This is a genomic window from Actinomadura pelletieri DSM 43383 (genome assembly GCF_003634705.1).
GTDB classification, from domain to species: domain Bacteria; phylum Actinomycetota; class Actinomycetes; order Streptosporangiales; family Streptosporangiaceae; genus Spirillospora; species Spirillospora pelletieri.
In genome coordinates, this window is sequence record NZ_RBWU01000005.1 from 514,111 (window position 1) to 571,149 (window position 57,039).

At 69.9% G+C, this 57,039-nt stretch carries 53 protein-coding genes (2 of these 53 cut by a window edge); 24 read left to right on the plus strand and 29 right to left on the minus strand.

Features of this window, described 5'->3' with window-relative positions:
• Window positions 1–13, plus strand: the final stretch of a protein-coding gene (locus BZB76_RS24120; protein ID WP_121436668.1) for a MarR family winged helix-turn-helix transcriptional regulator. Its footprint begins 476 nt before the window's first position; 13 of the gene's 489 nt are visible here — the last part of the coding sequence; its start codon lies beyond the left edge, outside the window; it ends in the stop codon at window positions 11–13.
• A gap of 69 nt (window positions 14–82) precedes the next feature.
• Here BZB76_RS24120 and BZB76_RS24125 read toward each other — a convergent pair whose 3' ends face one another.
• The 8 genes from BZB76_RS24125 to metG form a co-directional block, all read right to left on the minus strand.
• Window positions 83–1,915: an ABC-F family ATP-binding cassette domain-containing protein gene (locus BZB76_RS24125; RefSeq protein WP_121436669.1), complete on the minus strand. Its 1,833-nt coding sequence runs from the start codon at window positions 1,913–1,915 to the stop codon at window positions 83–85.
• 90 nt (window positions 1,916–2,005) lie between these two features.
• Entirely contained in the window at window positions 2,006–2,230 is a 225-nt protein-coding gene (locus BZB76_RS24130; protein ID WP_147449510.1) for a hypothetical protein, read from the minus strand.
• A gap of 24 nt (window positions 2,231–2,254) precedes the next feature.
• On the minus strand, window positions 2,255–2,446 hold the full coding sequence (locus BZB76_RS24135) for a hypothetical protein (protein WP_121436671.1): 192 nt from the start codon (window positions 2,444–2,446) through the stop codon (window positions 2,255–2,257).
• Window positions 2,447–2,636: 190 nt separating this feature from the next.
• On the minus strand, window positions 2,637–3,557 hold the full coding sequence (locus BZB76_RS24140) for a 4-(cytidine 5'-diphospho)-2-C-methyl-D-erythritol kinase (protein ID WP_121436672.1): 921 nt from the start codon (window positions 3,555–3,557) through the stop codon (window positions 2,637–2,639).
• Window positions 3,558–3,611: 54 nt separating this feature from the next.
• Entirely contained in the window at window positions 3,612–4,721 is a 1,110-nt protein-coding gene (locus tag BZB76_RS24145) for a glycoside hydrolase family 26 protein (protein ID WP_246007155.1), read from the minus strand.
• A 163-nt stretch (window positions 4,722–4,884) separates the two neighbouring features.
• Entirely contained in the window at window positions 4,885–5,769 is an 885-nt protein-coding gene (gene rsmA / locus BZB76_RS24150) for a 16S rRNA (adenine(1518)-N(6)/adenine(1519)-N(6))-dimethyltransferase RsmA (protein WP_121436673.1), read from the minus strand.
• Between the two features lie 146 nt (window positions 5,770–5,915).
• Window positions 5,916–6,740, minus strand: coding sequence for a TatD family hydrolase (locus tag BZB76_RS24155; protein ID WP_121436674.1), 825 nt, complete (start codon window positions 6,738–6,740; stop codon window positions 5,916–5,918).
• Window positions 6,737–8,539, minus strand: coding sequence for a methionine--tRNA ligase (gene metG, locus BZB76_RS24160; RefSeq protein WP_121436675.1), 1,803 nt, complete (start codon window positions 8,537–8,539; stop codon window positions 6,737–6,739). The genes BZB76_RS24155 and metG overlap by 4 nt, the downstream gene beginning before the upstream one ends.
• Window positions 8,540–8,642: 103 nt before the next feature.
• Here metG and BZB76_RS24165 point away from each other — a divergent pair, with 103 nt between their 5' ends.
• Window positions 8,643–10,259: an ArnT family glycosyltransferase gene (locus BZB76_RS24165; RefSeq protein WP_121436676.1), complete on the plus strand. Its 1,617-nt coding sequence runs from the start codon at window positions 8,643–8,645 to the stop codon at window positions 10,257–10,259.
• 304 nt (window positions 10,260–10,563) lie between these two features.
• On the opposite strand, the gene BZB76_RS24170 is transcribed toward BZB76_RS24165, so the two are convergent.
• Window positions 10,564–12,393, minus strand: coding sequence for a hypothetical protein (locus BZB76_RS24170; protein WP_147449511.1), 1,830 nt, complete (start codon window positions 12,391–12,393; stop codon window positions 10,564–10,566).
• A gap of 204 nt (window positions 12,394–12,597) precedes the next feature.
• On the minus strand, window positions 12,598–13,956 hold the full coding sequence (locus BZB76_RS24175; protein ID WP_246007156.1) for a glycosyltransferase family 2 protein: 1,359 nt from the start codon (window positions 13,954–13,956) through the stop codon (window positions 12,598–12,600).
• A gap of 354 nt (window positions 13,957–14,310) precedes the next feature.
• On the opposite strand from BZB76_RS24175, the gene BZB76_RS24180 reads away from it, so the two are divergent.
• The gene (locus BZB76_RS24180) at window positions 14,311–16,134 is read left to right on the plus strand and encodes a glycosyltransferase family 39 protein (RefSeq protein WP_246007157.1); all 1,824 of its coding nucleotides are present in this window, start codon (window positions 14,311–14,313) and stop codon (window positions 16,132–16,134) included.
• 363 nt (window positions 16,135–16,497) lie between these two features.
• Here the strand turns inward: BZB76_RS24180 and BZB76_RS24185 are convergent, their stop codons facing one another.
• Both BZB76_RS24185 and rsmI read right to left on the minus strand, forming a co-directional pair.
• On the minus strand, window positions 16,498–16,800 hold the full coding sequence (locus BZB76_RS24185) for a hypothetical protein (protein WP_121436679.1): 303 nt from the start codon (window positions 16,798–16,800) through the stop codon (window positions 16,498–16,500).
• A 48-nt stretch (window positions 16,801–16,848) separates the two neighbouring features.
• Window positions 16,849–17,685, minus strand: a complete 837-nt coding sequence (gene rsmI / locus BZB76_RS24190; protein ID WP_121436680.1) for a 16S rRNA (cytidine(1402)-2'-O)-methyltransferase — start codon at window positions 17,683–17,685, stop codon at window positions 16,849–16,851.
• 55 nt (window positions 17,686–17,740) lie between these two features.
• On the opposite strand from rsmI, the gene BZB76_RS24195 reads away from it, so the two are divergent.
• On the plus strand, window positions 17,741–19,459 hold the full coding sequence (locus tag BZB76_RS24195) for a dolichyl-phosphate-mannose--protein mannosyltransferase (protein WP_121436681.1): 1,719 nt from the start codon (window positions 17,741–17,743) through the stop codon (window positions 19,457–19,459).
• 16 nt (window positions 19,460–19,475) lie between these two features.
• Here BZB76_RS24195 and BZB76_RS24200 read toward each other — a convergent pair whose 3' ends face one another.
• Window positions 19,476–20,726, minus strand: a complete 1,251-nt coding sequence (locus tag BZB76_RS24200; protein WP_246007158.1) for an MFS transporter — start codon at window positions 20,724–20,726, stop codon at window positions 19,476–19,478.
• Between the two features lie 112 nt (window positions 20,727–20,838).
• On the opposite strand from BZB76_RS24200, the gene BZB76_RS36020 reads away from it, so the two are divergent.
• From BZB76_RS36020 to BZB76_RS24230, 4 genes are all read left to right on the plus strand, one after another.
• Window positions 20,839–22,032 (plus strand): LacI family DNA-binding transcriptional regulator, encoded by a 1,194-nt coding sequence (locus tag BZB76_RS36020; RefSeq protein ID WP_246007159.1) that lies wholly within the window; start codon window positions 20,839–20,841, stop codon window positions 22,030–22,032.
• Window positions 22,029–23,021 (plus strand): class A beta-lactamase, encoded by a 993-nt coding sequence (gene bla / locus BZB76_RS24220; RefSeq protein ID WP_121436682.1) that lies wholly within the window; start codon window positions 22,029–22,031, stop codon window positions 23,019–23,021. The genes BZB76_RS36020 and bla overlap by 4 nt, the downstream gene beginning before the upstream one ends.
• Window positions 23,022–23,198: 177 nt before the next feature.
• Window positions 23,199–26,129, plus strand: a complete 2,931-nt coding sequence (locus BZB76_RS24225) for an AAA family ATPase (RefSeq protein ID WP_121436683.1) — start codon at window positions 23,199–23,201, stop codon at window positions 26,127–26,129.
• Between the two features lie 68 nt (window positions 26,130–26,197).
• Window positions 26,198–27,904 (plus strand): toprim domain-containing protein, encoded by a 1,707-nt coding sequence (locus tag BZB76_RS24230; protein ID WP_121436684.1) that lies wholly within the window; start codon window positions 26,198–26,200, stop codon window positions 27,902–27,904.
• On the opposite strand, the gene BZB76_RS24235 is transcribed toward BZB76_RS24230, so the two are convergent.
• Window positions 27,882–29,207: an amidase gene (locus BZB76_RS24235; protein ID WP_246007160.1), complete on the minus strand. Its 1,326-nt coding sequence runs from the start codon at window positions 29,205–29,207 to the stop codon at window positions 27,882–27,884. The two genes, BZB76_RS24230 and BZB76_RS24235, sit on opposite strands and share 23 nt — an antisense overlap.
• Window positions 29,208–29,254: 47 nt before the next feature.
• Here BZB76_RS24235 and BZB76_RS36430 point away from each other — a divergent pair, with 47 nt between their 5' ends.
• The 5 genes from BZB76_RS36430 to BZB76_RS24255 all read left to right on the plus strand — a co-directional run bounded on the left by BZB76_RS36430 (window position 29,255) and on the right by BZB76_RS24255 (window position 35,231).
• Window positions 29,255–29,383: a hypothetical protein gene (locus tag BZB76_RS36430; protein ID WP_281273901.1), complete on the plus strand. Its 129-nt coding sequence runs from the start codon at window positions 29,255–29,257 to the stop codon at window positions 29,381–29,383.
• A 286-nt stretch (window positions 29,384–29,669) separates the two neighbouring features.
• Window positions 29,670–32,027, plus strand: coding sequence for a phosphoketolase family protein (locus BZB76_RS24240; protein ID WP_246007161.1), 2,358 nt, complete (start codon window positions 29,670–29,672; stop codon window positions 32,025–32,027).
• A gap of 4 nt (window positions 32,028–32,031) precedes the next feature.
• Window positions 32,032–33,093, plus strand: a complete 1,062-nt coding sequence (locus BZB76_RS24245) for an acetate/propionate family kinase (RefSeq protein WP_121436686.1) — start codon at window positions 32,032–32,034, stop codon at window positions 33,091–33,093.
• Window positions 33,094–33,105: 12 nt separating this feature from the next.
• On the plus strand, window positions 33,106–34,395 hold the full coding sequence (locus tag BZB76_RS24250; protein WP_121436687.1) for a sigma-70 family RNA polymerase sigma factor: 1,290 nt from the start codon (window positions 33,106–33,108) through the stop codon (window positions 34,393–34,395).
• A gap of 56 nt (window positions 34,396–34,451) precedes the next feature.
• Complete coding sequence (locus BZB76_RS24255; protein WP_121436688.1) at window positions 34,452–35,231, plus strand: SDR family NAD(P)-dependent oxidoreductase; 780 nt, start codon at window positions 34,452–34,454, stop codon at window positions 35,229–35,231.
• A 344-nt stretch (window positions 35,232–35,575) separates the two neighbouring features.
• On the opposite strand, the gene BZB76_RS24260 is transcribed toward BZB76_RS24255, so the two are convergent.
• Window positions 35,576–35,962 (minus strand): ATP-binding protein, encoded by a 387-nt coding sequence (locus BZB76_RS24260; protein WP_147449512.1) that lies wholly within the window; start codon window positions 35,960–35,962, stop codon window positions 35,576–35,578.
• A 161-nt stretch (window positions 35,963–36,123) separates the two neighbouring features.
• Between BZB76_RS24260 and BZB76_RS24265 the strand changes: the two genes are divergently transcribed.
• The 4 genes from BZB76_RS24265 to BZB76_RS24280 all read left to right on the plus strand — a co-directional run bounded on the left by BZB76_RS24265 (window position 36,124) and on the right by BZB76_RS24280 (window position 37,634).
• Window positions 36,124–36,930 (plus strand): helix-turn-helix domain-containing protein, encoded by an 807-nt coding sequence (locus tag BZB76_RS24265; protein ID WP_117399977.1) that lies wholly within the window; start codon window positions 36,124–36,126, stop codon window positions 36,928–36,930.
• A complete protein-coding gene (locus BZB76_RS24270; protein ID WP_121436690.1) occupies window positions 36,918–37,106 on the plus strand; it encodes a DUF397 domain-containing protein in 189 nt (62 codons plus the stop codon). The genes BZB76_RS24265 and BZB76_RS24270 overlap by 13 nt, the downstream gene beginning before the upstream one ends.
• A 78-nt stretch (window positions 37,107–37,184) precedes the next feature.
• Window positions 37,185–37,370, plus strand: a complete 186-nt coding sequence (locus tag BZB76_RS24275) for a DUF397 domain-containing protein (protein ID WP_121436691.1) — start codon at window positions 37,185–37,187, stop codon at window positions 37,368–37,370.
• A 78-nt stretch (window positions 37,371–37,448) separates the two neighbouring features.
• A complete protein-coding gene (locus BZB76_RS24280) occupies window positions 37,449–37,634 on the plus strand; it encodes a DUF397 domain-containing protein (RefSeq protein ID WP_121436692.1) in 186 nt (61 codons plus the stop codon).
• A gap of 525 nt (window positions 37,635–38,159) precedes the next feature.
• Here BZB76_RS24280 and BZB76_RS24285 read toward each other — a convergent pair.
• Window positions 38,160–38,405 (minus strand): hypothetical protein, encoded by a 246-nt coding sequence (locus tag BZB76_RS24285; protein ID WP_211343154.1) that lies wholly within the window; start codon window positions 38,403–38,405, stop codon window positions 38,160–38,162.
• Window positions 38,406–38,592: 187 nt separating this feature from the next.
• Window positions 38,593–39,240: a dihydrofolate reductase family protein gene (locus BZB76_RS24290; RefSeq protein ID WP_121436693.1), complete on the minus strand. Its 648-nt coding sequence runs from the start codon at window positions 39,238–39,240 to the stop codon at window positions 38,593–38,595.
• Window positions 39,241–39,560: 320 nt separating this feature from the next.
• Here BZB76_RS24290 and BZB76_RS36750 point away from each other — a divergent pair, with 320 nt between their 5' ends.
• On the plus strand, window positions 39,561–39,689 hold the full coding sequence (locus BZB76_RS36750; RefSeq protein ID WP_420534819.1) for a transposase: 129 nt from the start codon (window positions 39,561–39,563) through the stop codon (window positions 39,687–39,689).
• A 254-nt stretch (window positions 39,690–39,943) separates the two neighbouring features.
• Window positions 39,944–40,288: a class I SAM-dependent methyltransferase gene (locus BZB76_RS35380; protein ID WP_211343155.1), complete on the plus strand. Its 345-nt coding sequence runs from the start codon at window positions 39,944–39,946 to the stop codon at window positions 40,286–40,288.
• Window positions 40,289–40,578: 290 nt separating this feature from the next.
• Here BZB76_RS35380 and BZB76_RS24310 read toward each other — a convergent pair whose 3' ends face one another.
• The 3 genes from BZB76_RS24310 to BZB76_RS24320 all read right to left on the minus strand — a co-directional run bounded on the left by BZB76_RS24310 (window position 40,579) and on the right by BZB76_RS24320 (window position 43,224).
• Window positions 40,579–41,130, minus strand: a complete 552-nt coding sequence (locus tag BZB76_RS24310; RefSeq protein WP_121436694.1) for a GNAT family N-acetyltransferase — start codon at window positions 41,128–41,130, stop codon at window positions 40,579–40,581.
• A gap of 46 nt (window positions 41,131–41,176) precedes the next feature.
• Window positions 41,177–41,815 carry a hypothetical protein gene (locus BZB76_RS24315; RefSeq protein WP_121436695.1) on the minus strand — a complete coding sequence of 213 codons (639 nt, stop codon included), beginning with the start codon at window positions 41,813–41,815 and terminating at the stop codon, window positions 41,177–41,179.
• 890 nt (window positions 41,816–42,705) lie between these two features.
• Window positions 42,706–43,224 carry a hypothetical protein gene (locus BZB76_RS24320; protein WP_121436696.1) on the minus strand — a complete coding sequence of 173 codons (519 nt, stop codon included), beginning with the start codon at window positions 43,222–43,224 and terminating at the stop codon, window positions 42,706–42,708.
• A 219-nt stretch (window positions 43,225–43,443) separates the two neighbouring features.
• Here BZB76_RS24320 and BZB76_RS36025 point away from each other — a divergent pair, with 219 nt between their 5' ends.
• Window positions 43,444–43,956, plus strand: a complete 513-nt coding sequence (locus tag BZB76_RS36025) for a CGNR zinc finger domain-containing protein (protein ID WP_246007162.1) — start codon at window positions 43,444–43,446, stop codon at window positions 43,954–43,956.
• A 106-nt stretch (window positions 43,957–44,062) separates the two neighbouring features.
• Here BZB76_RS36025 and BZB76_RS24330 read toward each other — a convergent pair whose 3' ends face one another.
• Window positions 44,063–44,611, minus strand: coding sequence for a GNAT family N-acetyltransferase (locus BZB76_RS24330; RefSeq protein ID WP_121436697.1), 549 nt, complete (start codon window positions 44,609–44,611; stop codon window positions 44,063–44,065).
• A 370-nt stretch (window positions 44,612–44,981) separates the two neighbouring features.
• On the opposite strand from BZB76_RS24330, the gene BZB76_RS24335 reads away from it, so the two are divergent.
• Window positions 44,982–46,118, plus strand: coding sequence for an HNH endonuclease signature motif containing protein (locus tag BZB76_RS24335; RefSeq protein WP_246007196.1), 1,137 nt, complete (start codon window positions 44,982–44,984; stop codon window positions 46,116–46,118).
• 1,632 nt (window positions 46,119–47,750) lie between these two features.
• A complete protein-coding gene (locus tag BZB76_RS24340; protein ID WP_121436699.1) occupies window positions 47,751–48,125 on the plus strand; it encodes a VOC family protein in 375 nt (124 codons plus the stop codon).
• Window positions 48,126–48,193: 68 nt separating this feature from the next.
• On the opposite strand, the gene BZB76_RS34920 is transcribed toward BZB76_RS24340, so the two are convergent.
• Entirely contained in the window at window positions 48,194–48,340 is a 147-nt protein-coding gene (locus BZB76_RS34920) for a hypothetical protein (RefSeq protein ID WP_170180724.1), read from the minus strand.
• A 100-nt stretch (window positions 48,341–48,440) separates the two neighbouring features.
• Between BZB76_RS34920 and BZB76_RS24345 the strand changes: the two genes are divergently transcribed.
• Window positions 48,441–49,631, plus strand: coding sequence for a protein kinase (locus BZB76_RS24345; protein WP_170180725.1), 1,191 nt, complete (start codon window positions 48,441–48,443; stop codon window positions 49,629–49,631).
• Window positions 49,632–49,669: 38 nt separating this feature from the next.
• Here BZB76_RS24345 and BZB76_RS24350 read toward each other — a convergent pair whose 3' ends face one another.
• Both BZB76_RS24350 and BZB76_RS24355 read right to left on the minus strand, forming a co-directional pair.
• On the minus strand, window positions 49,670–50,491 hold the full coding sequence (locus BZB76_RS24350; RefSeq protein ID WP_170180726.1) for a transporter substrate-binding domain-containing protein: 822 nt from the start codon (window positions 50,489–50,491) through the stop codon (window positions 49,670–49,672).
• Window positions 50,492–50,838: 347 nt separating this feature from the next.
• A complete protein-coding gene (locus BZB76_RS24355) occupies window positions 50,839–52,263 on the minus strand; it encodes an MFS transporter (protein ID WP_121436702.1) in 1,425 nt (474 codons plus the stop codon).
• A 65-nt stretch (window positions 52,264–52,328) separates the two neighbouring features.
• On the opposite strand from BZB76_RS24355, the gene BZB76_RS24360 reads away from it, so the two are divergent.
• The gene (locus BZB76_RS24360; protein ID WP_211343156.1) at window positions 52,329–52,832 is read left to right on the plus strand and encodes a winged helix-turn-helix transcriptional regulator; all 504 of its coding nucleotides are present in this window, start codon (window positions 52,329–52,331) and stop codon (window positions 52,830–52,832) included.
• A 3-nt stretch (window positions 52,833–52,835) separates the two neighbouring features.
• On the opposite strand, the gene BZB76_RS24365 is transcribed toward BZB76_RS24360, so the two are convergent.
• From BZB76_RS24365 to BZB76_RS24385, 5 genes are all read right to left on the minus strand, one after another.
• The gene (locus BZB76_RS24365; RefSeq protein ID WP_121436703.1) at window positions 52,836–53,486 is read right to left on the minus strand and encodes a GTP-binding protein; all 651 of its coding nucleotides are present in this window, start codon (window positions 53,484–53,486) and stop codon (window positions 52,836–52,838) included.
• The gene (locus tag BZB76_RS24370) at window positions 53,467–53,892 is read right to left on the minus strand and encodes a DUF742 domain-containing protein (RefSeq protein WP_121436916.1); all 426 of its coding nucleotides are present in this window, start codon (window positions 53,890–53,892) and stop codon (window positions 53,467–53,469) included. The genes BZB76_RS24365 and BZB76_RS24370 overlap by 20 nt, the downstream gene beginning before the upstream one ends.
• 5 nt (window positions 53,893–53,897) lie before the next feature.
• Window positions 53,898–54,317, minus strand: a complete 420-nt coding sequence (locus BZB76_RS24375; RefSeq protein ID WP_121436704.1) for a roadblock/LC7 domain-containing protein — start codon at window positions 54,315–54,317, stop codon at window positions 53,898–53,900.
• Complete coding sequence (locus tag BZB76_RS24380) at window positions 54,314–56,893, minus strand: sensor histidine kinase (RefSeq protein ID WP_121436705.1); 2,580 nt, start codon at window positions 56,891–56,893, stop codon at window positions 54,314–54,316. Before BZB76_RS24380 ends, BZB76_RS24375 begins: the two co-directional genes overlap by 4 nt.
• A 109-nt stretch (window positions 56,894–57,002) precedes the next feature.
• Window positions 57,003–57,039, minus strand: the final stretch of a protein-coding gene (locus BZB76_RS24385; RefSeq protein WP_121436706.1) for a hypothetical protein. Its footprint extends 311 nt past the window's final position; only the last 37 of its 348 coding nucleotides appear in the window; its start codon lies off the right edge, out of view — the gene reads right to left on this strand; its stop codon occupies window positions 57,003–57,005.

Here is a 57,039-nt window from a genome sequence, read left to right on the forward strand (position 1 = left end):
CTTCGACAGGTAACGGCCCGCGGCGGGCACGTTCTTATCAGCCGATGCCCCGTCAGCCGATGTCCCGTCAGCCGATGTCCCGTCAGCCGATGTCCTCGGCGAGCATCAGCCATTCCTCCTCGACACGGGCGGCCTCGGCCTGGATCTCCTTCAGCCGCCCGTCGAGTTCCTGGAGTTTGGCGTAGTCGGTGGCGTGCGCGGCGAGCTGCTCGTGCAGGGCGGCCTCCTGCCCGGCCAGCTTTTCCAGGCGACGTTCGAGCCGGTCGAGTTCCTTGCGGGCCTTCCAGTCCTGCCCGGCCTTCGGTTTCGTCGCGGGCGCGGTCTTCTCGGGCGCGGCCTTCTCGACGACCGTGTTCTCCGGACGGGACGGTTTCGGAGCGGTCCCGGCGGCACGACGGTCGAGGTACTCGTCGACACCGCCGGGCAGCATCGACACGCGGCCGTCGCCGAGCAGCGCCACGACATGGTCGGTGACGCGTTCCAGGAAGTACCGGTCGTGGCTGACGACGACCAGCGTTCCGGGCCAGCCGTCCAGGATGTCCTCGACCTCGGTGAGCGTCTCGATGTCGAGGTCGTTGGTCGGCTCGTCGAGGAGAAGGACGTTGGGTTCGCCCATGAGGAGCCGGAGCAGCTGGAGGCGCCGCCGTTCCCCGCCGGACAGGTCACCGACGGGCGTCCACTGCCGGTCGCGGTGGAAGCCGAGACGTTCCAGGAGCTGGCTCGCCGTCCATTCGCGTTTTCCGACGGTGATGCGGCGGCGGATCTCCTCCACCGACTCCAGGACGCGCCGGGACGGTTCCAGGTCTTCGAGGTTCTGGGTCAGGTGCGCGAGCTGGACGGTCTTGCCCTGCCGTACCTTTCCCGACGCGGGCTGGACGGTGCCGTCCAGCAGGCGCAGCAGGGTGCTCTTGCCGCTGCCGTTGACACCGACCAGGCCGACCCGGTCACCGGGGCCGAGCCGCCACGTCATGCGCTCGAAGATCGTCCGGGACGCGGGGGCTTCCCCATCGCCGCCCACCTGGACGGTCACGTCCTCCAGGTCGTGGACGGTCTTGCCGAGCCGCGCGGTGGCGAACCTCGTCAGCTCCACCGAGTCGCGCGGCGGGGGCTCGTCGGCGATCAGCGCCTGCGCGGCGTCCACCCGGAACTTCGGCTTGGACGTGCGGGCCTGCGGGCCGCGCCGCAGCCACGCCAACTCCTTCCGGAGAAGGTTCTGCCGCTTGGCCTCGGTCGCGGCGGCGATCCTGGCGCGTTCGGCCTTCGCGAGGACGTACGCGGAGTAGCCGCCCTCGTAGCGTTCGACGCGGCCGTCGACGACCTCCCACGTCCGGTCGGTGACCTCGTCCAGGAACCAGCGGTCGTGTGTCACGACGAGCAGCGCGACCCCGCTGCCCTTCGCCGCGCCGCCCGGGGCGCGGCTCTTCAGGTGCCGGGCGAGCCAGTCGATCGCCTCGATGTCGAGGTGGTTGGTCGGCTCGTCGAGGAGCAGCAGATCGGACTCGGGGACGAGGAGCCGGGCCAGCGCGACCCGGCGGCGCTCCCCGCCGGACATTCCCGCGAGCGGCGCGTCCAGGTCGAGGTCGGCGATCAGGCCGCCGAGGACGTCGCGGACGCGGACGTCGCCGGCCCACTCGTGTTCCGCGCGGTCGCCGAGCACCACGGACCGGACCGTGGCCCCGTCCGGGAACTCGTCCCGCTGGGTCAGATGCCCGAGGCGCAGGCCGCGCGTGTGGGTGACGCGGCCCTCGTCGGGTTCGGTCTCCCGCGCCAGCACGGACACGAGCGTGCTCTTGCCGCCACCGTTGCGGCCGACGACGCCCACGCGGTCGCCCTCGTCGATCCCGAGGGACACGGCGTCGAGCAGTGGTTTCGGCCCGTAGGCCTTGGCGACATTCTCAAGATTGATCAGATTCACGACGCCACCCAGCCTATTGGGCCCCGGCGACTCGGCCGTCCCACTCCCCGGCCCCGACCCCCGTCGGAATCGGCCGCGCGAGTCCGCCCGTCAGCGCCCGAACGGCGGGTCCGACGGCGGGCCGTATTCCTGGCCGTACCGCGGGACGTACCCCTGGCCGTATCCGGGGCCGTATCCGGGGTCGTGGCCGGGAGGAACGGCGGTGTTCCCGCTCTCCTTCCGACTGGACGCCACCGCAATGATGATGACCACGACCGCGGCCACGAGTCCCAGGATGAGCACCAGCAGGATGACGAGCCCTAGAAGCATTGCCATGGTTCTCCTCGCCGGTTCAGGGGGTCACCGCACGGTCGGCGGCTGGGTCGAACCGCCTTCCGTCGAGGATCCCATCCCGGCGGCCTGGGCCCGTCCCGCGACGACCAGTGCGGGCGCGTTACGGCGCATGTCCCGGTCGCGGCGGACGGCCAGCAGCACGAGCGTCGTCATCATCGCGATCGCCAGGAGTCCCAGCAGCGCGGACAGGTAGGTCATCGCTCCACCTCGCCAGCGGTTTCGGCGCCTGAGGATTCGGTGTCACAGATACAAGACGTCCACCGTGAGCAAGAAGTTCGCTTGTGTGACGAGCGCATCTACCCTTTTTTATTAGGAAAGCTTCTTGTTGGGAAGCGGTTTGCCGAAGAGGGTAGACCCCCGGAAGCCGGGTTCCCGGGCCCCGGTTCCGCTACAGGGTGGCCGCGCCGGGGACCGGACCGTCCGCGCGCAGGACCTGTTCGGCGAGACCCGTGCCGTCCAGCGCCTCGGCGAGGTCGGCGGCGTCCTCCCCGGTCTCGGCGAGGAACGCGCAGGTCGGCCCGGAGCCCGACACGAGCGCCGCGGCGGCGCCGAGTTCACGGCCCGCGTCGAGGACGCGGGCCAGCGACGGCCGCAACGACAGCGCGGCGGGTTCGAGGTCGTTGGTGAGCGCGAGGGCGAGCGCCTTGGCGTCCCCGGTGGCGAGCGCCGTCATCAGCTCCTCCGACACCCGGGGCGGCGCCGCGGCCTCGCCCCGCTCCGCGCGGATCCGGTCGCATTCGGCGTAGACGGCGGGGGTGGACAGGCCGCCGTCGGCGGTCGCGAACACCCAGTGGAAGGTGCCGCGGGTGAGGGCGGGCGTGAGCCGTTCGCCGCGGCCGAGGCCGACGGCGGTGCCGCCGAGGACCGCGAACGGCACGTCGCTGCCGAGTTCCGCGCCGAGGTCCATGAGATCGTCGCGGGTGAGGGTGGGCTGCTCCCGGTCGTCCCACAGCCGGGCGCAGGCGACGAGCGCCGCGGCCGCGTCGGCGCTGCCGCCCGCCATGCCGCCCGCGACGGGGATGGCCTTGCGGATCCGGATCGCGACATCGGGTTCGACGCCGAGCCGCGCCGCCACGAGCAGGGCGGCCCTGACCGCGAGATTGTCGTCGTCGACGGGGACGCCGTCGACGCGCACCCGCGAGTACGGGGCGGCCTGGACGCGGACCTCCAGCCCGGGTGCCCGTTCGACCGTCACCTCGTCGAACAGGGAGACGGCGTGGAACACGTTGACGAGGTCGTGGTAGCCGTCGTCGCGGATCGGTCCGACGCCGAGCTGGAGGTTGACCTTGGCCGGTACGCGTACGCTCACTGCGGTCACGTCCGAAACCCTAAGGCCAATTCGGGGGGCCGGGTGACCCGTGGGTCACCCGCTGCTGGTCACGGGCAGGTTGCGCGGGTTGAAGTAGGGGGTCGTGGCGAGTTCGCGGAGCGCGGAGACGGCGGGCTTGTCGCCGTTGACGGAGTAGGCGCGCCGCCTGTCGCGGACGCCCGCGGCCTGCTCGTCGGAGTTGAAGTAGACGACGGCCTTGACCTGCGGGTCCTGGAGGGTCTTGGACGCCTCCCGCAGCCACTCGGCGCGGCGTTCCCCGTAGGCCTTGGGGACGCCGAACTCGGCGACCATGATGGGCTTCTCGCGGTCCCGGGCCCACTGCAGGAACATCTTCACGGCCTCGGACAGGTCGCGGTACTCGTAATCGGTACCGGGCTGCGCGTTGGCGCAGATCCAGTCGACCTGGTCGTCGCCGGGGTAGAACGCGCCCGCGTCGCCGCCGCCGAAGCCGCGGGCGGAGGGACACCAGACCCAGGCGACATTGTCGACGCCCTCCCGCGTGAAGATCGACCGCAGATGCTTCCAGGCCGCGACGAAGTCCTCCGGCGAATGGATCCGCTTCCTGTGGGCGGCCTTGTCCATGTCCGGCGCCCAGCGCAGGAAGATCGGCTTGCCGAGGGCCTTGACGGCGCGGGCACGGCGCTGGATCAGCTCATCGTGCTCACCCTGGACGATCTTCCGGGTGTCGGCTTCGGCCCAGGTCAGCAGCAGGTAGCGATTGCCGTCGGTGACGGACTTGTCGAGTCCGGAGGGAAACTCCGCCCCCCAACTCCGGTAGCTCTGCACGATGTCGAGTTGCCGTCCAAGGTCTCGTTCGAACCCGACGACGGGTGCCATGCCCGGCTTCTCCGCCTCCTTGCCGGTGGGCTTCGTCGAAGGCGAGCCGCTCGCGGACGGGGAGCCGGACGGCGTCCCGGATCGCGGCCCGTCGGCGTCGTCCGGGGGCACCCAGGCCCCGAAATAGGCGCCCTCCTTCGGCGGCACCGGCGCCACCCCCGCGCGCGCCGTCGTGGTGATCTTCGGTGCGGCGCCCGCTCCGCCCCCGCAGCCCGCCGCCACCGTCGCGACCACCGCCGCGGTCGCGAGCAGGGCCGTCCCCACGATCGGCAACCTCGCCCGCGCCGTCCGCGAACGCGCCTTCACATCGACCTCCGGCTCATCTCGATTTTTTTCGTGCCCCCGGTGGGCGGCGTCCGCCCGGCACGCTCACACCCCGGCGCGCTCACCCGGCACGTTCCCCAGGCCGTTCAGACCGGGCCCGTTCAGACCGGGCCCGGTCACACCCGGCACGCTGCCACCCGGCACGCTAAGCAGTCGGGAGATGATCCCCCCGGCGTGAAGGACCATACTCGGCAATCCTGGCGAAGGCGGCCACGTCCAGGCCTTCCCCCCGAAGTCGGGGGTCGACGCCCGCGGCGCGCAACGCGTCCTCGGCGGCGGCGGCCGACCCGGCCCAGCCCGCCAGGGCCGCGCGCAACGTCTTGCGGCGCTGCGCGAACGCGGCGTCCACGACGGCGAACACCTCCGCGCGGGTCGCCGTGGTCGGCGGCGGGTCCCGGCGGGTGAACGCGACCAGGCCCGAATCGACGTTCGGCGCGGGCCAGAACACCGCGCGTCCGACCGCCCCCGCCCGGCGGGCCTCCCCGAACCAGGCGAGCTTCACCGACGGAACACCGTAGATCTTGCCGCCGGGCGCGGCGACCATCCGGTCGGCGACCTCGGCCTGCACCATGACCAGCGCCGTTCGCAGCGACGGCAGCGTGGCCAGCAGATGCAGGACGACCGGCACCGCCACGTTGTAGGGCAGGTTCGCGACGAGCGCGGTCGGCTCGGGCCCCGGCACCCGGGTGAGCGCCATCGCGTCGGCGTGGACGACCTCCAGCCGCCCCGCGAGGCTCGGCGCCCGCGCTTCGACCGTCGCGGGCAGCGCCGCGGCCAGTGCGGCGTCGACCTCCACGGCCACGACGCGGCGCGCCTCCGGCAGCAGCGCCAACGTCAGCGACCCCAGCCCGGGACCCACCTCGATCACGACGTCGTCGGGGGTCAGGGCGGCGGTGCGCACGATCCGCCGGACGGTGTTGGCGTCGATCACAAAGTTCTGTCCGAGCGTCTTCGTCGGCCGGACACCGAGCCGTGCCGCCAGTTCCCGCACGTCCGCCGGGCCGAGCAGCGCCGCCCGTGTCTCCCCCACGCCTGATCTCCCCACGCCCCGAATTGTCGCAGCCGCCCTCCGGCCGTCACCGTCCGCCCACCGGCCGCGCGCTCCCACCGTGCGCTCCCACCGTGCGCTCCCACCGTGCGCTCCCACTGCGCGTTCCCATCGCGCGCTCCCACCGGCTACCAGGGGCCGAAGGCCCGTTCGCCGTTGGCCGCGATGGCCGCGCACAGGTCCGCCACGTCCACGCCCTTCACCTCCGCCATGGCCCGCACGGTGTACGGGATCAGGTACGAGGCGTTCGGTTTGCCCCGGTGCGGGACCGGAGTCAGGAACGGGGCGTCGGTCTCCACGAGCACCAGGTCCAGCGGCGCCGCCCGCAACGCCTCGCGCAGCGGCTCGGCGTTCTTGAACGTGACGTTCCCGGCGAAACTCATCAGGTAGCCGTGTTCGGCGCAGATCTCCGCCATGGCGGCGTCACCGGAGTAGCAGTGGAACACGACCGTGTCGGGCGCGCCCTCCTCGTCCAGGATCCGCAGGACGTCGTCGTGCGCCTCGCGGTCATGGACGACCAGCGCCTTGCCGGTGCGTTTCGCGATCGCGATGTGCGCGCGGAAGGCGCGGTGCTGGTCGTCCTTCGGGGCCCAGTCGCGGTAGTAGTCCAGGCCGGTCTCGCCGATCGCGCGGACCTTCGGGTGCGCGGCGAGCCGTGCCACGTCCGCCAGGACGGCGTCGGAGATCCCGGTCGTCTCGTTCGGGTGGATCGCCACCGCCGCGTACACGTCGTCGAACTCGGCGGCGGTGTCCACGGCGAACCGCGACGACGGCAGGTCACAGCCGATCGTGACGATCCGGGTGACGCCCGCGGCCTTCGCCGACCTCAACTGCTCCTGGACGGGCGTGTCGACGATGTCGAGGTGGCAGTGGCTGTCGAACACGTCCACCGGAAGGCGCTCGGGAAGCGGCGGGAACGAGCGCGAGCTCTGCCCGTTCCCGTCGGGACTCACCGGTTCTCCAGCCTGGCGAGCTCCTCGTCGACCACGGACGTGTCCAGCTTCGTGAACAGCGGTGTCGGCTTGCTCAGCGGCACCCCCGGCTTGATCGGCGCGGACTCCCAGCGCGCCTCCGTCGCGTAGTCGCCGGTCAGGACGCGGTAGTCGGGGCCGCCCTCCTCGGACACGGTCTCCAGCCTCGGCATGCCGCTCCACTCGCCCTGCCCGCCGAGCATCTCGTACACCTTCTGCGACGAGCGCGGCAGGAACGGGGTCAGCAGCGTCTTGGCGTCGTCGACGACCTGCAGCGCCGTGTGCAGGATCGACTTGACGCGCGCCGGGTCGTCCTTCAGCTTCCACGGCGCCTGGTCCGACAGGTACTTGTTGGCGTCGCGGACGACGTCGAGCGCCTCGGTGATGGAGTTCTTGAACCGGGACCGGTCGAGTTCCGCGCCCACCGTCGCGAACGCGCGGCGGCTGCGATCCAGCAATGCCCGGTCGGTGTCGTTGAGATCGCCCGCCTCGGGGATCGCGCCGAAGTTCTTCGCCGCCATCGTCACCGAACGGTTCACGAGGTTGCCCCACGCGGCGACCAGCTCGTCGTTGTTGCGGCGGACGAACTCCGCCCACGTGAAGTCGGTGTCCTGGTTCTCCGGCCCGGCGATCGCGACGTAGTAGCGCAACGCGTCCACGTCGTAGCGGGCGAGGAAGTCCTGCACGTAGATGACGACCTGGCGGGACGAGGAGAACTTCTTGCCCTCCATCGTCAGGAACTCCGACGACACGACCTCCGTCGGCACGTTCAGCGCGCCGAGCGAACCCGGCGTTCCTCCCTTGTCGCCCTGCCCGCTGTAGCCGAGGAGCATCGCGGGCCAGATCTCGGCGTGGAAGACGATGTTGTCCTTGCCCATGAAGTAGTAGGACAGCGCCTGCGGGTCCTGCCACCAGGCGCGCCACGCCTCCGGGTCACCGGACCGCCGCGCCCACTCCACGGACGCCGAGAAGTAGCCGATGACCGCGTCGAACCACACGTACAGCTTCTTCGCCGGGTTGTCGCGCCAGCCGTCCAGGGGGATCGGGACGCCCCAGTCGAGGTCGCGGCTGATCGCCCGGGGCTGCATGTCGTCCAGCAGGTTCAGCGCGAACTTCAGCACGTTCGGCCGCCACGCCAGCGCCCCGCTCTGCTTGCCGCGCAGGTACCGGCCGAGGACCTCGGTGAACGCGGGCAGGTCGAGCATGAAGTGCTCGGTCTCCACGAACGTCGGCTTCTCGCCGTTGATCCGCGACACCGGGTTGATCAGGTCGACGGGGTCGAGCTGGTTGCCGCAGTTGTCGCACTGGTCGCCGCGCGCGCCGTCGTACCCGCAGATCGGGCAGGTGCCCTCGATGTAGCGGTCCGGGAGCGTCCGGCCGGTGGACGGCGAGATCGCGCCCATCGTCTTCTGCGGGAAGATGTAGCCGTTGTCGTACAGGCCCTTGAAGATCTCCTGGACGACCGCGTAGTGGTTCAGCGTCGTCGTCCGGGTGAACAGGTCGTAGGTCATGCCGAGGCCGTGCAGGTCCTCGGCGATCACGGCGTTGTAGCGGTCGGCGAGCTCCCGCGCGGTGACGCCCTCCTTGTCGGCCTGCACCTGGATCGGTGTGCCGTGCTCGTCGGTGCCGCTGACCATCAGGACCTTGTTGCCCGCCATCCGCTGGTAGCGGCTGAACATGTCGGCGGGCAGCGCGAATCCGGAGACGTGCCCGATGTGACGGGGCCCGTTGGCGTACGGCCAGGCGGGCGCGGTCAAGATGTGACGGCTTGACGAGGACATGGAGTCAAGGGTAGTCGCGTCACGGGCGCCCCGGCACGCGAGTAACCTGGTCCGGCGTCGCGGGGCACGTCAGCAGCAATGATCAGTGGAGCGGGAGCCAGGAATGGCACAGACCACGTCCGACCGCCCGACCGCCGACCAGGCGGCGACCGGCGCCGGACGGACGCCACGGCTCCGACGATCATGGCGTGCGGCGCGGACGTGGCGGATCTGGCGGACACGGCGGGTGCTGTGGCTGTCCCTGCTGGTCTCGGCGGCCACGATCGGCACGCAGTGGGTGCTGATGACGCCGCCGCTGTACTTCGACCCGTACTACGTGTGGCTCGCCGCCCGCGAATGGCCCGACATCCCGCTCGACCGGTGGCCGTTCTCCGAAGTCCCCCACCAGGTCACCCGGATCGGCCTGGTGCTGCCCGCGCGGCTCGTCCAGGAGATCCTCGGGGACGGCCAGGCCGCGTACTTCGTCGTCGCCGCGTTCGGCGGCTGCGCGTTCTTCGTTGGAACGTACCTGGTCGTCCGGTCGCTGTTCGGGGACGTGGCGGGCGTCGCGTCCGCGGCGATCCTGCTCGTCCACCCGTTCTTCACGATGACCAACCCGTTCGGCCACGAGATCACCTGGTCGACGGGCGTGATGCTGCCCGACATGCCCGGCGCCGGGCTGTTCACCATCGGGATGGCGGGCCTGGTCGTCGCCGCCCGCCGGACGGGACGGGCGCAGACCCGCATGTTGCTGGCCGCCGGGGTGTGCTTCGGCTCGGCGTTCCTCGTCCGGGAGTTCCTGGCGTTCCTCTTCCTCGCCGTCCCCTTGTACCTGGCGCTGCTGCGGATCCCGTGGCGCCGCAACGTCACGGTCGGCGCGCCGATGGCCGCGATCCTCGCCGTCAACCTCGTCCACAACCAGCTCGTGTGGGGCACGCCGCTCGCCGGGTTGATCTCCGCCGCCGAGCACGGCGGCCAGTCCCGCGACCACGTGACCCGCGAACTCGCCGCCCGCTCGTTCCTGCGCGCGATGCACGACTGGAACCCCCTCGGGCTCGTGTTCACCGCCGCGCTGGCCCTCACGGTCGTCGGGTGGGCCGTCACCCGTGACCGGCGGTTGGCGCTGGTCCTGGTGTGGTTCTTCACCCTCGCCGTGCCGCTGACGTTGTTCTCCGGCGTCCTCGACCCGAACGACATCTCACTACGGGCCTGGCTCCAGCGGTACTGGTTCGCGGTGCTGCCCGCTCTCCTCGCCGGTGGCTTCGGGTCCTTGATCCTGTTGTTCCGGATGCTGCCGTCCGGGCCGGTGGCGCGGTTCCGGCTGCGGACGGTCGTGGTGCCGGTCCTGGCGGTTGCGCTCGGCGGGACGTACGCGACGGCCGCGATCCGCACCGTCCCCGACCTGCCCCGTGACACGGCGTGGAGCGAACTGCGCGGCTACCTCGCCGGGCACCGCGACATCACCCTCATCTGCGCCGACCGGCGGCTCGCGCAGACCCTCACCTTCTACACGCGGGACGTGTGGGGCGACCCGGTCTGGCACGGCGAGATCCGCGACTTCCCGCACTACCTGGGGCAGGTTCCACGCAACGCCACCGAGGGCCCCATGCTGTACACGCGCTGGCGGGGCATGGAGTCGCAGATCGGCGGCGGCTGGCGTCCGTCCACCGCGCAGGGGTGGCGGCTGATGTGGCGCTCGTCGGACGGCGTCCTACAACTCTGGCACCCGCCCGGCAACTGACACACCCAGCCGGTCACACCCCAAACGGTCACACCCCAGACGGACATCCCCAGGCAATCAACACCCCAGACGGTCAGCGCTCCCAGGCAGTCAACACTTCAGGCAGTCACCACCCCAGACGGACGTCCCCAAGGCGATCAGGACCCCAAACGGCCAACGCCCCAAACGGCCAACGCCCCAAACGGTCAGCGCACCCAAACGGTCAGCGCGTCCAGACGGTCAGCGCGTCCAGACAGTCAGCGCACCCAAACGGTCAGCGCGTCCAGACGGTCAGCGCGTCCAAACGGTCAGCGCGTGCAGGCGGTCAGCGCGTCCAGGCGACCCAGTCGCCGTTGGCGGTGCGGCGGCTGTCGACGACTCGCCAGCCAGGCGGCGCGCCTCGCGGCCAGGACGCCTCGGCGGGCACGTTCTTCGGCCACGCCAGAACGACCATGTCCGCGTCCCGCGGCGGCGGGGTCCACCGGGCGTCGAAGACACTGCCCTCGCCCCACCACGCCCAGTAGTAGTGCGACAGCCGGATCGTCCACGGGACGTTCCAGTCCACGGCGATGGACCGCTGCGCCCGCAGGTCGACGCTCCCCCTGAGGTCGGTGTGCGCGGTCTCGTTCCGCACCAGCGGCCGGGCGATGCGGTCGGTGGCGGTGACGCACATGCCGACCGCCACGACGGCCAGCACACCCGCCAGCAACACCGGACCACCACGCCGAAGCCGCGCGAGGGCGACGGACGCACCGAGCAGCGCGAGCCCGGTGAGCGTGGCGGCCCACAGCCGGAAGGACGCCCAGTCCCAGGTCAGGAACGACGTCTCGGGAAAGTCGAACGCCGTGTAGGTGTACTGGGTGAGCAGGTCGCCCGCGTACCACTGGACGACGCACGCGGCGACGACCGTCATCGCCGCCGCCGAGGCCACCGCCCACAGCAGCGCCTTGTGCGACGCGCGAAGCAGGACCGCGACACCGACGGCGAACAGCACCGGTGTGACGGAGGCGAGGTAACGGCCGTACACGTAGTTGCCGATGCGGTACTCGACGGGCAGCGCCGCCGAGGTCGCGAACGCGATGCCCGCCACGACCGCGAGGACGCCGAGGGCCAGCGCCCGTGTCCGTCCGGCCGCCCCTTCCGTGTCCGTGAGCGTCCCGGCGGGACGGACGGCGGCGAACGCGACGGCGACGAGCCCGACCGCCGCGACACCACCGGTCGCGACCGCCTGGTACCAGACCTGGCCGGTGCCGATCGACAGCATCCAGCCCCAGCCGTCCCCGGTGGTGAGCCGCCGGACGACGTTGTCGCCGAGGTCGTTGTCGCCGTGCGGGTACATGTGCGGCAGCAGCGACCGGTTCAGCAGCGTCCCGGCGGACGTCCCCACGGCGGCGACGGCGCCGACGAGGAACGTGCCGGGCCAGGACCGCCAGCGGCACAGCACGGCGGTCGCGAGCAGCGCCCCGTGCACGGCCAGCAGGATCGCCCCGCGCGAATGGCAGGCGTAGGTGTAGGCGACCAGTGCCGACGCGCCGACCCCGGCGAACGTCGCCCGCGCGGCCGACCCGCGCGACGACGCCTCGGCGGAGCCGGGTCCGGACGGCGGCGGCCCGTTCATCCAGGTGTGGACGAGCAGCAGCCACCCGATGAAGATCACCGGCAGGACCGCGTCCGTCAGCACGAACTCGGAGTAGAACACGACGCTCGGCAGCACCGCCGTCACGTGCGCGAAGACGTACGCCCACCGCGCGCGCACCCCCAGGCGACGCAACAGCAGGAACGCCAGCGGCAACATGGCGGCGCTGACCAGCGCGTTGATGACCAGAGCGCCCCGGTAGACGGTCACCGGGTCGTCCCCGAACCAGAACGCGGGCGTCAGCAGCAGCGGATACCCGCCGCGGTACACGGTTCCGGACGACATGTCGGCGTCGGGCCCGCCGGTGAGGACGCGGGCCGCGAACAGGTACCCCGACTCGTCCGGTGTCGCGACCGGCACCGTCTGCCCGGAGCCGAGCCACAGCCGGACCCCGACCTGCGCGAGCCAGCCGACCGCGAACAGCCACACCCAACGGCGGCGGCTCGGCCCGGCCGAACCGCCGCGCCGATCCGGTGGCGCGACCGGTGGCCGTGCGACGACCCGAGTTCGCGTGCTCATCGACGTACTGCCCCCCGATGCCGGGCGATCAGATCGGTGGTCCATCGCCGGTCAAGCCTGGCACAGCACGACCGCGGCTCCGGCGCGTCGCCCAGAACGCTCAGCACGTTCTCGGCGTTTCGCGGTGATCTGTCCGCTTGGTTTTTCGGGTGGCTTCACATGATGATAAATCAACGTCCGGGAAGTGGTGTCCGACCCGTCCTTCTACCCGTCCTTGTTCCGCGCCGCGTTCTCGCGGGCCTCGGCCTTCTCCGTCTTCTCGGCCTTCACCGTGTCGGCCTTCACCGTCTCGGACTCCGCCTGCTCAGACGCCGCCTTCCCAGACTCCGGCCTGTCGTCGGTCTCGCCCCGGGCGACCCGCCGGGCGGCGGCGTCCACGACGCCCGCGGCCTCCTCGGCGGGGTCGATGACGGGCGGGTGCTGGCGGCGGCGGATGCCGAGGATGCTGACGAACAGCGAGGCGAAGACTGCCTGGAGGCTCATCACCAGCGCGGTCGCGGCGGGCACGACGATGCGCAGCGACTCGCGCGGGTCCAGCTCACCGAAGCTGTTGACCCGCCAGTGCAGCAGCGACGCCACGAGACCGGCGAGACCGGCGACGGCGAGCACCCCGCCGAGCAGCAGACCGCGCTCCAGACTCCACCAGTCGATGATCTTCTGGACCCGGCGGTCATGCGGCAGGAATCCCTCCTGCATCGCGTACACCTTGGTGAGCAGCGCGAACAGCACCGCCTGGAAGCCGATGACCAGCGCGGCGCCCGCGCCGACGAGCGTGTCGACGTCGAACGCGATCTCCCCGACCGTGACCGGGCCGGTGGACAGCGCGATCCCGGCGAGCAGCCCGACCGTCATGAAGACCAGACCGGGGATGAGGAACAGCCAGCGGGGGCTGTAGAGCATGAGGAAGCGCAGATGCCGCCATCCGTCACGCCAGGTGTTCAGGTGCGGGGCGCGGCTACGGCCGTCCGGCGACAACGTCGTCGGGACCTCACGGATGTCGTACCCCTGGAGGGTCGCCTTGACGACCATCTCGCTGGCGAACTCCATGCCGCCGGTCTGAAGACCGAGCCGCATGATCGACTCCTTGTTGAAGGCCCGCAGCCCGCAGTGGAAGTCGCCGATCTTGCTGCGGAAGAACAGCCGTCCGACGAAGCTCAGCACCGGGTTGCCGAGGTAGCGGTGCAGCGGCGGCATGGCCCCGTCGGCGATGCCGCCCTTGAAGCGGTTGCCCATGACGAGGTCGGCGCCGTCGCGCAACTCGTCCAGGAACGGCCCGAGCGTCGTGAAGTCGTAGGAGTCGTCGGCGTCGCCCATCGCGACGTAGCGGCCGCGCGCGGCGCTGATACCGCCCATCAGGGCGTTGCCGTACCCCTTGTCGATGACCGGCACGACACGGGCGCCCGCGTCCCGGGCGAGCTGTTGGCTGCCGTCCGTGCTGCCGTTGTCGGCGATGACGACCTCGCCGTCGATGCCCTGCTCCTCGAAGAAACCGATCGTCTTGCGGACACAGGTCTCGACCGTCTCGGCCTCGTTCAGGCACGGCATCACTACGGAGAGTTCCACGCGATCTCCTTCATTACCCCTGGTGACCGTTCGCGATGTGATCCACTAATCTCAGTTGTTCCGCGAGGCGGCCCGTCGCTTCATGCTCGTGTTCCCGAGCTGGTCGTTCACATGCTCGTCGTTCATGATGCCTGCCGAGGACGGGTATTGATGGCCGCTCTGGACAAGAGCACCCGTATCGTGTTGCCCACTTGCAACCCAAAAAACAGACACCGCCACGGTCTCGGGCGGCAGGCTAGGACGTCAAGCATACGGGCACACCGGCCCGGAAGGGGTGGGTCGGCTGTGACGCGCACCGGTGAACAACCCAGTGCCGCCGGACAGGGGGCCCGACACCGAAGGGGAGGTGCGGCTTTGGCGGGGGAATCGCCGCTGAGTACCGCGGTCGACACGGGGCTCGGCACCGCACTGGACGACGGCGCGCCCAAGGAGGCCGTGCTGGACGAGACTGTGCTGGACGAGGCTGTGCTGGACAAGACCGTGCTGGACGAGACGGCGCTGGAAGACACGGTACCGACCGAGGCGGCGCACAACGATACGACGCCCGGTGAAACGGCGTCGGGCGGGACGACGGGTGGGACGACGACGGTCCCCGATCCCGACGAGGCGCTGCGGGCACGTCCGGGGGCGGGCGGCACGCCGGACGGCTCGTCCGAGGAGTCGGAGTCGCCCGAATCCGAGTCCGAGTCCGCGGACTCCAGGCGCAGGGGGCGCCGCCGCGGCCCGTGGGAACTGGTCCGCCGCCACCCCGCCTTCAGTGTGATCATCGCCACAGCGGCGCTGCTGCGGCTGGTCGCGATGCTCGGCTACCAGCCGGTGATGTTCTTCAACGACAGCTTCGACTATCTGCACGTCGCCATGGAGCCGTATCCGCATCCGCTCCGGCCCGACGGCTATGCCTTCCTGCTGTGGATTCTCAAGCCGTTCCACAGCTTCGCGCTCGTCGCCGCCCTCCAGCACCTCATGGGCCTCGCCATGGGCGTCATGATCTACGCGCTGTTGCGGCGGAAGTTCCGTCTGCCCGGCTGGGGCGCCGCGCTCGCCGCCGCGCCCGTGCTGCTGGACGCCTACCAGCTCCAGCTCGAACACCTCGTCCTGTCGGACACGCTGTTCACCTTCCTCGTGATGAGCGCGGTCACGCTGCTGCTGTGGCACGACCGTCCGTCCTGGCGGATCGCCGCCGCGGTCGGTCTGATCATCGGCATGGCGTGGCTGACCCGCTCCGTCGGGATGCCGGTGCTGCTCGGCGTGCTGGTGTACATGCTGATCCGGCGCACCGGCTGGAAGGTCATGGCGGCCACGCTCGCGGCGTGCATGCTGCCGGTGCTGGCCTACATGGGCTGGTACAAGGCCGACAGCGACAAGTTCGCCATCACCGAGAGCAACGGGATCTTCCTGTACGCGCGGGTCTACAAGTTCGCCGACTGCCATCAGATGAAGAACCTGCCGGTCAGCGAGTACCCGCTGTGCGTCGAGCCCGCGAACCGGCTGCCGAACTCGCAGGACGGCATCTGGAACGCCGGGTCCCCGCTCAACCGCTACACCGGCGCCCGGTTCAGCCCGGAGAACAACGCGCTCAGCAACGATTTCGCCAAGCGCGCGATCCTCGCGCAGCCCCTCGACTACATGAAGGTCGTCGCGCACGACTTCTTCCGCGTCTTCCGCTGGGAACGGACGGTGTTCCCCGACAAGGACACCTACTCCCAGTACGAGTTCCGCCGGACGAGCAAGCCGCTGCCGAAGTGGCACATGGACCACAACTCGATCGCGGCGGCCGAGGCCCGCGCCTACGAGCGCGGCAACGCCCAACCCCGGGTCGTGGAACCGTTCGCCGGGGCCGCCCGCGGCTACCAGGACGTCTTCTACCTGCGCGGGACGATGGTCGGCGTGATCCTGCTCGTCGGGCTGGCGGGCCTGGTGCCGCTGTGGCGCCGGTTCGGCGGCGAGGCGCTGCTGCCCTGGACGCTCGCGACCGGGCTCCTGCTGGCCCCCGCCGCGACCGCCGAGTTCGACTACCGGTACGTCCTGCCCGCCGTCCCGCTCGCCGCGATCGCCGCGGGACTGGCGTTCAGACCGGAATCCCGCGCAACGGTGGCAGGCTGGACCCGCACCGCCCGCCGCCGCCTCCAACGGCGCGACTCAACAAAGACGGCACCGGAAAACGTCCCGGCAACCTGACTCTCACCCGGCTCGAAACCCCGGCCCGAGCACCCCCGGCCGGAGCACACCCGGCCTGCTCGTCACCCGGCCTCGCCCTCACGCGGCCTGGTCATCATCCGCCCTGCTCATCATCCGGCCTGCTCATCACCCGGCCTGCTCATCACCCGGCCTGCTCATCACCCGGCCTGCTCATCACCCGGCCTGCTCATCACCCGGCCTGCTCATCACCCGGCCTGCTCATCACCCGGCCTGCTCATCACCCGGCCTGCTCATCACCCGGCCTGCTCATCACCTGGTCTCGCCCTCACGGGGCCTGGTCGTCACGCGGCCTGGCCTGGTTTTCGCCTGGCTCGGCGGGCCGACTGGGTTCACCGGGTCGGGCTACCAGGCGTGCATGCGGCGGAGGTGGTACACCATCGCCACGTCGGCGCCGCCGCGCGCCTTCACCACCTCGTCGTGTCCTGCTCGGACCGCGGACAGAGCCTTGACGTTCTGGCTTCCGCACTTCGGGCAGGAACGGTCCACCCACGGTGTGGTGCAGGGTAGGCCTCCGCGTGCGTACACGACGGCCTGGTTGCCGTGGCCGTCACCGTAGTGGCGGGCCTCCAGGTCCTCGGCCCAGGTCGCGGAGCAGTTCAGGCACTCGAACACCCAGGCCTCGTGGCTCGACCACGCGTCCCGCATGGCTCTCACCTCCGCTTCGGGTGACGGCCCCTTCTAGACGCCACCCATCTAATTCCTGGCCCGGACAACGGCATCGTAAACGGTACGTTTCGGGGCACCGTTCTCCTTGGCGACCTCCGCGATCGCCTGCTTGCGGGGCGTCCCCGCGGCCTCCCGGGCGGCGACGGCGGCGGCGAGGTCCGCCGGGTCGGTGAGGCCCTCGGGTTCTGGGGCCCCGCCGACGACGAGCGTGATCTCGCCGAGCACGCCGCCGTCCGTCCACGCGGCCAGCTCGCCGAGCGTCCCCCGGCGGATCTCCTCGTAGGTCTTGGTCAGCTCCCGGCAGACGGCGGCCGGACGGTCCGCGCCGAAGGCGTCCGCCATGGCGGTGAGCGTGGCGGGCAGCCTGCGCGGCGACTCGAAGAACACCAGGGTGCGGCGCTCGTCCGCCAGCGCCGCCAGCCACCGGGCCCGCTCCCCCGGTTTGCGCGGCGGGAACCCCTCGAAGCAGAACCGGTCGGTGGGCAGCCCGGACACCACCAGCGCCGTCGTCACGGCGGACGGACCGGGCAGCGCGGAGACGGGTACCTGCGCGGCGACGGCCGCGCGGACGATCCGGTATCCGGGGTCGGACACGCCCGGCATGCCCGCGTCGGTGATGACGAGGACGTCCCGTCCGGCCAGCAGGTCCTCCAGCAGCTCCGCCGCCCGCGCCTTCTCGTTCTGGTCGTAGAAGGACACGACGCGCCCGCTCGGCGTCACGCCGAGATCACCCGCGAGCCGGCGCAGCCGCCGGGTGTCCTCGGCCGCGATCACCGGTGTCCCGGCCAGGGCCTCCCGGAGCCGGACGGAGGCGTCCTCCGGCCGTCCGATCGGCGCCGCCGCGAGCAGCAATGTCCCTTTCACATGGCCATTCTTCCACCCGAAACCGCCGCCTTCCGTACACCCGTACGATGACAGGATGGCGACGACGGATCTGGCTCCCGCGCAAGCTCACGGATCCCGGCGCAGGCCTCCGCTGAGGGAATGGCTCGCCCCCGCGATCCCCGGCAGCGCGGCGCTGTCCTGGGTGGGGCCGCTCCTGGTGACGCTGTTCGCGGGCTACCTGCGGTTCGAGCGGCTCGGGTCGCCGAAGGCGGTGGTCTTCGACGAGACCTACTACGCCAAGGACGCGTTGTCCCTGCTGAAGTTCGGGTGGGAGCACAACACCGTCGAGAACGCCGACAAGATGCTGATCGCCGACAAGAACGCGGACATCTGGGGGAACGGACCGTCGTTCATCGCCCACCCGCCCGGCGGCAAGTGGATGATCGCGCTCGGCGAGTGGATGTTCGGCGCGACGCCGTTCGGTTGGCGCTTCGTGCCCGCGCTCGTCGGAACGCTGTCGGTGCTGATCCTGTGCCGGGTCGCGCGGCGGATGACCGGGTCGACGCTGCTCGGCTGCGCCGCGGGCCTGCTGCTGGCCGTGGACGGGCTGGCGTTCGTGACGAGCCGCACCGCGCTGCTGGACGTCTTCGTGATGTTCTGGGTCCTCGCCGGGTTCGCGTGCCTGGTGAACGACCGGGATCGCTCCCGCCGCATCCTCGCCGAGAAACTCGAACGCTCGCCCGCCGGTGCGGAGGGGTCCCTCTACGGGCCGTTCCTCGCGCACGGCTGGAGGTGGGCCGCGGGCGTCTGTCTCGGGATGGCCTGCGCCACCAAGTGGACGGGCGTCTTCTACGTCGCCGCGTTCGGGATCATGGTCGTGCTGTGGGACTACGGCGCCCGCCGCGCGGCCGGGGTCCGGTCACCGGCCACCGGGATGCTGCTGCTGGAGGCCGTCCCGGCGTTCGTGCAGCTCGTCGTGGTCGGGTTGCTGACCTACCTGGCGTCCTGGTGGGGTTGGATCTTCAAGCCGGGCGGGTGGGGACGCGGTGACGTGTCCGACCATCTGCTGTTGCGACCGTTCGAGGCCCTGCCCAGCCTGTGGAGCTACCACAGGCAGATCCTGAACTTCCATTCCGGGCTGGACGACAAGCATCCGTACCAGTCGTGGCCGTGGGACTGGCCGATCCTGAAACGTCCGGTCGCGTTCTTCTACAGCGAGCCGAAGAACGCCTGCGACGGCGCGGCGCGCTGCTCCCGCGAGATCCTCGGCATCGGGACGCCCGCGCTGTGGTGGGGCGCGCTGTTCGCGCTGATCGCGGTCGCTTTCATCTGGCTGATGCTGCGGGACTGGCGGGCCGGGGCGATCGTGTGGGCCTTCGTCGTCGGCTGGGTCCCCTGGTTCTTTCCGGCGTTCTCCGAGCGGACGATGTTCCTGTTCTACGCGACGCCGCTGGTTCCGTTCATGGTGCTGGCGGTCGTCCTGGTCCTCGGGTATGTGATGGGGCCCGCGACGTCCTGGTACGGGGGCGCGCACGTCGCACGCCCCGGCGACCGCGGTTTCGGCGGCAACGGTCGCGACGCGGAGGAGGGCGACGGGCTGGAGGGTTTCGATGCCTTTGACAGGACGCCTCCCGTCCGTCCGAGTCCGCCACCGCCCGGAGCGGGGACGAGGCGGTGGGTCGGCGCCGTGGCCGCGGGCGCATACCTGCTGGTGGTATTGGTGAATTTCGCGTACTTCCACCCGATCCTGTCGGCCGAGACGATCCCGTACGACGACTGGCACGACCGAATCTGGTTCGGTTCCTGGGTCTGACCCGCTCGACCCCCGATCACGCGGGGGCTTCGGCGGTGACGGCCGGTGCGGTGCGCGGTCGCAGCGTCCTGGCGCCGAGCAGGCACAGTGCCAGGGCGAGGACGCCCCCGACGCCGGCCCCGGCGAACGCGCCGCGAACGCCCGCGAGGTCCTGCGCGAGCCCGGCGGCGAACGAGCCGACCGAGGCGCCCCCGCCGACCGCGGCGACGACCCACGCGAACGCCTCGGTCACGGTTCCGCTCGGCGCGAGCCGGTCGACGAGGGTGAAGCTGCACGCCAGTACGGGCGCGAGGAACACCCCGGACAGGAACGCGAGCACCGACATGCCCGCCAGGCCGGGCGCGAGGACGAGCGGGACGTACCCGGCGGCGAGCGCGGCCAGCAGCCACGGCAGCCTCCGGTGCGGCGCGCCCGCCCATCGCCGGGCGCCGTAGACGATCCCGCCGATGAGCGCGCCGGCCGCCATGCACGCCAGCAGCAGCCCGGACGCCGCGTCCGTGCCCTCCCGTTCGGCGTAGGCGACGACGGCGACCGCGTACACGCCGAGCGCGATCCCGGCGCAGGCCAGCGACAGCAGCAGGACCCGCAGGCCCGGGGACCGCAGCGGGCCCGCCCAGTCGGCGGCGCGCGGCTCGCCCGTCCAGCGGCGGGACGGCCCGGACAGCGCGACGATCAACGTTCCGGCGATGCCGAGCCCGCCGGTCAGCAGCAGCGCGGTCTCGGTGTTCACCACGGCCGCGGCGACGACGAGCAGCGGACCGACGGTGAAGAGCAGTTCCTGGGCGGCGGCGTCCAGCGCGTACGCGGCGTCGACCTGCTCGGGGCCGTCGAGGACGTCCGGCCACAGGGCCCGCAGCCCGGCCTCCAGCGGCGGTGTCGCGAACCCGGCGACGACCACCGCGGCGATGGCGACCGGCAGCGGACCGGCGCCGACGGCGGCGAGCAGCCCGAAGCCCGCGGCGGACGCCGCCGCGGCCGGGAGCAGGACGCGCGGCTGCCCGAACCGGTCCATGGCGCGGCCGAGGACGGGCTGTCCCGCCGAGGTGGCCAGCCCGAGGATCGCGGCGAGCGTCCCGGCCAGCGGATAGCCGCCTTCGTCGTCGCGGATGTGCAGGACGACGGCGAGCATCCCCATCCCGTTCGGGAGCCGGCCGAGGAGCGTGGCGCCGAGCAGCCGCCCCGCGTACGGCCTCCTCAGGAAGGCGAGATATCCCTGCACGAACCCCGGCACGGATCCCCGGACCAGTCCCCGCACATAACCGCGCATGCTCGGCCCCCGAAGCAGTCATACGTATTACCCGCCCTGGGTCATACGTACCACCGCGCGGGGCCGCGGCGCTAGTCTGAGTTCGACCCATGATCCTCCAGGGAGGCGAAAGGTGCCGGCAATCAGCCGTCCCACCAGCAAGGACGTGGCTCAGGAGGCGGGAGTCTCGCAGTCCACGGTCTCGCTCGTGCTGGGCGGCAAGTGGACGGGGCGGGTCTCCCCCGCCACCGCGCGCAGCGTGCGGATCGCGGCCGAACGCCTCGGCTACCGGCCCAACAAGGCGGCGCGGAACCTGCGGCTCGGCACCACCCGGACCGTCCTGCTGATGGTCCCGACGCTCACCGCGCCGTTCTTCGGCCCCGTGTACACGGGCGCGGCGCGGGTCGCGGCCCGGCACGGCTTCGGCGTCGTCGTCTCCACCTGGCCGGAGGACGACCCGTCCGCGACCGCGGAGACGGCCGACAGCGTCACGCCCGACAGCGTCACGCCCGACGGTGTCACGCCCGACGGTGTCACGCCCGACAGCGTCACGGCCGACAGCGTCACGCCCGGCGGTGTCACGGCTGACGGTGTCACCGACCGCACCCCCCGGAACGGCCCCTGGACAGCGCCGCACGAGGCGATCGACGGCATCCTCGCGTCCTCGATGGCGGCGTCGACGACGGCGACGACGGTCGGTGGCGCGCTCCGCGAGTACCGCCTGACACCGGCCGTGATGCTGGACAGCGGCCCGGCCGGTGACCACGTCCCCACGGTCGACTTCGGCGTCGCCGACGGGATGCGGGCGATCGTCGAACACCTCGGCGCGCTCGGCCACCGCCGTATCGGACATGTCGCCGCGGCCGTGGACCAGTGGACGTTCCGCGCCCGCGCCGACGCCCTCACCGCCGCCGTCACGGCCCTGCCCGGAGGAACCGTCACCCGTGCCACCTGCGCGATCGACGTCACGTCCGCCAAGAACGCCGCCGGGCGGCTTCTGGACCGGTCCGAACGACCGACCGCGCTGGTCTGCGACGACGACCTGATCGCGGCGGGCGCCTACAAGGCGGCGCGGGCCCGCGGCCTGGACGTCCCGTCCGACCTGTCGGTCACCGGGTTCGACGACGTCCTGCTCGCCACCGCGCTGGAGCCCGAGTTGACGACCATCCGGCTGCCCGCCGAGGAACTCGGCGCACAGGGCATGACGGCGCTGCTGGACCTGCTCGCGGGCCGGCGTCCCCCACCCCGAACACTGCCCGGCGAACTGATCGTCCGAGGCTCCACGGCACCCCCGACCCCCGGCGACAAGGACTCGCGTACCCCATGACGACGCACGCCCGCCCCCTCCGGACACCACTCGGCGCCGCCCTCCTCACCCTCTGCCTCCTCATCGGCCTCGCGGGCTGCGACTCCGACCCGAGCCCGTCCGCGAAGAACACGGGGAAGACAGGGAAGCCATGGAAGACAGGGAAACCGGCACCGAAGACCGGCGCACCGCAGGCGAGCGCATCGCAGGCCGATGTCACACGGCGACTCCTCCAGTTGGAGAAGGCCCGCGACGTGCGCGTCGGCGCGTACGCGATCGACACGGGGACGGGACAGGTCCTGGCGCATCGGGCGGACGAGCGTTTCCCCTTCGCGTCCTCGTTCAAGGTGATGGCGTGCGCCGCGGTCCTCCGGAAGGCACGCCGAACGGACCCGGGCCTGATGGACCGCGTCATCCGCTACGGCAGAAACGATCTGTCCGCGTTCTCACCCGAGACCGAGAAGCACGTGGGCACCGGGATGACCGTCGCCGAACTGTGCCGGGCCACCATCACCAGAAGCGACAACACGGCCGCGAACCTGCTGCTGAAGCAGATCGGCGGACCCCAGGGCCTGACCGCCTTCTTCCGTTCGCTCGGCGACACGGTCAGCCGAAGCGACCGCGTCGAACCCGGGCTCAACAGATGGCGGCCCGGGGAACTCCGCGACACGACCACGCCGGCCCCGTGGGCCCGGAATCTGCAGGCGCTCACCGTCGGCGACGCGCTCGTGCCCGCCGACCGTGCGCGGCTCGTCGCCTGGATGAAGGCCACGGTGACCGGGGGCGAACGGATCCGCGCGGGGTTGCCCGGCGGCTGGACGGTCGGCGACAAGACCGGCACAGCGGGCGTCCACGGCAACGCGAACGACATCGCCGTCGTCTGGCCGCCGTCCGGCGCGCCGCTGATCTTGGCGGTTCTGATCACCCGACCGGATGCGGACGCCGAAGCCGACGACAAGGCCGTGGCGGCGACCGCGGGCATCCTCGCCCACGGGCTCCGGCCGTCCTGACCGTCCCGTCCCGACCGCCCGCCCGACCACCCGCCTGACCACCCGCCTGACCATTGCATTTCCCGCCCGACCAGTAGGTGACATGCCCAATATCACCCATTGGGGTGACCGCTAACCCGGCAGTCCCTTCGGAAACGTAGGCTGTACCTCTGTTTGAACTGCCTTGGGGAGACTTCTTTGCGGCTGCCGGAGCATCTGGAGCTACTGCTCACCGACGAGCCGGTGCTCGACGTCTACTCGTACGGTCCATGGCGCGTTCCCGACGGCCTGTTCGAGGAGATCTCGGCGCGGATCGACGGGCTCGCGGCCGACCCGCGGGCCGCGGAACTGACCACCGACGAGCACAAGCTCCTGACGTTGCCGGCGTCACTGGTCACCGCGGAGATCTTCGGCATTCTGGCGTTCCTGCCCGGCGGCGGGGCGATCAAGGCGGGTTCGTGGTCGCAGCTGCCCGAGCGGCTGCTGTACCGGCATCTGGTGAACCCGGGTCCGCTCAGCACCCGCATGACCCGCTGGGACGCGCCGGGCGGCCGGTGGCGGCCACCGGTCGACTGGCTGATCGAGGCCCCCGACCGGGAACTGGCGATCGATCTGGCCCGCGACTGCCTGTCAGTCCTGGAGGGCGTGGAGCCGCTGGAGGAACGCCGCAAGGCGCTGCTGCGGCTGTACGACGACCCGCCCGTCTGCGACGTGAACCTGCCCAAGATGGAGTTGCGCGAGCACTGGCACAACCACGCCGGAGACGACATCGTCACGGCCGTGCCTGAGCTGCTCGGCCCGGTCGGCTACCTGGAATGGGTGTGCGCGGGGCTGCTCGCGGCGTACGAGCATCTGACGGACGTCGCGCCCCGCGACGAGACCGTGGAGGTCCATCTGATCCAACTGCTGCTCCAGGGCAGCATGGAGGGTGTCCCGGCGGAGCTGGCGGCCGCCCTGGGCGAAGACCGGTACGGCGAGCTGCAGCAGCGTTTTCCCGGCGAGCGTCGCGGGTTCAAACCGGGCGCGTGGCAGGAACGGACGCGGGCGTGGCTCGTGCGGGCGCTGGTCGCCGGTGCCGCCGACGCGTGCCGTGGGTGGCTCGACATGGCGATGCGGTTCATCGCGATCGTCCAGGGCCTGCCGGGCGACCCGTGGTTCCCGAAGGCCGAGTGGATCCCGGTCGGCCAGTTCCAGACCGACCTGCGGCGCCTGTACGCGCCGCGCCGCCGCGTCGTCAACCCGCTCACCGAGACGCTGCGGGCCGCCCCGGCGGAGACCGGGAACGCCCGGTCGCGGACGCGGGGGCGTCCGGAGATCGCCACGTCCCTGGTCGGTCAGCCGGAGGTGGTGCGGGCGCTGGAGGAACTGACCCGCGGCGACGAACCCGTCCGGCTGCTGATCGCCGGCCCGGACGGAACCGGCAAGCGCGACGCCGCGCAGGAGTTGGCCAAGGCGCTCGCGTTCGGCCGCGACCCGCACTGGATCACCGACAACCTGTTCACCGGGCAGCGGCTGTCGGACGCCGTCGCCAAACTGCACGCCGACGCCCGCGACTGTGCCGGTGACCGGCTCCTCATCATCGAGGGCCTGGACGGCATCGTCACCGACCCCGGCAACGGCGAGGCCCTGGCCGTCGAACTGCACCGGCTGCTGGCCGTCCACCCCGACCTGCACCTGGTCGCGCTGTGCGACACGGGCGGCGAGGACCGGATCCGGGAGATCAACCCCGTGCTGCCGCAGCGGTTCCGGATCGCGCGGACCCGACCGTTCACCCCCGAGGGCCATGCCGAGCTGTTCCGCCGCGCGCTCGACGCCCGCGGCGCCCGCGGCACCCGGCAGGCGATCGAGGCGGCGGGCGCGCTGCTGGCGCTGACACCGCCGATGCAGACGCTCCGCAACGCCCGTCTCGCCCCGCACCTCGCCGACCAGGTCGTCGCCGCCGCCCGCGCGCGCGCCGCCCGGGACTCGGCCGCCCGGGACTCCGCCGCCAAAGGCCCTGCGGCCAACGGCCCTGCCGCCAACGGTCTCGCGGCCAAGAACCTCGCCGTCAACGGCGCGAACGTGAACGGCACCGTTCCCGGGGACCTCGCCGCCTCGGCCGACCGGGGCGCCGACGCCAGACACCCGGACGGCAGAGACCCTGACGTCAAGAACTTGGACGTCAAGAACCCGGACGGCAAGAACCCGGACGGCAGGCTGACCATCCGGAAGCAGGACATTCCGGAGACGCTGGACACCTCGTACGCCGCCGGGAATCCGCTCGCCGAACTCAACGCGCTCACCGGCCTCGAAACCGTCAAGCACGAGATCTCGCTCATCGTCGCCGGAACGCATGCCGCGCGGCTGCGCAGCGAGTCGGGGTTGCAGATCACCCCGCCGACCCGGCACATGGTGTTCACCGGCAACCCCGGGACCGGCAAGACGATGGTGGCGCGGCTGCTCGGCCGCATCTACAAGCGGCTCGGGGTGCTGTCGTCCGGGCATCTCATCGAGGCGTCCCGGGCCCATCTCGTCGGCGAGTACATCGGGCAGACCGCGCCCCGCACCCGCAGGCTGGTGGAACGCGCGCTCGGCGGTGTCCTGTTCATCGACGAGGCGTACACGCTCACGCAGTCCCCGCTGAAGGGCGACTACGGGCACGAGGCGATCGCCGAGCTGGTCAAGCTGATGGAGGACCACCGCGACGACCTCATCGTCATCGTCGCCGGATACCAGCAGGAGATGGCGGAGTTCCTCGCCGCGAACCCGGGCCTCGACTCGCGCTTCCCCAAGCAGATCCACTTCCCCGACTACACCGACGACGAGCTGATCACCGTGTTCGGGCAGCTCGCCGCCGCGGACGGATTCCGGCTCGCGCCCGGCACCGAGGACGCCCTGCACGCGATGCTGCGCCGCGCGCCCCGCGGCCCGTCGTTCGGCAACGGCCGCCTCATGCGCAACATGCTGGACGTCGCCGTCGCCAACCAGGCCGACCGGGTCGCGTCCGCCGCGTTCGCCGCGAAGAAGAACGGTCGCGACGGCAAGAAGACGCCCCGGAAGCCGACGAAGAAGGAGCTGATCACGCTCAGCGCCGACGACCTGCCGCCGCTCCTGGACCACCCGGAGGAATTCTTCGGCCTGTACCTGTAGGCGGGCGCCCGTCGAGCGGGTATGAACACCGGTGGCTTCCCCGCCCGTCCCAGAGGCGAGGAGGTTCCATGCGGCCGGACGACCGGCGTCTCCTGCGCGGCATCGCCGACCAGGAAACGGCCCGCCTCCGGGACGGGACTCGTCCCTGGTCGTGGTGGCTGGAACGCGCCGTGCTGCACGGACGCCACCACGGATACACCGCCATCCTGCTGATCGGCGCGCAGTGGCGCGGCGCCACGGACGTCCGCTCCTACGACGCGTGGCGTTCCGCGGGCCGCCAGGTCAGGAAGGGCGAGACCGGCATCCGCGTCCTCGGCCGGACGGGTGCGCCGCGCGCCGTGTTCGACATATCCCAGACGGAGGGTCTGCCCCTCTCTGAAAGGCGGGACCCGCCCCCGCCGGACGCCGAGAGTCGCCTCACGTCCCTCGTCGCGCAGGCCCCCGGACGTGGCGTGCGGCGGGTCGAGGCCGACTCGGTGGCATTCCTCGTCGCGTCCTGGCTCGGGTTGGAGCCGCCCATGCCCGCGTTCCCCGCACGGGCGTTCTGGGCGGGCCCGGGAATCGGCGACCGCATCCTCCGAACGGCCCGGCGCGTGCACGGACGCGTGTCGGGCGCGCCCCGCAACGAGATCATGGCGGACGCCGAACGCTTCTTCCACGCCCGGCTCACCGACGACTGGGTGCCCGACTACCTGTCCGGACGCGGCTTCCCCCCGGGCGTGCAGCGCCGCTGGCGGATCGGCTACGCGCCGAGCGGACCCCGCGCGCTCACCGACCACCTCCGAAGGCTCGGCCACACCGACGAGGACATCACCGCTGCGGGCCTGGCCCGCCCCACCGACGCTTCCGGCCCAAGCCCCGGCTCTGGTTCTGGTTCCGGCCCCCGCCCGGGCAACGGAGAGGGGATTCGTGACACGTTCAGGGACCGGGCCATGTTCGCGATCCGCTCACCGGACGGCGCTGTCACGGGCTTCATCGGACGCCGCCGAGACGACGCTCCGGGCCCGAAGTACCTGAACGGCCCCGCGACGTCGCTGTTCCACAAGGGCGAGCTGCTGTACGGCCTGCACGAGGCACGTGACCGGCTCGCCGCCGGGGCACGTCCCGTGATCGTCGAAGGGCCGCTGGACGCGATCGCGGTCACGATGGCCGGGCCCGCCGAGTACGCGGCCGTCGCGACCTGCGGTCTCACGCTCACCGCCGAGCAGTTCGATGCCCTCGCGGACATCGCCGACCTGGACGGCGTCGGCGTCCTCCTCGCCCTGGACGGCGACCCCGCCGGACGGTCCGGAGCCGTCCGGGTCTGGGAGCGGCTCGCCGGAGTCGGCGGACCCGTCGAGACCGCGACCCTGCCTCCGGGCCACGACCCCGCGGGCGTCCTGGCGTCCGGGGGCCGCGCGGCGGTCCGGAACGCCCTCCGCGCCCGGACACCGCTGATGGACACCGTCATAGACAGCGCCTTCGACAGGGCCGTCCACGAGGTCTGCAACGGGCCCGCCGCCACCGCCGCCCCCAGCCACACCACCGACACCAACGCCCCCACCGACACCGCCGCCCCCACCGATACCAACGCTCACCTCGTCCACCGGGAGGGCGGGGCGTTCGGCTCACCGGAGGGACGGCTCGCCGCGATCCGCGCGGCGGCGAGGATCATCGCCATGCGCCCGCCGGAGGCGGCACGCCAGGTCGTCCGGGTCGCCGCCCGCGCCGATGTGCCACCCGCACTCGTCACCGAGATCCTGTGCGAGACCGTCAGCCCGGTCGGCCGCCCGTGAGCCGCGTGGCGGCCTCGAACAGCACATCCTCCGCGCCGCGCCGGGTGACCAGTTGCGCCCCGACCGGCAGGCCGCGGACCGTTCCGACCGGCACCGAGAGCGCGGGCAGGCCGATCAGGTTGAACGGGCAGGTGAGGCTCACCAGCAGCGGAATGTGCGGCCCGAACGGCCCCTCCGTCTCACCGATCTTCGGTGCGGTGATCGGGAGGGTGGGCAGGGCCAGAAGGTCGTAGCGCTCCAGCAGCTCCGCGATGTCCCGCTCGACGCGTTCCCGCTCCCGGACGGCCCGGACGTACCGCCAGCCCGGTGCCCGCGCCGACTGCTTCAGGCGTTCCAGGGTGGCCGGCTGGTACAGCTCCGGCGCCTTCTCGACCCGTTCGGCGTGGACGTCGTACGCCTCGCTTTCCTGGATCGCCCGGAACACCCGCCGGATCTCGTCCAGGTCGAGCCGCTCGGACGGCGCGTCCGGGAACCACGCCCGGACGACCCGCACCACCTCGGGGTCGGCCGCAAGCGGCTCGATCCAGCCGACGCTGTACTCACCGCCGGTTCCCGAACCGCCGTCCACCGGCGACGGAGCGGCGCCGACCGAACCGGTCAACGCCTGGTAGGCGATGCGGCAGTCGTCGGCGGACCCGGCGAGGAGGCCCACATGGTCGAAGGACGCCGCCAGCGGGAACACCCCGCGGGTCGGCAGGACACCGAAGGCCGGTTTGAACCCGGCGATCCCGCAGAACGCCGCCGGGATCCGCACGGACCCGCCGGTGTCCGTGCCGAGGGCGAGCGGGACCATTCCGGCCGCGACGGCGGCGGCGCTGCCCGCACTGGAGCCGCCCGACATCCGCTCCCGGTCGTGCGGGTTACGGACCGGCCCGTGCACCGACACGTCGCCCGTCCCGCCATAGGCGAACTCGTGCGTGCCGGTCTTGCCGACGATCACCGCTCCGGCAGCGCGCATCATCGTCACGCACGCCGCGTCCGTTTCCGCCACATGCCCCGTGAAGTGCGCCGACCCCATGCCGGTCGGAAGTCCCGCGACGTCGATGATGTCCTTCACGGCGACGGGCAGGCCGTGCAGCGGGCCCCGGTCGACGCCGGACGCGAGTTCCTCGTCGACCCGGCGGGCGGCCGCTTCGGCGCCCTCCCGGTCGACGGTCACAAAGGCGTTCAGCGTCGGATCGGCGTCCTGGTCCGCGTCGATCGCCTCCAGCGCGCGGCTCAGGAGCCCGGTCGCCGATTCGTCCCCGGAACGCAGGGCATGCCCCAGTTCCCGCAAGGTCCGTCCGGCAAAGAATGCACTCATCAGGCCTCCCATCAGCCCAATCATGTCCCGGCTGCGACCACCGCCGCATGTCGCGCTCCGTCGCCCACTCGTCGCCGACCGTCAACCTCTCGTCGCAGATCGGCGACCGTCCGTCGAGCGCGGCCCTGAACCTGCAAACCTACGCGCGAGTACACGGCAGGCTGCAACGCACCTGATGAGACGGCCCACCGGTTCGCTGGGGGGCGAGGCGGAACCGCGCGGCTTCTGGGGGCGCGGCGACCGCCTCTGTAGCCGGTGCCGTCAACAGGCTGGGGGGACAAAGCCACGGCGGCACGACGGACACATGCGCATCCCGCCGCCGTGGCTCTGTCACCACCTGTAATCACCACACTCCTGTAACCAGTGCGGGCGTGCGGGGTGGGTCGGCGGGGACGGTTGAGTGTCCGAAGAGGGGGGACGTGAACCTTCGGCGAGGAGCGACACCGAAGGGGGTCCGGCGTCTTGACGGACGACGAAACGCGGGGAATCGACGCACAGTGGATCGACGCGTACTGGCGAGCGGCGAACTATCTCTCGGTCGGGCAGATCTACCTGCTCGACAATCCGCTGCTCCGCGAGCCGCTCCAGCCGCACCACATCAAACCGCGGCTGCTCGGCCACTGGGGCACCACCCCCGGCCTGAACTTCTGCTACGCGCACCTCAACCGGGTGATCAAGGCCCGCGACCTGGACATGATCTACATCATGGGGCCGGGGCACGGCGGTCCGGCGGCCGTCGCGAACGCCTGGCTTGAGGGCACCTACAGCGAGGTGTACCCGGACGTCTCGCTGGACGAGCCGGGCATGCGGCGCCTGTTCCGGCAGTTCTCTTTCCCTGGCGGCGTGCCCAGTCATGTGGCGCCGGAGACGCCCGGGTCGATCCATGAGGGTGGTGAGCTGGGTTATTCGCTGGCGCACGCGTACGGCGCGGCGTTCGACAACCCGGACCTGGTGGTGGCGTGCATCGTCGGCGACGGCGAGGCCGAGACGGGCCCGCTGGCGGCGAGCTGGCATTCCAACAAGTTCCTCGACCCGGTGAAGGACGGCGCCGTCCTGCCGATCCTGCACCTCAACGGCTACAAGATCGCCAACCCGACCGTGCTGGCCCGGATCCCCGAGGAGGAACTGGCCCAGCTGCTCGACGGCTACGGGTACCGGCCGTTCCTGGTGAGCGGGGACGACCCGGCGTCCATGCACCGCAAGATGGCCGCCGCGCTCGACCAGGCCCTCGACGAGATCGCCGACATCCAGCGCGGCGCCCGGGAGGAGGGGCTGACCGAGCGGCGCCGCTGGCCGGTGATCGTCCTACGGTCGCCGAAGGGCTGGACCGGCCCCGCGGAGGTGGACGGTCTGCCGGTCGAGAACACGTGGCGCTCCCACCAGGTCCCGCTCTCGGGCGTGCGCGACAACCCCGAGCACCTCGCCCTCCTGGAGCAGTGGCTGCGCTCGTACCATCCGGACGAGCTGTTCACCGACGACGGGCGCCCCATCGAGGCGGTGCGGGCCATGGCCCCCGAGGGTGAACGGCGGATGAGCGCCAACCCGCACGCCAACGGCGGACTGCTGCTGAAGCCACTCGCCCTGCCCGACTTCCGTGACTACGCGGTCCCTGTCGACAAACCCGGCACCACGACGTCCGGGCCGACCCGCGCGCTCGGGACGTTCCTGCGCGACGTCGTGAAGGCCAACCCGTCCACGTTCCGCATCATGGGCGCGGACGAGACCGCCTCCAACCGGCTCGGTGACGTGTTCGACGTCACCGACCGCGTCTTCCAGGGCGAACGACTTCCGACCGACGAGCACCAAGGCCCGTCCGGCCAGGTGATGGAGGTACTGAGCGAGCACCTGTGTCAGGGCTGGCTGGAGGGTTACCTGCTCACCGGGCGGCACGGTCTGTTCAACAGCTATGAGGCGTTCATCCACATCGTGGACGCGATGTTCAACCAGCACGCCAAATGGCTCAAGGTCACCCGCGACCTGCCATGGCGGCGCCCGATCGCGTCCCTGAACTACCTGCTCTCCTCACACGTCTGGCGCCAGGACCACAACGGCTTCACCCACCAGGACCCCGGCTTCCTCGACGTCGTCATGAACAAGAAACCCGAGATCGTCCGCGTGTACCTGCCACCGGACGCCAACACCCTCCTGTCCGTGGCCGACCACTGCCTCCGCTCCCGCGACTACGTCAATGTGATCGTCGCCGGGAAGCAGCCCGCGCTCGACTGGCTGCCGATGGACGCCGCGATCGCCCACGCCACTCGGGGCATCGGGATCTGGGAATGGGCGTCCACGGACGGCGGCGCCGACCCGGACGTCGTTCTCGCCTGCGCGGGCGACATCCCCACCCTGGAGACCCTGGCCGCGGTCGACCTCCTGCGGCGGTTCTTCCCCGAACTGCGGGTCCGGGTCGTGAACGTGGTCGACCTCATGCGGCTGCAACCGTCCAGCGAACACCCGCACGGGATGCCGGACCGCGACTACGACGCGCTGTTCACCACCGACAAGCCCGTCATCTTCGCCTTCCACGGCTACCCCTACCTGATCCACCGGCTCACCTACCGCCGCACGGGACACCCGAACCTGCACGTCCGCGGCTACAAGGAGGAAGGCACCACCACGACCCCCTTCGACATGGTCATGCTCAACGACCTGGACCGCTTCCACCTGGTCATGGACGTCATCGACCGCGTCCCCACCCTCGGCGGACGCGTCGCCCACATCCGCCAACGCATGGCCGACGAACGCCTCCGCCTACGCGCCCACACCCGCGAACACGGCGAAGACGCACCCGAAATCAGCGACTGGACCTGGCCGCACTGACGCGATGCGGATCCTCACGGTCAATCCCGGCTCCAGCAGCCTGAAGGTGAGCCTGCTGGACGCCGACGACACGCTCCTCGTCGAAGACTCGGGCGCCGGTCACGAGATCGCCGACATCGTCGCCGGAATGCCGACCCCCGACGCGATCGGCATACGTTTCGTCCACGGCGGCCCCATCTACACGAAACCGACCCGAATCACCCCCACGGTCACCGAGCACCTTCGCGACCTCACCGACCTGGCTCCCCTCCACCAGCCCGCGTCCCTCCGCGCCCTGTCGGAGATCGCCCGTGTGCTGCCCGACGTCCCCGCCGTGGCGTGCTTCGACACCGCGTTCCACGCCACCCTCCCCGACGCCGCCGCCACCTACGCGCTGCCCGCCGCCTGGCGCGAGCGTTTCGGCCTGCGCCGCTACGGCTTCCACGGCCTGTCGTTCTCGTACGCCGTCCGCCGGGCGGGCGAACTGCTCGGCGCCGTCCCGCCCCGGATGGTCGTGTGCCACCTCGGCTCGGGGGCGTCCCTGTGCGCCGTCGCCGAGGGCCTGTCCGTCGACACCACCATGGGGTTCACCCCACTCGAAGGGCTGATCATGGCGTCCCGGGCGGGCAGCATCGACCCCGGCATCCCGCTATGGCTGATCAAGCATGGCCTTTCTCCGGACGACGTCAACACCGCCTTGGAGAACGACTCGGGCCTCCGCGGCCTCACCGGCACCGGCGACATGCGCCGTATCCGCGAACTCGCCGAGGAACGCGACGCCAACGCCCTCGCGGCCCTGGACGCCTACCATCACCGCCTCCGCGCCTGCGCCGCCGCCATGACCGCCTCGCTCGGCGGCCTGGACGCCCTGGTGTTCACCGGCGGCGTCGGCGAGCACGCCCCGTCCGTCCGCATGCGTCTCGTAGAGGACCTCGCCTACCTGGGCGCCTCCATCGACCCGGACCTCAACGTCACCGCCGACGGAGACACCGACATCACGTCCCCCGACACCCGCGTCCGCACCCTGGTCATAACCGCCCGCGAGGACCTGGAAATAGCCGCCGGAGTAAGACAGGCCCTCGCATGACACCATGACCGCATGTCCGAAACGGCATGCCGAGTCTGCGGAAAACCCCTGCCCACCTCGACCGGACGGCCGGGACGCGCCTCGCTGTACTGCTCCCCCGCATGCCGCCAGAAGGCATACCGAACCCGGCAGGCTCCGACCAACGGAACCGTCCACGACCTGATCTCCGACATCGAGCGGCAGGTCAGGGCCCTCACACCGGAGCGTCCCCACCCGTTCTACTCGGCCGTGAAGTCCCTCTCCTCCTCCGTAGGCCGCCTCCACCACCTGGCCCGGACCGCAGCCCAATCCGTAACGCAGAACCCCGTAACGAATCCGGACGATGCCGAGGCCGCCCGCACAAGCGACGAATGGTCGTTCGCCGCACTGGTGGAGCCGTACCGACGCGAACTCCAGGTGCACTGTTACCGGATGGTCGGCTCCTACGACGACTCGGAGGACCTCGTCCAGGACACCCTCCTCAAAGCCTGGCGTAACCGGACGACCTTCGAGGGACGCTCCACCCTCCGCGCCTGGCTGTACAAGATCGCCACGAACACGGCCCTGGACTTCCTGCGCCGTAACGACCGGCGCCCCCAGCGGTACGGCCCGTCGCCCATCCCCCCGACCAACGACGTGACGCCGTCACCGTTCCTCCCCTGGCTACAGCCCTTCCCCGACGAGGACCCCGAGACGGCAGCGGAAACGTCCGAAACCCTGCAACTCATCGTCCTGGCCGCGATCCAGCACCTCCCACCCAGACAACGCGCCGTGCTGATCCTGCGCGACGTCCTGGGCTGGCCCGCCGCCGACACCGCGACCGCCTTGGACATGACCGTCGCATCGGTCAACAGCGCCCTCCAACGGGGCCGCGGCACCCTCCGCACCCACCTCCCCGAACGGCGCCAGGAATGGCCGAGTGACACGAACCCTTCCGACGCAGAACGCGTCCTCCTGGACCGCTACATGAAGGCCGCCACCGAGGGCGACACGACCGCCATGGCCGCGATGCTCCGCGAGGACGTCCGGATCACCATGCCGCCGAACCCCCTCTGGTTCGGCGGCCGGGACGCGGTAGTCACCATGCTCAAGCAGACGTTCGATCCTTCGTCCCCCCACTACTTCGGACGCTGGAAACACCTACCCACCCACGCCAACGGCCAGCCCGCGGTGGGCGGCTACGTCCAACGCCCGGGCACCCGCGTCTACCGCGCCCAGGTCCTCGACGTCCTCCGCGTCGAGGACGGCCTGATCGTCGAGATCACGTCCTTCGAGCCGCACCTGTTCCCCGCCTTCGGCCTCCCGCTGACCGTCACCGATTAGTTCTCCACTCCCATACGTCTCAACAACCGTTCATTCACACCGAACGGAGCGAGACCATGCTGAAGAACAAGAACGCGATCATTTACGGCGGCGGCGGTTCGATCGGCGGCGCGATCGCCCGCACCTTCGCCCGCCACGGCGCCACCGTCCACCTGGCGGGCCGCACCCGCGAAACCCTGGAGGCCGTCGCCGCCGACATCACCGCGTCCGGCGGCCGCGCCGAGGTCGCCGTCGTCGACGCCCTCGACGAGAAGGCCGTCGAGGACCACGCCCGTCACGTCATCGACAGCTCCGGCAGCCTGGACGTGTCCCTCAACCTCGCCTCCCGCGGCGACGTCCACGGCACCCCGCTGACGGACATCACCGCCGAGGACTTCCTCCACCCCATAACCACCGGCATCACCACGAACTTCATCACCGCCCGCACCGCCGCCCGCCACATGTCCGAGCAGGGCTCCGGCGTGATCCTCACTCTGAACAGCGGCTCCGCCAAGGGCAGCCCCATGATGGGCGGCACCGGCCCGGCGGACGCGGCGATCGACACCCTCGTCCGGAACCTGGCCCAAGAAGTAGGCCCGAGCGGCGTCCGCGTCATCGGCATCTGGACCGCCGGACTCTCCGAGACCCTGACCCGCAGGCGCCTCGCCGGCCACGGACTCGACATGGACGACGCGGCCTTCGAGTCCCTGCTGAACCAGCTCAACGAGATGCGGATGCTGCGCCGCTCCCCCACCCTGGCCCAAATCGCCGACACGGCCGCCTTCCTGGCCTCCGACGGCGCCGCCGCCATCACGGCGACGTTCGTCAACGCCACCTCAGGCATCTTCGCCGACTGACCGAGCACGGGCGCCGGTCCCCAAGACCGGCGCCCTCACCTGATCCCGCAGAACGCCATCAAGCAGGTCCGCCACCTTGATAGCCGAGGAGCACGGATACTGGACGCAAGGCCAAACATGGTAATCCCACCGTCCACGGACCTTTTTCGCACGGACGCTTACTGCCTCATCCTCAGCGCCCTTAGAGAAGACCCACAACGTCGGTGGCGACTCCACGTACACCTTCAGAAGTGACCAGCCGCGTTCAGACATAGCAGACGCCAGTACGTCCAAGTGCCGTTCTGCGGTGGCGTGCCCGTACCGGACACGCCACCACCACATAACACCCGGCAGATTCGCCACTCTCACTCGCCGAGCCGCGCCCACGTGACCTTCCCGCCACCGGGCAGCACCCGGACGCCCCAGTCCTGGACGAGCATCGACAGCATGAGCAGCCCCCGTCCAGACTCCACGGTGCCGTCCCCGCCACCAACGACCGGAACCACGTCGGACCCGTCCTCCACCTCTACTACGGGCCGACCGTCCTCTATCAGAAGACGTACGAGAACGACTTCCGTGTCAGTGTGCTTATACACGTTCGTCACCAACTCAGTGACGACAGTACGTGCGGTGTAGTCATCACCGAGTTTCTGCGCGCTGAACACACCACCGACCCACGAACGCGCTTTCCCCGGCGCACGCGCAGAACACCGTATGGAGATTGCCCCGGCCTCGACGCCCATATCGATCATGGTCGGCCGTCCTTTCACAACGAGTTTGGAGATTGCCGACCCCATTCAGCCATGACAAGGCTACGCTGTGTGACAAATCGCAGGCCGCAGTCGACAAGTCACCCAAATGCAGACCATCCAGTTGATAGTCAGTTGGGCTGTACTTGAGAGAGGATGGAGTCATGGCTCCGCAGAGGAAGCGGGGAACGGTCTCGCCGACCCTGCTCGCGTTTGGTCGGCGGCTCCGCCGGTTCCGGAAGGCCAAGGGCTGGACGCAAGAGAATCTCGCATGTCGCGCACACAACGGCATGGGTGTCACCCCCCAGTACATCGGCGCAGTCGAAAACGGCCGCGCCCGTTGCACCCGGGAGTTCGCCGCGTCCCTGGACAGCGAACTCGGCGCCAACAACGAGCTGCTCGATCTCTACGACGACCTGGTCAAGGACGCCGCCTTCCCGCTCTGGTTCGACTGGTACCTCGTCGAGCCGGAGGCCGACGAGATCGAGTCTTACAGCCTCTCGGTCGTCGACGGCCTGTTCCAGACCCCCGCGTATGCCGCCGTCCTACTCCGAGATGAGGAGGCTGTCGAAGCGCGCATGAAGCGCCAGGAGGTCTTCGCCAGGAAGAATCCGCCGAAGTACTCGCTTCTCCTGGACGAGGGCGTTCTCTACCGTCCCGCCGGCAACGCCGAGATCATGCGGGAGCAACTGAAGCACCTGGCTACGATCCCTCTGGAGAGGGCTTCGATCCAGATCGTTCCGGCCAGCGCCGAACACGACGGCAACAGCGGCTCCTTCTACATCGCGACTATGGAGGACCGCACTCAGGTCGCATACGTCGAGTCCGGCGCCCGTGGGCTCACCATGAGTGAGCCGGAAGACCTGGCGACCCTCTCCCGAACGATGAAAGATCTACGCTCATTGGCACTACCAGTGAGCCAGTCCAAGGACCTCATACTAAGGACGGTGAAAGAAAGATGGTCGACCTGACCACCGCCACATGGCGCAAGGCTTCCCGGAGCACGTCCAACGGAGGCGCCTGCATCGAACTAGCGCGCGTCAACGACACCATTGCCATCCGCGACAGCAAAAACCCGAACGGGCCCAAACTCCTCCTCACCCCCCAAATCCTCCACCACCTCACCCAAACCATCAAAAACACCTAACAACCACAAGAGGTGCCCTCCGCACAAGCAGAGGGCGCCCGCCCCCAACCAGCCAACCAACCCCCGAAGGTGGCTGAAATGAACTTGAGCACCGCCAAGTGGCGCAAGTCCAGCCACAGCTCCGGCAACGGCGGCGACTGCGTCGAACTCGCCCGCATCGACGACACCATCGCCATACGCGACAGCAAAAACCCCCACGGCCCCAAACTCCTCCTCACCCCCCAAACCCTCCACCACCTCACCCAAACCATCAAAAACACCTAACAACCACGAGAGGTGCCCTCCGCACAAGCGGAGGGCACCCGCCCCCAACCAGCCAACCAACCTCCGAAGGTGGCTGAAATGAACTTGAGCACCGCCAAGTGGCGCAAGTCCAGCCACAGCTCCAACAACGGCGGCGACTGCGTCGAACTCGCCCGCATCGACGACACCATCGCCATACGCGACAGCAAAAACCCCCACGGCCCCAAACTCCTCCTCACCCCCCAAACCCTCCACCACCTCACCCAAACCATCAAAAACACCTAACAACCACGAGAGGTGCCCTCCGCACAAGCGGAGGGCACCCACCTTCACGGTGTCACCGTGTATGTCAACGAAGCGGCCGTCGCACATCCCGAAGCCGCCGCCGCGTTCGTACGTCAGCACGAGCGACGAAGTTGCCCATCGGTGGAGGGACGCGTAGACACTCCAGCACTGCCGGGCCCACTCGGGTCGACGGGCTTACGGTGGCCGCAGGGTCGTAGAACGAGCACTAGTCGTCGGCGTCGTAGTGTCGCGCCAAGAGAGCCACGCGGCGCAGGTACTCCCGAAATGGCCTCGCCCCAGAGTTCGTTCGCTCACTCGTGCGGGGCGATCCAGCACCGCGACGGCCGTCTTGGTCGTTAACAACCTGGGATGCGGACGGGGAGGAGGCGGGAGCTCGGTTTGGCGAGTTGCGCCTGGTCTTCAGGCGACCTACTGCGGTGCGACTTCAGCTTCTTGTTTTCGCTCGGTCGGATTCACCGCTGGCGACCTTGGAGGTGCTAGGGCCGGGGACGACAGCTTTTGGGGCTATCTGGTGCACTCCCAGAGCACTTTTGCGGTGTAGGCCCACTCTCTCTTCCAGATTTCTACGCAGTCGGTGAATCCGGCCTGCTCGGCCTGGCGCTTGGCGTGGGCGCGCGCGTAGGTGAGAGCGAGACCGAAGTCGCTGCCGCCCTCCCCCAGAAATCGTCGGGTTTCCACTGCGTTGGCGACGCCGCTGCCGAGAGTGACGACAGCGATTACTGTAATCAAAGCAACACGTAGCATGACCATGGGGCGACGGTAGACCGGTTTGTCCGGTTCGGCCAGCGCGACGGAGTGTCGTCGGGCCGTCGCGTGGCGTCCGCGTCCTCGGTGGGGCAGGTCGTCGCGCTGTCGACACCGTGGAGCCTTACGCCGAGGTAAGACAAACCTGGCTTGTTTCCGTGTCGGTGAGACCGGTCCCGTGGTGTGGACGGCTTCACTCGTTGTGTTCGACACCGCGATCGGGTGCGCTCATGTCTCCTGTTCTGGGCGTGCCGTCGGCGAGTCCGTAGCGCAGGTACACGGTCCCCGTCGGACTGGACTTCGGAGGTTCGAGGAGCGTGAGGTTCGTGGGTACCGCGCCAGCCTCGAACACCTTTTTCCCGACGCCGAGGACGATCGGGTGTACCCAGAGGTCGAGGCGGTCGAAGAGCTTCTCGCGTAGAAGGGTCTGCACCAGGTCCAGGCTTCCGACGACCTTCACGTTCTCGTGCCGGTCACGGATCTCGCGCACCGCGGTGGCCAGGTCCGGGCCGAGCTGCGTGGACCCCTCCCACGACAGATCGGGTTCGCCCCGGGAGGCCACGTACTTCGGGACGCTGTTGAACAGCGTGGCGATCTCGTTGTCCTCGCCGCCCTCCTGGTGGGGCCAGTAGGCGGCGAAGATGTCGTACGTCCGGCGGCCGAGCAGCAGGGCGTCGGTGCCCTCGTACGCGGCACCGATCTGTGCCCCGGCGACCTCGTCCAGCAGGGGCGCCTGCCAGCCGCCGAACGGGAATCCTCCTGCCGGGTCTTCTTCGGGGCCGCCGGGGGCCTGTGCGACCAGGTCGAGGGTCGCGAACATCTCGATGTGGATGAGTCCCATGCGTTACTCCAGAGCTACGTCGGTGAGTTGGTCGTCCTGTTGGGAGGTAGACCTGAGGGCACTCTTGAACTCATCGGTGCGGCGGCCCGGTGTCCTGCCCCCTGAGCCCGTGTCGGTTGACCTGCGTCAGCCTTCCCGGGAATTCCGAAGTCACTCTCCGCGTATGGTCGGGCATGCAGCGTTGCAGTGGGTGCTGCGAGGCGGCTGGGGCGGCTGGCGCGAAGGACGGTGAAAATGTCTCCGGCCGGGCTGCTAGAGCGTGTTCCCTGGATCTTGATCCGGCTGGCCTGTAGGTCTGCTGCGCGCTGGATCGAAATGCCATCTCCGATGGAGAGTGGGAGCGGCTGGAGTCGCTGCTGCCGGGTAACCCTGGTCGTGGTGGCCGGTGGGCAGACCGCCGTCGGACGAGGAATGGGGTGTTCTGGCGGACCCGGACCGGTTGTCCGTGACGGGACCTGCTCACGCAGTACGGCAAGAGGCAGACCGTCTACAAGCGACATCGTCGCTGGTCACGTGACGGAACGTGGGCGACGGTGCTGGACGGGCTGCGCGCCGTTAACAAGCTCCGCCAGTTCCGCGCCGCGGCTACGCGCTTCGACCGGCGCGAGGTCATCTACCGAGGCACCATCGACGTCGCGTCCAGCAAGATCTGGCTCCGCGATCCCGTCGCCTCCCGCGCAGGCGAGGGCCTTTGCTTGTCGGCATGGACACCGATACCACCGAGCTGGTCCGTTCCGGCTACAACGCTTTGTCTCGCCACTACCGCAGTGACGACGACACGATCGAGCAGTATGACCGTTGGTTGGCTGACCTGGTGGTGCGTCTTCCCGAGCGCGGGCACGTCCTGGACCTCGGGTGTGGTTGCGGCGTCCCGGTGGCCCGGCGCCTCACCGCCGCTGGACACCAGGTGACCGGCGTGGACATCAGCGACGTTCAAATCGAACGAGCCCGGTCACTGGTTGTGACGCTACTTTCATCCGCGCAGACGCCACGGCACTCGAGCTGCTACCTGAGAGCTTCGACGCCATCGTCTGCCTCTATGCACTGATCACATGCCGCTCGATCAGCAACCTTAGCTCCTGCAAAACATCACCCGGTGGCTGCGCCCCGGCGGCTGGCTACTGGCGACCACCGGTCAGGACGCCTGGACCGGAACCCAGGCCAACTGGCTCGGTGGTCCCGCCACCATGTGGTGGAGCCACACCGACGCCGTGCCCTATCGGTCCGGCTCGACGAGAGCGGCCTGCAGGTCACCGACCGGCAGTTCGTCCCCGAAGGCGATAGCGGCCACGCCCTGTTCTGGGCACGCCGAAGTCGCACATGATCTAGGAACAGGACCTAGGGGGTGGGAGGTTCACGCAGGCCGACCGCGTCGTGTCGCCAGAATGGCTCCGAGTAGACCAGCGTCCCTGTCATCCACGGCTCGTACTCCGGCAGTGTGACGACCTGGAAAGCGGCATCGGGGATGCGCAAGGACGGCTTCCGAAAACCCTTGTCTCCGCCTGGAGTGAATCCGAAGCGTGAGTAGTAGGTCGGGTCGCCTTCCAGGAAGACGAGAGGGACGGCACGTTCCGTGAGGATCTCCAAGCCGTGCCGGACCAGCGCGGAGCCGATGCCTCGCCCGCCGTACTCCGGTCGGACGGCCAAGGGGCTGAGCACTTGAACCTCCACCAGCCGCTGAGGCGCGTCCAGCAGACTGCGGGTGAACATGACGTGCCCGACGACCTGTTCGTCGTGCTCGGCTACCAGTGAGAGCCCGTTCCCGGGCGTGATGGTGTCTCGGAGAGTGTCGACAAGGTCCGCCACTACTTGGCCATGGTCGCCGAAGGCCCGCAAGTGGACGTCCCGCACAGCATCCGAGTCGCTCAGCCGTTCTTCGCGAAGGCTCATTACCAGAGGGTAGAGCTGTCAGTCGTGAGCGTGTTGAGGGTTTCTCTTATTCGGGCTTGTCCGGTTGAAGGTGTGAGGCCACCGCGCCGATGACGCAGATCACCAGTAGTGCGGTCAATAGCATCAGCAGGGGATTGACGAAGCCGGGGACCGAGTCGGCGCCGCAGGTCGTGTCCGACAGAGGCAGCAGGCTCATCGATCCGTCCGGCTGATATCCCGTTGCCGAGAACCGGCAGGCGTCTCCGGGGTCCTTCTCTATGGTTCTCGTGTTCATCAAGCCGTAGCCGTACAAGGCCAATAGCGCCAGAAACCATGTCAACACCAGGCGCACCCACGTCGCACGCGCCGCCGCCTGGCCTGGACGGATACCGGACCGAACGGCCCACACTCCTGTCGCTACGGCGGCCAGCGCCACCACAGGCCAGGCCACGATCATCAGGAGCGCCGTCAGGAACAGCGTTACCAGCACGCCTAGCGGATCGACGATGAGTGTGGTCACCAGGCCGCCGCCTACGATGCCGAGCACCCACCATCGCAGCCGTCCAAACGCGGTCGGCCGCCAGGCGCGCAATGGCAACAGCACAGCCAGCGCCACCACGAGCAACAACAGCGTCACAACGATCGTGCCGCCCGCGGCGTCCTCCGAGGCCGTGCTGCCACCACTTGCCACCGCAACGAATGTCATGCGCCAAGTTAACCGGTCGGCGGCGCCGGTGCCATCGCCCCTTCTCTGAGACCTCGTTCCTTGCTCGTCTGGCTTCGTCCTGGTCTGGTCTCACGTGTCGACCCGGGCGCCACGTCTTGTTAGTGGGTTCATTTCGTACGGCACAAATGCTTGTTTCATGGTCAGGTGTCGCACCGGGGCGCCCTCTAGTTGGAGTAGCCGTGTGTGTCGTGAAACGGCCTTCATAATTCGGGGCGGTGGGGGCGGCGCAGCGTACGGGGCCGCCCCTCCAAACTCAAGGGCGCCTTCGGCGTCGCTTCGCGATGGGACTCCGTCCCACCCTTGACTTCGGAGCCTCTGCGGCCCCTCGTGCAGGTTTCGTCGGGCAGGCTCCGCCTGCCCCCGCCCGACGCGCCGCCCCCACCGCCCCAGCCACGGACAAGGAGTCGGGACTGCGGCCACACCTAGTGATCAGTTGTGCCCTGGGCAGTGGTGGCGGCGGCGGTGGCGTGGTGGCGGCGGCATGGTGGCGGCGGCATGGTGGCGGCGGCATGGTGGCGGCGGCGTGGCGGTGGCGGCGGTGGCGGTGGCGTGGCGGTGGTGGCGGCGGCGTGGCGGTGGTGGCGTGGGGGTGGTGGGAGGGCGGAGTTGGTTGCGGTGTTTGCAGTTGGACTCGGGCCAGCGTTTTACGGTGATCGGAATTTGGGTGGACGGGGCGGTTGGCTGATGTGCAGGTGGGGTGGTTGGTGACCGTGAGGATGATCAATTGCTTGTTGTGAGTGGTGCCTGTGGTGGTCTGGGTGGTTGGTCTCGTTGCCGGTTCGTTGTCCGCAGGCTGTTGGTCCCTCTTTGGCTGGCTGCGTCCTCACCGGGCAGCTCGGCTGCAGTGGGTTCGGGTGGCGGCTCGGCTCTTACAGGCTCTGGATCAGCCAGGTGAGTCCGAGTTCACGGGCTGTTCGCGTGGCGAGCCTGTTCAGCTGCTCGGCCTCATCACACGGTGGGAGCGCAGCGGCGTAGGTAACCGCCGCGGCCGCGGTCTGCGGGCGAGCGCCGAGCGCGGCGCGCAGGTGGTACGACCTGCGCAGCTGATCGATTCCGGTCGCGTCGCCGTTGTCCAACGCCAGTGCAGCCAGGTGCCGGATCGCATAGGACTCCAACAAGAGGTCCTCATCGTTCACGGCTGATTCGAGGGCCTGAGAGTAGAGCTGTTTCGCGTGCTCGTGGGCGTTGTCGAATCGCTCGGTGACGATGCCTGTCCAGAGGGTCGCCCAGCTCGCGAGTCGTTCGTCCTGTACTGCGGCGGCAAGGCCTGCACGCACCCTGGTCGTGTCATCGGAGCGTGGGTCCATGCCGAAGAGCAGCCGGGTATAGGCGAGCTGAGCATCGTAGAACCCGCCAAGCGCCGGGTCCTCTTGGCACAACGCGGACACCGCAGTCTAGGTGTCAGCCGCCTTATCGAGCCGCCAGAAGAATCTGTCAGTCAGGATTTCCGCCCGCAGCGCCGTCGCCTCGGCCGCTGGAAGCCCCAGCGCGAGGTCCTAGAGGCCTGCACGCTTCAACGACCGCGCTGAGCACTCCGCGGATCTGGCAATGTAGGTGGTGTTCATACCCATGTGGCCTACTATGCGGCCGAGGAAGTAGGTGGCCAAGTGCGTTATGTCGCCTACATTGGCAATCTGGCAAGGCTGGCCGTCGAACTGGTCAACGGCGACGAGCCCAGCAAGCTCCGGCGGGAGTTCTTCGCCCAGCACCGCATAGCCGAACCCGACGGCGAGACGCTCGCGGCTCTTCTCCCGGCCTTGCGTGACGCGGTCGCCGCCGTCGCGGACCCGGGGCCGATCGAACCCATCAATCTCCTTTTGGAGAAGTTCCCGCCCGCGATGTATGTGAGTACGCACGACCTGAGCGGCGGGCCACACCTTCACTTCGCGCGCGACGGAGAAGACCCCACTTCCTGGCTTGGACGTAGTTGCGCCGCCGCGCTCGCTCATGTGATCTGCGGGGATCCCGATGTAACCGTGGGCCGATGCCAGGCAGACGGCTGCGCACGGTTCTACGTCGACGACTCCCGGAACCGGAGCCGCCGGTTCTGCTCCAACACCTGCGCCAGCCGAACGACCGTCGCCGCCTACCGCGCCCGCCGCAGGGCCGCTGACAAATAATCACGCGGCCAGGGCCGAACATGTCTTATAGGTAGTAAACGCATCAAAGTGGCGGCGATGTCTGACGGGGCGCGAACGTGACGTCGCCCTCGACAACCGTACGTAATCATGTGTTCAGCCGGGCAGCCTCGGTTTTGAGAAGAGAGCCGAACCAGGCATCTACTCTCGTCCCGCGATGGATGACTCGTTTGCGAAGCGTGGCCTCGATCAAGAATCCGGCCTTCTCGGCGACGCGGCGAGAGGCGGTGTTGCCTACCTCGCAGCGCCACTCGATCAGGTCCAGGTCCAGCGTCGTGAAGGCCCACCGGCACACGGTCCGGACGGCGTCGGTGGCAACGCCTCGTCCGCGAGCCCGAGGGTCGACCCAGTAACCGATCTCGGCTGACCCGTTCGAAGGCCCACTCAGCCCCACCCGACCGAGTGGAGTTTCGCTGGACGCCTCCTCGACGACGAACTCCCGCCGCTCTCCCCTATCCCAGCCCCCGACGGCGACCTCGTCGACAAAGAACGCGGCGTCCTTCAGATGGTAGGGCGACGGTAACTGAACGAAGTGTTGCAACGCCGGATCCCGCGATACCTCATAGACCCACGGAATGTCCGTCGACGTGAACGGGCGCAGCCTTAGCCACCCCGCATCGATCACTGCACGATCCATCTCCAGATCATGGCAAAGCCGACCAAGGCCATGCAACGAGACGAGCTGCGACTGCGTGCCCTTGCCGCAGGATGAACCAATGGGTCGTGGTCGCTCAACGCTACTGAGGCGAACCAATCGAGATAATAAGAGGCATCTGTCCCATTAGATACCCAAAAAGGAAAAAGATAAGGATTGGGTGGTAACAAGAGTCTAGCTTTGCGGAAGTCTATTGGCGAGGGTGGAGTGGGGGGTGGGGTGATAGGGTTAGAACATGAGTTCGATCAAAGGGGATTGGGAGGGGGCTTCCACTGCTGAGTTGGTGGGCGTTCTTTCTGCCATCGCCGCCGAACTCGCTCAGCGCGCCGTCCCGGACTCGGCAGCCGCGTGTATGGAGCTTTCCGAGACTCTGGCGGCAGCCACCGACCAGGTTGAAGCCGCCCTTGCCGGATTGGTGTCCGTGGTGGACCGGGCAGGGGAAGTACGGCGGTGGGGTTACCCGTCCACCCAGGCTTGGCTCCGGCACCGGATGGGCATGCGCGACAATCGGGCCAAGGAGCGTCTCACCCTGGCCCGGCAACGCGATCGCCTCGGAGGAGTGACCACGAGGTGGGCGGCGGGCGACCTTTCCTTCGGATACGCCACCACCATCGCGGGTGCGGTCGCCCGCCTCGATGACGAGGACTGCCGAGCGGCCGAAGACATCCTGCTCGGTATGGCCGACCAGGACTTTTCAGCAGGGAAGGTCGCCTCGTTCGGAAAGCGTATCCGTGACGTGATCGCCGAACGGGACGGCAACGAGAACCCCGACGGCGACAGCAGGCGCGGATACGAGCGATCCTGGATCGACTCCACCCGTTCCCTGGACGGGGGCCGCTACATCAAGGGGTGGCTCAACGCCGAAGACGCCGCCATCTGGGACGGCACGCTCGCACCGCTCGCCAAACCGGCTGGGGTCGACGACCACCGAGATCTCTCCGAACGTATGGCGGCCGCACTCACGTCCGTCCTGGCCGGTGGGCACAAGGCGACCCGGGTCACCGTCATCTGCGACCTGGACACTCTCACCGGCGGAACGACTCCCGCGCGCCTCATCGACGGCACCCCGATCCCGGCCGAACAGGCCCGCAGGATCGCCCTCAACGCCGGGCTGTCCCCGCTGCTCCTGGGCTCCGGCCAGCACCCCCTCTATCTCGGGCACACCGTCCGGATCGCCACCTCCGCACAACGCCGCGTCCTGCAAACCATGTATCCCACGTGTGCCGTGCAGGGCTGCGAGGTCCCAGGATCGCTGTGCGAAGTCGACCACGTTCACGGCTGGGCCCTCGGCAGGAGCCCCACCGACATCGACCAACTCACCCTGTGCTGCGGCTGGCACAACCGCTTCAAACACACCCGTCCGGATCAAATAGAGATCACCCGAGATCCGCAAAGCGGGTGCTACAGCTATCGGCTTCGTCCGCCACCCGACCAACGCGCAATGCCGATCACCGGCCGCCCACCACCTTCTCGCCTCCAAGCCGCCTGACCCGTCGCACAGCCCGGCGTCCAGAGTTCACTCCGGCTTCTTCTACCGGCGCCCGCGTCGCCTGGGGGCAGGCGGGCCGGTCGGCTCGGCCGACATGTGCGCGCCATTGGCGAGTCCCGAGCTCGGCGGGTACAGCACACCTGGTGGAGCGGGCTTCCGGCGTTGACCAGCAGAGGCTGCGTCATGACGGTCAGTGACTCACACAGAGCTCGGGACGCCGGATCCGCATCCCTACGGGGTAGCAATGACCGCAACGCCGGCAAGACGCCGCCGCCGTCGCGCGTAAGCAGCCTGGCCAGAGGCGGGCGTCGAGCGCCCGGGGGGCCGCTTGCGCCGCGCAACCTCATCGACTCGCTACGCGCGGGGCGCAGTGCGGTGCCGCTGGCTCGGCGCTGGTTTGCCGTCGGGCATGTGCAGGGCGCCAACGCGGCGGGCGCGGCGTCGCAGCTCGCCCGGTCTAACGGCGCGGGGCTGACTTCCGTGGCCCTGTCGCGTTGGACTCCGGTGAACGCGGCTCGTTCGCCACACCGGTGGACGATCCCTACTCACAGGCGCTCACCCTTTTCGTAGTGGTAGGTGCGAAGGCAGTGCACCCGAAGTTTCGGTGCGAGGGCCCAGCAGCTCCGGTAGGGGCGCCACAGACTACGACCGTGCCGTCGACCGCCATCAGAGCAAGGGGCCCTCGCACCAAAGGTTCGGTGCGAGGCCTCCCCCGCCCCCGTGCGCGAGCGTTGATGTTGCTCGTGGAGTCCGGATGCCTGGACGAGATCTTCGCGCGGACGAGTCGGGCCAGGCTGCCGGGTGCGGAGTTCGTCCTACCGACGGCGGCAGACAAGGAGTCCGCCATGCGGTGGAGAGGGAGACGCTAGCCGCCTGGCGATGACCGGACGGGCCGATTCAGATGCTTCAGGGACGCTATGACTAGGTCTTCTCACAGGACACAGCCACTCGTCGGCGTCGAGCTGCTGCGGCGGACCAGGCGGCGCAGTCCACCGCCGAGACGGCCGAGGCCGCCGTGTCCGCAGGCGACGCCGAACCCGCGGACACGAAGCTCGAGGACGAGGACGGCTTCTTGCAGGACGTGGTGGCTGGGCGTCGGCGGCCGCGGGGGTCCGGGCGCTGAGGCCGCCTAGCCCCCCGGCGGGTGGCGCGCTTGCCGTCACGGCGCGGGCACCGCGGACCTCAACGCTGCGGCCCAGCAGCCCCGGCCGACTAGGCGGCGATCGGGTGCCGGGGCGAGGGCGACGTGCGCTTGTCGCTCCTGACATGGTGATGCCGGTTACACAGCGGAGCGTTTTCACCTGGCTCGCGACGCATCAGGGCGATCAGGAGAACGCACCGTAGAGGCGTGTCCCGTGGGCTGGTAGTCGACGGAACGCCTGGTGGTCAGCAGAACGGGACGAGCCACCCAGTCGCTGATTGCTGTCTCGGTGGTGCAAGTAGCGAGGTCAAGTAAGGTCATGAACGTGAACACCGGACCGGCGCTACGCCACGCACAGATGGGTCTTCCGGTGGAAGGCTGATCGCACGGCGGGCGCGGAGAAGGCGTCCCTTCAGTTCGGCACGCGGACCTCCCAGTGGTCGCGCACAGCGAGCCCGTTCTTCGTGTCGAACAACAGTGAGGCCATCCGAGTGACAGTCACGTTCAACCACACCATCATCGCCGCCAAGGACCGCAACGAGTCGGCTCGGTTCTTCCGAGAGTTGTTGGAAGTGCCGGAAGCACCATCCTGGGGCGTGTTCACCAACATCCAGCTCGACGACGGTGTGCTGCTTCAGTTCGCCGAGCCGCCGGTGGAGATACAGATGCAGCATTACGCGTTCCTGATCGACGACGAGCTGTTCGATCGGGCGTATCAGCGGCTGCAGGAGAGCGGCATCGAGCACTGGGCCGATCCGCAGATGCGACGACCGAACGAGATCAACAACGAGCACGGCGGTCGAGGGGTGTACTTCAAAGACCCCGCCGGTCACGCGATCGAGCTGATCACCCGCCCGTACCTGTAACCGGGACAATGCCTGGTCGGGCCGTCGAACTCGGCGCCCGACCAGGCAACTCCAGGGCGCTACGTTGGTCAGGCGGCCTGGCCCGCCCTGCGTGTCGTCGACGCGAGACAGTTCAGGGTGATCTCCGGCTCGATGTCACGTTCCGAGTAGTCGGCGCGGGTGGGTGGGCGGACGATCGCTGGAAAGGGGGCGGGACGGTTCTCCAAGGCTGCCAAGAGAATCTGACATAGCGGGCCGTCGAACCCCGTGCGGCGGGCGGTGCGTATCAGCGGGCACACCGGGCGTTACCGGCGCCTGCGACAAGGGTGGGTTCGGGTGGAATCGGGCTTGCGGCTGGCGGGGCGCTACCGGCTGGTGGAGCGTCTCGACGCCTGTCCGGACGGCGGTTTGGAGGTCTGGCGGGGACGGGACGAGCTGCTCGACCGTACTGTCGCGGTGAAGCTGCTCGTGTCGGCTCGCGGTGACCTGCGCCAGGCGTTCCAGGAGGGTGTCAACCGTGCTGCCGGGCTCTCCCATCCCGCGCTGGAGCGGGTCTATGACAGCGACCAGATCCGCGACGCCTCCGGGCGCCTTGTGTGCTACGTCGTGACCGAGTTCCTGGACGGGGAGACGCTTGCCGAGAGGCTGCGGAGCGGTCCCCTCAGCGTGTCCGTCGCCGTGGGTGTCTGCGCGCAGATCGCGGGTGCGGTCGCCGCCGCGCACGCGGCGGGTGTGGCGCATGGCGGGCTGCGGGCGGGCAAGGTCGTTCTCGCGTCCGGCGACGTCAAGGTGGTTGATACCGGCCTCGGTGGTCTTGGCCGTGGTGTGGCCGGTCCGCAGAGCAGGGTTGATGATGTGCGGGCGCTCGGCGCGATCGTCGCGGCCTGCGTGCCCGCCGGGGTGGCGGGGGGATCGGCGGTGCTCGCGGAGCGCTGCCTCGCGGCCACCGCGGTGGACGGGCCTTCCGCGGCGGAGATCGCCGGGCTCCTCGGGCGGGATGAGCCGTCGACGGTGGTGTTCACGGCGCGAGGTCGCGGGATGGGCGGCGTTACGGCTGGGCTCGTGTCGTCCAGGGATCGGCGGACGAAGACCCTGCGTCCTCCGGTTCGGCGTCGTCGTTCGGCGGGTGTCCGGTTGTCGGCGGTCGCGCTCGTGGTCGCGGTTCCGGTGGTCGGGGCCGTCGCGGTGCTCGTGTCGGCGCCGCGGTCACCGGTGATCGCAGCGCCGTCTCCGGCGGCCACCAGCCGGGGGGCGGAGCCGGGCGGGGTGGTCGAGGCGCTCGGGCGGCTGCGGCCGATCGTGAGTCGAGGTTATGTCGCGGGTGAGATCCGGTCGGATGCCGCCATCGACCTCAATGAGGTGATCATGAGGTTGGAGGACGACCTGACCGGCAGGGTGAGTCGCCGTGTCGTGTACCGGCGCCTTGCCCGGCTGAAGAGCAAGATCGTCGGAGGGTTGCGGGAGCGTGCGCTGTCGCGTGGGGTCGCCGAGCGGCTGTACCGGGTTTTGGCGACGATCCAGGTATGACATGGCGGGCGGGAGCGGCTGGTGCCGGGGGGCCGTCGTCAGTCGCAGCCCTCGAACTGGGGGATCTCGATGATGGACAGGTCGAGGCCGGTGCCGTCGAACCATTTGCGCATCAGCTTGGCGGCCGTCCCGTCCTGGTACATCTGGGTGATGGCGCGGTTGAGGGCCTCGCAGCCGTCGGGGTCGCCGCGCTGGAGACCGATGCCGGTGTTCTGTTCGCTGATCCGGGCGTTGATCAGCCGGAAGCCGCTGCCCTCGCGTCGGGCGAGGCCTGCCAGGATCACGTCGTTGGTGGTGATGGCGTCCACCCGGCGGTCCTTGATCATGGCCATGCACTGGTCGTAGTCCTTGGCGGGGACGATCCGGGCGGTCATTCCGTGGATCGACAGGAGCCGTTTCGTGGGGTCGGCTCCCTCGACGGCGCAGAATCGGCGACCTTTGAGGTTTCGCACGCCGGTGATCCCGCGTTCGTTCGAACGTACGAGGACGTCCTGGTGCGACATGTAGTACGGGCCCGCGTAGGCGATTTGCGTCTTGCGTTCGGGTGTGACCGACAGTGTCGCGAGGACCATGTCGGCGCGTCCCGAGGTCAGGAGCGGAATCCGTTCGGACGCCAGCGCCTCGACGAAGCGGACCTTCTTTCCGAGCCTGTCCGCCACGTAACGGGCCACGTCGATGTCGAAGCCCGCGAACCGGCCGTCCGGTGCTCGTAGTCCGAGGCCGGGCAGGTCCGGGCGGACGCCGACGACCAGCGTGGACTTGTCGAGAAGGGAGTTGTCTCCGCCCTGTCCGCATGCGGTCAGCAGCCCGCCCGCCAGGACGCCGACCAGCGCGATTCGCGGGGCGGCCCCTATCCGCATGGCGACATCCAGGAGAAATCCCGCCATTCCATTGCATTCAGCATGCCGTCACCATAGAGGGTCGACGGCCTCGGCGGGACAGACGCGATGCGAGAAATCCAGTCTTGTCTGGGTGTCCGCCCCTGGGCGTCGGTGAGCGAACCATTTCCTTTCTGGGGCGCTTCGGCGGGGTGGTTGCTGTTAGTCGTGGTTCGATCCTTTTTGGTGACGCCGTTCTGGTGACCGACTTGGTGCAACAGGCACCTCCTCCGGATGAGGTGCCTGTTGTGGTGCGGGGCGTCCGGGCGAACCGGGCCGTCGGGTCCGGGTCAAGGTTTCGTCCGGCGCCCCGAGTGGGTGGGGCGAGGTCAGGAGGTGCCTGCGATCACTTCCGTTTCTGTGTCGGGGACGGTCGGGGAGGGCCGAAGACGGCGCGGGTTCATGCCAAGGGCGGCGATCGCGGCGATCGCCATGAACCCGGCGACCATCAGCCAGGCGTGCAGGTAACCGATGTGCGCGTCCGGGTGGCCGTGCGGGGTGCCGAGGATCGCCACGGCGAGGCTGACGCCGAGGACGGTGCCGATCTGGCGGCTCATGGTGACGACGGCGCTGCCGGTCGCATAGCGGTGGGACGGCAGGTCGACGGCGGCGGCGGACAGGATGGTGGGCAGGGCCAGGCCGACGCCCGCGCCGCCGATGAGCCAGCCCGGCAGCAGCCCGGAGAGATAGGCCGGTGCCGGGCCGAGGCTCATCGCGATCATGACGACGCCGAGCGCGCAGAGCATGCATCCGACGGCGGTGATCAGACCGGCGGGCATCCGGCGGGCGGCGAGCCGACCGGCGACGATCGCCATGATCGGCACCATCAGTGGGCCCGGTGCGACGGCGAGCCCGGTCCTGATGGGCGAGTAGTGCCAGATCTGCTGCATCCAGAGGACGCCGAGCAGGAGGTTCGCGGCGAACGCGACGCTGAACAGCAGGATCGTCGCGTTCGACCAGGAGAAGGTGCGGACGGCGAGCAGGGACGGTTCGATCACGGGTGCGGGGTGGCGCCGGGAGCGGAGCCAGAACCAGGTGAGGCCGAGCAGGGCCGCGGCCAGGGTGAGCGCCGTTCGCTGGCCGGGCCAGTCATTGATCTTCACCAGGCCCAGGGCCAGGAGCGCTATCGCGGTGGTGAGGGCCACGGTGCCGGGCAGGTCGGGGACTCGGGCGGTGGTGCCCTCGCGGGAGTCGGGGACCAGCCGCAGCGCGAGCAAGGTCAGGATGATCCCGAGGGGGATGTTGATCTCGAAGACCCAGCGCCAGGAGAGATCGACGAGCACGCCGCCGACCGCGGGGCCCGCCGCGGCGGCGACGGCGGCGGAGGCGGACCAGATTCGCACCGCGCCCGCGCGGCGCGTCGCCGGGTACGCCGCGAGCAGCAGCCCGAGGCTGGTGGGGATGAGCGCGGCGGCGCCCACGGCCTGGACGACGCGGAAGGCGACGAGCCACCACAGGGACGGGGCGGACGCGCACGCCTGGGACGCGACGGTGAAGACGACGAGCCCGGCGACGAGTCCGCGCCTGCGGCCATAGCGGTCGGCGAGCCGTCCGAGCGGGACCAGCAGCGCGGCGAAGACGATGGCGTAGCCGTTCAGGACCCAGGACAGGTCGGCCATCGGCCGACCGGCGAAGTCGCGGCCGATGTCGGTGAACGCGACGTTGACGATGAACAGGTCGAGGCCCGCCAGGAACGAGGCGGCGGAGAGGACCGCCAGCACCCGTCCGGGACGCACCTGACTTTGTTCCACCATAGTCAGGGAGGCTAGCGAGCCTGCTGACTTTGGTCAAGCAAAGTCAGCACGTTTATAGTGGACGGGTGACCATCGCACTTGAGGGGCATTTCGCCGACCGTGACAGCTGGTCGATGCAGAACTGCCCGGTCGCGAGGACGCTGGCCGCGCTCGGCCCGCCGTCGGCGGTGCTGGTGCTCAGCGAGGCCTATTTCGGGACGAACCGCTTCGGTGACTTCGTCCGCAACCTCGAGATGACCGAATCGGCCGTCACCGCACGCCTGCGTCACCTCGTCAAGGCGGGCCTGCTCAGCCGGGAGCCCTACCAGGAGCCGGGGCAGCGCACCCGCTACGAGTACCACCTGACGAAGATGGGCCGCGACCTCGCCCCGACCCTCGTCGGGCTCATGGAGTGGGGCGAGACGTACCTGCCGGGCGAGGAGGGACGGCAGGTCGTGCTGACGCACGCCGGTTGCGGGGAGGCCGTGACCGCGCGGGTTCGCTGCGCGGACGGGCACGACGTCGAGGTGGACGAGATCGTGATGGGTCCCCCGGCGACCGACGACGAGCGGCCGGAGGGTGAGAACTGACCGTCAGGGGTGTGCACCCTGGACTCTGGAGCCGCCGACCAGGCGTAGCGCGTGCTCGACCAGCGACACCAGCACCTGTTTCGCCGACGTGGCGAGGCGCGCGTCGCACAGCAGGACGGGCACGTGCGGGTCGAGGGCCAGTGCCGTCCGGATCTCGTGCGGCTCGTACCGTTCGGCTTCGTCGAAGCAGTTGACGGCGACGACGAACGGGGTTCCCTTGCGTTCGAAGTAGTCGATCGACGCGAAGCTGGCCGTCAGCCGCCGTGTGTCCGCGAGGACGACCGCGCCGAGCGCCCCGAGGGACAGTTCGTTCCACATGAACCAGAACCGCTCCTGGCCGGGCGTGCCGAACAGGTAGATGGCGACGCCGTCGCGGAGCGTGATGCGGCCGAAGTCCATCGCCACGGTCGTGGTCGTCTTGGCGGCCACCCCGTCGAGGTCGTCCACGCCGACGCTCACATCGGTCAGCGCCTCCTCGGTGCGCAGCGGGCGGATCTCACTCACCGCGCCGACCAGCGTCGTCTTTCCGACGCCGAACCCGCCGGCGACGAGGATCTTCAGTGCGACGCGCGGGCCGTCCATGGAGTCGTCCATGGAGTCGTGCGGGAGGCCGTCCGGTTCCGCCGGTCGGGGGTCAGAGGGCGCGGAGCTCATCGAGCACCTTTCTGAGCAGGTTCGGGTCCGTGTGCGGCCGTCCCGTGGAGTTCGCGTTCAACGGGTCGGGCGGGGACCACCGTTGGACGTCCACAAGCCCCGAGTCGAGCAGGTCACCGGCCAGGACGCGGATCACGCCGAGCGGCAGGTCCAGGTCGGAGGCGAGGTCGGCGAGCGCGGACGGGCGCCTGCACAGCGCCAGCATCCGGCGCTGTGGGCGGGACAGCCGTCCGGGCTCGGCGGGCCGCCTGCCCGTCGCGACGAGGATCGTCACGATGTCGAGGGGTTCACCGTTCGGGCGGGTGCGGCCGCGGGTCACCGCGTAGGGGCGGACGACGGGTCCGGCGGCGGCGTCCAGCCACCGTTCCCGGCCCGCGCCTGCGCGGTCGGCGGCGTCGCGGTCCATCGCGGTCACCCGGCTCCGGGGGCGGGCCCGCTCTGCCTGAGGCCCGTGGACAACTGCCGGCCGACACGCTTGACCAGCATCGTCATCTCGTAGGCGACGAGGCCCGCGTTCGCCCCGGCCTCGCTCAGCAGGGCCAGACAGCTGTTCGCGCCGGCGGGGACGACGAAGAACAGACCGCGGTCCATCTCGATGAGGGTCTGCCGGATCTCACCGGAGTCGAGCTGCGGTCTCGCCCCGAAGGCGAGGCTGTGGAATCCGGCGGCGAGGGCCGCCAGGTATTCGGCGTCGTCGCGGGCGACGCCCCGGGAACGGCCCATGACGAGCCCGTCCCTCGACAGGACGACCACCTTGCGGATCTGCGGCACCCGGTCGATCAGATCGTCCAGGAGGAAGTTCAGCTCCGCCGCGACTCCATGCTGGGTCATGATCGTGCCTCCCTGTCGTCCGCCGCGTCCTCGTCGTCCCTGCCGCGCAGCCATCCGGCCTGGAGCGCGGCGAACAGGTCGCGGGACGCCTCCGCCGAGCGCGCCTCCCACGCGGCGACCGTGTCGTCCGTCTCCGGTGAGAGTCCGGCCTCGGGAGGGACGGGTCCGGCGGGGTCGTCGCGTAGTTGCGGTGCCAGGTTGCCGCCTCGCACACGTCGGGGCAGTGGTGCCCGTCCGCCGCCCGCCTGCTGGGTACCGAAGGACGCGGGCGGGGCCTCGTATGACGGCGACGGCGGGGTCTCGTGCGACGGCGGGGTCTCGTACCGTTCGCACGAGGGCCGGTCCTCGGTGGACGGCGGCGCGCTGTACCCCGCCGTCGCGTCATACTCCGGCGGGCCCTCGGAGGGCGCCGAAGCCGTCGGTTCAGGGATCGGCGCGTTGAGCATGGCCCCATGGATCGGTGGGGACGTCGGTGGCCATGGGTGCGGGGTGCCGTTCGTTCCGGCGGTGCCGTTCCGTCCGGGGTCGGGGCGGACGGCGGGGACGTCGTCGGCCGTGGCCCGCGGGTCGTCCTCGTCGTCGGGCTGGTCGGCGTCCACGATGAGTTCGCGCGGGATCAACACGACCGCGCTGACGCCCCCGTACAGCGACGGCTGCAACGCGACCCTGATGCCGTGCCGTCCGGCGAGGCGGGCGACGACGAACAGGCCGAGACGGTCGGTGACGGCGAGGTCGAACTCGGGCGGACGCGACAGCCGCAGGTTCAGCGCGTCGAGTTCGGACTGGTCGAGGCCGATGCCGCGGTCGATGACGTCGACGGCGAACCCGTTGGCGCCCATCTCGCCGCGGACCAGGACCTCGGTCGGCGCGGGCGAGAACACCGTGGCGTTCTCGATCAGTTCGGCGAGCAGATGGACGATGTCGGCGACGGCCTCGCCGATCACCGCGGCCTGCCCGGACACGACGACGACCTCGACGCGCGTGTAGTCCTCCACCTCGGAGACGGCGCCGCGCAGCACGTCCTCGACGTGCACGGGCCTGCTCCAGCCGCGGCCGGGTGACGCCCCGGACAGGATGACCAGGCCCTCGGCGTGGCGCCGCATGCGGGTGGTGAGATGGTCGAGGCGGAACAGGTCTTCGAGCGCCTTCGGGTCGGTCGCGGCGCGCTCCATCTCGTCCAGCATGCGGAGCTGGCGATGCAGCAGCGACTGGCTGCGCCACGCGACGTTGAGGAACACGCGGCTGATGCCCTCCCGCAGGTACGACTCGCGGACGGCGGTGTCGATGGCGGTGCGCTGCACCTTGGTGAACGCGTCGCCGACACGGGCGACCTCTTTCGTCCGGCCCCATCCCATGACTCCGACGAGCGGCGGGACCTCCGCGTCCACATCGACCTCCTCGCCGCGGCGGAGCCGGGCGACCACGCTCGGCAGGCGGTCCTCGGCGAGGTGCAGCGCGGCGCGTTGCAGCCCGCGCAGCTCGCGGGACAGGCTGCGGGCGGCCAGCAGCGACAGCACGATCGACGCGACCACGGCGAGCAGGCCGAACCCGCCGGCGACGACCAGCCGCATGATGATCCGCTGCCCGATCGGCTCGGCCATCTCGTTGAGCGTCAGACTCGCCTGGGTGATCTTCTGTGCCCAAGCCTGTGCGAGGAGTTGGGTGGTGGCCTGCCAGTCCGCCGCCTCGGCGGGCAGGCGCCCGTCGCGGGCGTTGACGATCGCGGTCTCGGCGGCGCGGTAGCGGGCGAAACGGTCGGACGCGGCGAGCTGCTCCAGCGGTCCGCGGGTCTCGGCGTTCAGGTCGGCGAGCCCGGCCTCGAACTCGCGGCGCCCCTCGGCGGCCCACTGGACGAACGCGGTGTGCTCGGCGGGAGTGAGTCGCCCGTTGCGCGCCATCGCGACGGTGACCAGCGAGTCCTCGCGGAGCATGTAGGCGCGGGCGTTGCCGACGCCGATCAGCGCGCGGCCCTGCGTCAGGATCGCGGCGTCGTTCACCGCCACCAGCCCGTCGAAGACCCTGATGACCTCGTCCAGGACGGTGCTGTAGGAGTTGATGACCTGGAGCGGCTGGACGGTTCCCGCGTCGACCCGGGCGCGCAGCCGCGGCAGCGTGTCCAGCGCCTCGATCGCGGCGGACAGCCGCCGTCGCGTCTCGGGTTCGGCGGCGTCCCTCGCCTCCGCCGACAGCGCGCTCCTGCGGAAGGACGCCTCCAGGGCGTTCACCCGTGCCCGCTGACCGTCGAGTCTCCGCCCGCCCTGGGCGTCGCGGCCGGTGAGCGCGACGACGCTGAGGGAACGTTCGGCCTGGAGCTGGTTCACCAGGTGGAGACCGGGAAGGCCGACGTTCTCGTACGTCGTCGAGAAGTCGTACTTGTCGAACGCGTCGCCCAGCGTGATGTTCGCGGCGAACGTCCACAGGGCGATGAGGGAGACCAGCGGGACCAGCAGCAGGGCCGTGATCCGCACGCGGATCGGGCGTCTGCGCCTGCCCGCGGTTCGGGTAAACGCGTGGTGCGGGGTCTCGCCGGTGGGGGCGGGCGCGTAGGGGTCCGCCGGTTGTCCTTCGCCAACCATCAGATCACAACCTTGTGCGGGGAGCTGTCGGTCTCGGACGGTCCGTTCGTGGGGGGTTGTTGGGGTTCGGGGGTGGGGTTCGGGGGGTGGGGTTCGGGGGTGGGTGGGGTCAGGGGTGTGCTTCGTCCAGGGCGGCGCGGGCGACC

Coding starts and splice junctions, on each gene's coding strand:
- BZB76_RS24290 (WP_121436693.1), bottom strand. CDS start 39,240: ATGGGACTCATCCACATCGAGATGTTCGCGACCCTCGACCTGGTCGCA.
- BZB76_RS24280 (WP_121436692.1), top strand. CDS start 37,449: ATGAACTTGAGCACCGCCAAGTGGCGCAAGTCCAGCCACAGCTCCAAC.
- BZB76_RS24260 (WP_147449512.1), bottom strand. CDS start 35,962: ATGATCGATATGGGCGTCGAGGCCGGGGCAATCTCCATACGGTGTTCT.
- BZB76_RS24245 (WP_121436686.1), top strand. CDS start 32,032: ATGCGGATCCTCACGGTCAATCCCGGCTCCAGCAGCCTGAAGGTGAGC.
- BZB76_RS24235 (WP_246007160.1), bottom strand. CDS start 29,207: ATGAGTGCATTCTTTGCCGGACGGACCTTGCGGGAACTGGGGCATGCC.
- bla (WP_121436682.1), top strand. CDS start 22,029: ATGACGACGCACGCCCGCCCCCTCCGGACACCACTCGGCGCCGCCCTC.
- BZB76_RS24355 (WP_121436702.1), bottom strand. CDS start 52,263: ATGGTGGAACAAAGTCAGGTGCGTCCCGGACGGGTGCTGGCGGTCCTC.
- BZB76_RS24265 (WP_117399977.1), top strand. CDS start 36,124: ATGGCTCCGCAGAGGAAGCGGGGAACGGTCTCGCCGACCCTGCTCGCG.
- BZB76_RS24285 (WP_211343154.1), bottom strand. CDS start 38,405: ATGGTCATGCTACGTGTTGCTTTGATTACAGTAATCGCTGTCGTCACT.
- BZB76_RS24230 (WP_121436684.1), top strand. CDS start 26,198: ATGCGGCCGGACGACCGGCGTCTCCTGCGCGGCATCGCCGACCAGGAA.
- BZB76_RS24185 (WP_121436679.1), bottom strand. CDS start 16,800: ATGCGGGACGCGTGGTCGAGCCACGAGGCCTGGGTGTTCGAGTGCCTG.
- BZB76_RS24375 (WP_121436704.1), bottom strand. CDS start 54,317: ATGACCCAGCATGGAGTCGCGGCGGAGCTGAACTTCCTCCTGGACGAT.
- BZB76_RS24365 (WP_121436703.1), bottom strand. CDS start 53,486: ATGAGCTCCGCGCCCTCTGACCCCCGACCGGCGGAACCGGACGGCCTC.
- BZB76_RS35380 (WP_211343155.1), top strand. CDS start 39,944: ATGGACACCGATACCACCGAGCTGGTCCGTTCCGGCTACAACGCTTTG.
- BZB76_RS24135 (WP_121436671.1), bottom strand. CDS start 2,446: ATGACCTACCTGTCCGCGCTGCTGGGACTCCTGGCGATCGCGATGATG.
- BZB76_RS24170 (WP_147449511.1), bottom strand. CDS start 12,393: ATGAGCACGCGAACTCGGGTCGTCGCACGGCCACCGGTCGCGCCACCG.
- BZB76_RS24350 (WP_170180726.1), bottom strand. CDS start 50,491: ATGCGGATAGGGGCCGCCCCGCGAATCGCGCTGGTCGGCGTCCTGGCG.
- BZB76_RS24270 (WP_121436690.1), top strand. CDS start 36,918: ATGGTCGACCTGACCACCGCCACATGGCGCAAGGCTTCCCGGAGCACG.
- BZB76_RS24165 (WP_121436676.1), top strand. CDS start 8,643: ATGGCACAGACCACGTCCGACCGCCCGACCGCCGACCAGGCGGCGACC.
- BZB76_RS24315 (WP_121436695.1), bottom strand. CDS start 41,815: ATGACATTCGTTGCGGTGGCAAGTGGTGGCAGCACGGCCTCGGAGGAC.
- metG (WP_121436675.1), bottom strand. CDS start 8,539: ATGTCCTCGTCAAGCCGTCACATCTTGACCGCGCCCGCCTGGCCGTAC.
- BZB76_RS24195 (WP_121436681.1), top strand. CDS start 17,741: ATGGCGACGACGGATCTGGCTCCCGCGCAAGCTCACGGATCCCGGCGC.
- BZB76_RS36430 (WP_281273901.1), top strand. CDS start 29,255: ATGTCGCGCTCCGTCGCCCACTCGTCGCCGACCGTCAACCTCTCGTCG.
- BZB76_RS24310 (WP_121436694.1), bottom strand. CDS start 41,130: ATGAGCCTTCGCGAAGAACGGCTGAGCGACTCGGATGCTGTGCGGGAC.
- BZB76_RS24130 (WP_147449510.1), bottom strand. CDS start 2,230: ATGGCAATGCTTCTAGGGCTCGTCATCCTGCTGGTGCTCATCCTGGGA.
- BZB76_RS24250 (WP_121436687.1), top strand. CDS start 33,106: ATGTCCGAAACGGCATGCCGAGTCTGCGGAAAACCCCTGCCCACCTCG.
- BZB76_RS24200 (WP_246007158.1), bottom strand. CDS start 20,726: ATGCGCGGTTATGTGCGGGGACTGGTCCGGGGATCCGTGCCGGGGTTC.
- BZB76_RS24335 (WP_246007196.1), top strand. CDS start 44,982: ATGGAGCTTTCCGAGACTCTGGCGGCAGCCACCGACCAGGTTGAAGCC.
- BZB76_RS24255 (WP_121436688.1), top strand. CDS start 34,452: ATGCTGAAGAACAAGAACGCGATCATTTACGGCGGCGGCGGTTCGATC.
- BZB76_RS24380 (WP_121436705.1), bottom strand. CDS start 56,893: ATGGTTGGCGAAGGACAACCGGCGGACCCCTACGCGCCCGCCCCCACC.
- BZB76_RS24330 (WP_121436697.1), bottom strand. CDS start 44,611: ATGGATCGTGCAGTGATCGATGCGGGGTGGCTAAGGCTGCGCCCGTTC.
- BZB76_RS24275 (WP_121436691.1), top strand. CDS start 37,185: ATGAACTTGAGCACCGCCAAGTGGCGCAAGTCCAGCCACAGCTCCGGC.
- BZB76_RS24370 (WP_121436916.1), bottom strand. CDS start 53,892: ATGGACCGCGACGCCGCCGACCGCGCAGGCGCGGGCCGGGAACGGTGG.